We start from the raw sequence: 56,807 nt of genomic DNA on the forward strand, positions 1-56,807 counted from the left end.
TGTAAACCCCAATATTCTTCCTCATGGTTACAACTTCTTTGTGGTTCCAATGTCCTTGTCTGTCTCTTTGAATTTTACCCGTGCCAGCATACTTGTTCACAAGATCCTGAGTTTCTTTTATATCTGTTGTCAGATAGCTCCTGCCGTCAATATAATTATTATGTCCCAAAATATGTTTGCCCTGCTTGCCTTCTTCTATTTGTTTCGGATAATCTTTTGAACGTATCTTTTCCTGAAGCTGTGTATCCTGATATTTTCGCTGTAACTTCTCCCACTTCTCAGGTTCATTATACTTCATTTCCTGGAAGTCTGCAAAATGTTTCGGCATGTCTTTTCCAAGGAGTTCCCGGTACTGATCATACTGTTTCCTGTCTGATGCAGCGTTCTTGATTGCCTTTTCCTGGGCTTCTGCTTTTGGATTTCCTTTGACGTATTTCTCATACCACTGTTTATAGGTCATATCCGCAGGAACCATCTCTGTACGCCCTGTTTCCGGGTTGTAGGCACTTCTTTTCATGTTCCTGAGAATTTCTTTGTCTATAGCAGAAATTGTCGTAGAACGGCAATATGGATGCATGGGCGGATAGTTCACTCCGGCTTTCCGGTCTTTCACCGGAAAAACCTTTCCATCCAGCTCCCGACAGATCTCACTGGTACGAAGATCCAACACAGCCACATAGCGATAATTCTTGATCCCGCAGTCAATATAACTCTGCGCAGTCAATTCTCCTGCCATGTAACAGGATTCTGTTCTTACCAATCGCCTGGCCTGCTTTGCTCCCCCTCCGCACTGGGCCTGGACGGATTCCGCTGTTTCCCGGTCTGTCCGGCCGGTAAGGAGGCTGATCAGCAGTTCATCCTTCAAAGAATCTGCAAGTTGCTGCGTGTTCTGCCAGATACGGTCTGAAAAATGTTTTCCGGACCATTTCATCTGCAGAGCCTGGTCGATCTGTTTCCTGCTCACATGAGAAAAATTGAATGCCAGACCGGTTTCTTTCTGCATGTTATAGATGGAATGATAATACGCTTTTTCTCCAAGCTGCTCCAGAAGTTTGGTATCGAACTGTTTCTCCTGCTGATACACCTGCTGCATCACTGCATCCACCTGTGTCATAAGATCCTGCAAGCGTTCCAGTCTTGCACGGTACGCCGGAGCTTCCAACTGTTTCAGGATCTCACTGTCCCTTTTCCTGTTCTGAAGTTCCTGTTTCAGCTGATCAATGGAGTTTTTATCCTGGATGGAATTTATAATCTGCCAGGCTTCTGTTTCTGACAGACCATATTTTGTCATGAACTTCTCAAAGATATCTCTTGCGGCATATTCCAGCTGGAGGGAAGCTTTCCGGTATACCCTGGCAATAAGATCTGCTGTTTCTTCTGCGTCTTCCATGAACCGATACATATCCCAGGCAGATCTCCGCTCCCAGTATTTCCTACTCATCCACCTTTTCCTTATCATCCGGATCCTGTTCTGGTGGGGTATTGTCCTGTAGGCCAAATACTTCCTGCTGCCGCTTTAATTCTTCTTCTGCTTCTTCTTTCACAGCCGCAAGCTCTTCATCTACATTTTCCACGAACGGAATCTGTGCCAGAAGTGTTCTTCTGCTTACAACGCCTTTCAGATTGGATACCATCTGTGAGATCTCAAGAAGATTTTTAGGAAGAGCTCTGGTGAATATCATTGTAATCCCCATCATGTCAATATTGACGCCTTTCATTGCAAGGAATTTACAGAAAATCCTCATTCTTTTTCTCAGGCCCTTACGATAATATCTGGTCTTAATTTTGGTAATATTCTCCATACCCAGAAGCTTGAATTCCATAGCCACGCCGCTGACATTTCCACTAAAATTTTCGTCTGTCATGCAAGGAATGTGCGAAAATTTATGAATATCCTGCTCAATGGCTTTCTTGAGGATCTCCACTCCATTCTCATCAAATGTCCTTGTTAGATACTCTGCCTTCGCCGTATCGGGCATCTCTAGAATTTTATATTCTTTTAAACGTGCTTTTGCTTTTCGAATACTTTCGTCTTCACCCTCAGCATCTGATTCGTCCTCATCCGTCAGCAATGTTCCGTAAATAGCCAAAATTGCATCAATGAACTGCTCTTTATCGGTTATACGATCACTCATCAGTGCGTTGTACGCATCAATCAGAGGTATCTGTAGTTCAAAATCTCCGATTGCCAGTTTATTGTTTAAATACTCAATGATCGGAATTTCGCTAAGATAATGGGGCAATGCCTGTTCTGTGGTCGGCTGGTATGTGTTGCTATTTTCAATATCCAACTCATATTTATAATTTGGGGTTACTACCGTAGCTCTATAATGATCCGGTCGCATTCCAGAATCATCTTTTCGGATGTAATAATAAACAGCAAAGAGTTCATTTTCCTCTATGCTGTCGTCCTTTACCACAAAAGTATTTTCGGCAGATATATTCTTAGTTACTAAATAATTTTCATTTTCTTTTACATAGATATATTCGTAGGCTATGCCATAAATAGACAGCTCCAGGCCATTGTCTCCGTCCGTCTCATCAGCTTCTGCAGTCTGCAGAGCATCTGTAAGTGGTGTGATAACTGCTTCAGATTTATAAGTTACAGGGTTACCAATGAAGTAACTACTGGCTGTATCTGAGATATCTTTTGCATGATTGCACACCAGCTTGTTTTTCCTTTTTTCTTTTAGGATCTCATGATCTCCACCGTAATAACGCATATTCTTTTGCAGTCGTCCAACCATGCTGATATGTTTGCTGATCAGCTGACGAATCACCTGCTTGTTTGGATTTAACTCATCGAAATCTTCTCTTGGTATTGTAAATGCGTATATTTTTCTCACCTCCTTATCTCTCGGAAACGTGCTGCTTTTCTGCCGATTATGGTGCTGCATAGGTACCTCACAGCGTCACAACAATGGTCAAATTGCTTCACTGGTTTGTCTTCTCCTCTTTCCAGTGCTTTCTCATCCCAGATGTAAGAAGCAAACTCTTTTATGGTTTCTTTACAGGAAGAAGCAAAGACAATCTTCTCCAGGTTCAGAAGCATTCCAACCAGCCGGATTCCATCCAGAACATCATTGTTGGCTTTCAGGACCTTATATCCCCGTTTCCGGAGTTCTGCAATAAAAGAAGCGGCAGATGGATCCACGATGATCGCTTTGATCCTGGTTCCATCCAGCCACTCTTTCAAGTCGTCTGCATATTCTGAATCTGTTTTCTGTTTACCTTTATCTCTTCCGGAATAGTAATATTCCCGGATGCAGTACCATTTCCCGTTGGTTCCTTTATTCCATAACAGGAATACTGTGGCGTTCTGTGTACCATAATCGCAGGAAACATACCGGTTCCCATTGATCAGCAGCTGATAGAAATCTTTGATATCCTGGACATGTTTGTTCTCGTCGAACATGTCGTAGATGATTCCCTCTGCTGCCGCCCAAAGCCCCATGATGTAACGTTTAAAGAATACTCCAACGTACATGCTCCTGTATCTGACCTTGATCTCTTCATCCAGGGACAGGTTATCGTCCATAGTGAAGTGGAGATACAGAATATCTTTCAGGCCGGGATCTTTCCCCTCCGCGGCCGCCTGCTGCCTGATACGCTCTGTTTCTTCTTTTCCCAGATATCCGATGGATTTATCTATCCAGTTCTGTTTGAACCAGTGATACGGGCCATCCGGATTACAGTTAAACCAGAATTTTGAACCTTTCACAGAGCATCGGCCTGTTGCCTGGTTCACAAAGGATTCCGGCATCAGGGCAACTTCGTCAAAGAACACTCCTGCCAAGGTAATTCCCTGGATAAGATCCTGAGATCTTTCATCCTTGCCACCGAAAATGTAAAAGTAATTTTCTTTTCCGTCTTTTCGGATGGTCAGAAGGTTGTCTGCCCTGTGATCCGTGATGGAATATCCTCTTGACCGGAGCATCAGTTTCAACCAGAACAGAACATTTCTCCGGAAGGATCCTATGGTCTTTCCGCACATGGCAAAGTTCTGGCCAGTGAAGGTACTCATGGCCCACATAACGAATGATAAAGACATGCTGATTGTTTTTCCTGATCGGATCGCTCCATCGGCAATAACTCCATCCATATTATGAACCGGGGATTCTTTACACCACCAGGTCAGGACCTGTTTCTGTTTTCTTGAAAACGGAGAAAAATGAAACGTCTGGCCTGTCTGTCTATTGGCTCTGTTGGATTTCATTTTCTGCAGCTTATCTTTCAGGGTTTTGAGTTTTTCATACATTTTCATCACCCCAGATATCCTGCGCTGTTGCATTCATTGCCTCCAGGAAACCATCATCGGTAGTCTCTTCTGCCTGGTTATCCTGCTTCAGCATCTCAAATTCAAGCTGCATGGTTGCAAGTTCCAGTTTTGCATCGTCATAACCAAACTTATGCAGCATCTCGATTGCTTTCTGCTGCCGGGCCTGCACTCTAGTCAGAGCATCCTCTATAGCCTGGATTTGGCCAAGGATGCCTTCATACTTTCGAAGTTCTGTTCGTTTTCCTTTTTCGATACCGGAAGTATATTCTATTACAGACATTCCGCATGGTACCGAATCTTCTTCAGATCCTGTCTGTGCTTCCAGTTCACGGAGAGACTGGATTCTTTTCAGCATCCGGCGTTCCCTGACTGCAAGAAGCTGGATTTCTCTGAGAAGCAGCTGTTCTTTGTCCGGCCTGATCATCTCTGCCAATGTTCTTTCTTCTGGTTCCAGGGTATCAAAAAAGAGAGTTTCAAACTCTCCTGTCCTGACTGCATTCTTATTTCCCGGCGGGCCGGTTCCTCCATGCCCCTCCGCATTTTTATTTCCGGGCTGTCCGCCCTTCTTTTTCGCAACGTTGCGTTTATTCTTTTGCAACGTTGCATTATCCCATTTGTATCTATTTTTCCAGCTTCGGATTGTCCCTACCGGGATTCCAAGCTTTTGAGAAACTTCAATTAATTTCGCTCCAGAAGCATATAGTTTTCTGGCATCTTCAACTCTCTGATCTGGTGCTCTTGGCAAGCCTCACCACCTCTCATTCGTTTCGTTTTTGATATTTGTAAATTACAGTCCTGCCGGCACCATAGTGACAGCCGATTGCCGCCACGCCGAAAGGAGGTGCGCTAACACTTACATACAGTGAATCCATGCGTAAAGTATGTATGTGCTGGTGCCGTGCACGCTGTAGGAAAATTACATCACAAAAAGACACCTGACTGCTGCCAGATGCCTTTTTGTGATGTAATCGGAGTATTATTATGTGGGCATGGGCTTGCCCGATCGGAACGGATGGATTCGAACCATCGCTATTGACTTCTTCAGTCAATTCCTGATTAATGCAGCCGCTCTACCATTAAGCTACGTTCCACGACTGCTGCCAGGTCCCGTTTCCTGGCAGTGTGCTCATAAAAGGAGGATTCCATTTGTTTTTTTGAAATCCATTGTAATGATATCATAAACAAATAGTGTATTTCTAGTGAACTGTTTTTACATTTTAAAATTTCTTAATGCTCTCCCATGAAGTTTCAAAGTCCATTCCCTGCTAAATCCCATCTTGTTTTCTACTTCATGCCATTTCAATCCCTGAATATACCTTAATCGCAATATCTCCCGTTCATTTTCATTCTCCATCTTTTTGATCTGTCTCTCAATCTTCTGATAGCATCTGGCTTTTTCCAGTCGTTCTGCCTTCAGGAGTTCGATCTGTTCATCCAGAATAGCTATATAATCTGACAGATCGGACTGGCTGCTGCCTTTTGGCATCCCGTCATTGGTCACAGAAGGGAACATCTTGTCTGCCCTCAGTCTCTGGATCTCGTCAAGGATATCCTTTTCTCTCTTCACTGCTCTTCGATAGGATTTCAGATATTCTTTTTTTTCTTCGTTTTCTTTCTGGATTTCTGTTTCCACTGGTATCCTCCCCTTTCGATGCTTTTAGCCGGGAGCATACACGTTCCCGGCTTTCTCTGCATTTCTTTTATTTATCCGCGATCACGGCATCGGCGCCCTGGACTGTAACCCAGCCGTTTTTGTAGTGAGCTTCTGCCTCCTTCATCTTGATCAGCTCGTCTGTGATGGATGCACTGAGCTCGTTATTAGCCTCTGCCTGTGCTTTTGCTTTAATCTTTGTGTTCTCTGCTTCTGCTGCTGCCTTGACCTTGGCTTTCTTTGCATCTGCTTCGGCCTTGGTCAACTCAATCTGGGCATCCGCTTCTGCCTGAAGCTTTTCTGTTTCCTTCTGGACTTTTACTTTTTCCTGCTCTGCCTGCGCCTGCTGTTTTTCCTGTAGGGCAGTAACACGATTATCAATGGCCTGTTTCAGCTTTTTATCCGGATGCACGTCCACGATGGAAGCATCCAGAACTTCAATGCCATACTTTTTGTGAAAATCCTTATTAAGATATTCCGTGATGGCATTGTTCAGTTCGGATCTGTTTCCGGAATAGATATCCATCATTGAATAATTTGTCGTAATTTCGGAAATCTTTGATTTCAAGACAGTTTTCACACGGTTTTCGATGATATCATCTCCGTCCATTCCTTTGAAACGCTTATATGTATCAATCACCGTGTCCGGGTCGTATCGGTAACTCATCTGGAAAGATACTGCAATGCTGGCATCGTCTGATGTGGCCACTTTAAAAGAATCATCCTCTTTACTGCCGTCCCTTTTGTCCTTTGTGAGAACGAGAATCTCGTTACTGGTACTGAATTCCTTTACTTTGTTCATCGGTGCGATAAAATGCATTCCCGGGGTGAGTACTGTGTCCTGTACTCCATCTTTGTAGTTGTAGACGATACCAACTTTACCTGTGCCGATAAGATCCATTCTTGATACTGTGTATCCTCCGCCAAGAACTGCTACTGCTGCCACGATTCCGATAATAATCTTACTTTTCATTTTTGTTCTCCTTTTCTTTGATAGCTTCTTTTACTTTGTTGTATGTTTCATCTTCAATCTCGAATTTCTTCTGCTGCCGCCTGATCGACAGGATCACTCTGCTTCCTATCCAGATCAGCGCCAGGGCTGCGGCTCCGAACACCATGCCGGAACCAAGAAATATTACCCACATCGTTCTCACCTCCTCTGTGGCCATTCACGGCCTGTTTTTTTATCTCTTAATCCCATGATTTCAAGGCCATGGAGTCCGGCCACAGCATTTAGAGCACAGCTGACATTGTAAATATGTGTAGGCATCCTACTGGCCCTCCGGATTGCTTCCCCTTCAGTCGGATCTGGATAGCCTTCCTTGTTCTTATAGTTCATTTCACACCTTCTCTCTTCTAAATATGGCGCAAGAATTCTTAACATAGCTTCTTTCCAGTCTTCACTGTGTTTCTCACAGGAATCTTTGTCTTCTGCAAGAATCCCCCTGCGGTCACAAAGGCCGTCATCGTTGTTGATACAGATTTTACATGTCTTTTTCATTATCTTCCTCCTAGCTTAACTCTTGGCATTTTCATTCCACTCCTTTTTTTAATGCACATAACGTACAACACGCTCCATCAAGTTTACTGTGATAGATCACGCCAGCGTCCTCTGGTCTTTTCCAACAAAGTTCTCCGCATACGGAACAATGTACCTTTTCCCAACCTATTATCAGCCACACTATAACAAACCGATTTTTTACTTTTCATGCAAAATAAAAGAGATCCTGGTATAAAGGAATCTGACGTATTTTCCATCAGATTATTTTATCATGAGACCTCTTGTGTTATCATATGGTTTTGTAACCACGAAATAAAAAGCAGAAACCTCCCCGACCAAAGTTCGATTTCTGCTTTCACCCAAACATAGCTTACGCTACATTCATGCATACCTATGATAACAGTTAATACAGAAAACTACAACCTTATTTCTCAGGATTTTTACAATAAAACAATGGATTCTCTCGATCTGAACCTTATTTCATGTACCTGCGGTCACTCCGGCTGTCTCATCCGCCATGGCTCTTATAAACGCAGTGTCCAGCTTGCTGACAGAATCATCTCCCTTTCTGTTGTTCGTGTGTACTGCAAAGCATGTGGGCATACCCATGCGCTGTTACTTTCATCCATGATCCCGTATTCCCAGATCCCTCTGGTTCTGCACGTCCGTCTGATCCATGCTTATGAGCATGAGACCGGATTCCAAAACATACTGGCAGAACAGTACCTCGTGGATGAAAACAACCTGAAATCCATCATCCGGAACTACCGTTTACATTGGAAGCAACGGTTGCTCTCCATGAGGCTTCACCTCCCCGATATCCCCAGCCTGATTTCAGGATGTTTTTCCCTCTTTTCCAGACAGTTCATGCAGATTAAATCAACCTCCAATAAACTTTTTATCCTGCCAACATAACCTTACACGACAGGTCTGGTTTTATCCCTTATCCTTTAGAAAAAGGAGGCAGATGAAATCTATGAAACAAGAAAAACAACAGGAAATCGCACTGATGCGCTATGGCGCCATCGCACCGATTATTGCAGGACTTGATGAACGTTATCCAAGCAAGACCGCTTTTTACACGGAAATTTCTGCAAAAGGACTCATGGGACCCGACGGGAAGCTCCATCATTATGCTCCCGCCACCATTGAAAAATGGTATCTGGACTATCAGAACCATGGTTTTGAAGGTCTCGTCCCGAAAGGGCGCTCAGATGCCGGCATGAGCCGCAAGCTTGACGAAGAACTTCAGGAGAGAATCCGGTATTTCAAGACCAACTATCCACGCATGTCTGCGGCCGCTATTTACAGGCAGCTGAAATCCGATGGCTCTGTAATAAACGGACAGGTATCCGAATCCACCGTCAGCCGCTTTGTGAAACGGCTTCAGTCGGAACTGCGGCAGACACCGAACAAGGATATGCGCCGATATGAACGCCCCCATATCAACGAAGTCTGGTGCGGGGACAGCAGTGTCGGTCCCCGCCTTACAGATTCGGACGGAAAAAAACACCGGGTCTATATCATTGCCCTGATCGATGATGCCAGCCGGTTCATTACCGGGATCGATGTGTTCTACAATGATAACTTTATCAATCTGATGTCCGTTATGAGATCAGCCATAGCAAAGTACGGGCGCCCCAAAGTTTTCAACTTTGACAATGGGAAATCTTATAAGAACAAACAAATGGAACTCCTGGCTGCAAGGATCGGTACAACACTCAGTTACTGCCAGCCATACACTCCTACCGGAAAAGCCAAGATCGAGCGATGGTTCCGGACCATGAAGGATCAGTGGATGGCAGCCCTTGATATGCGGGATTTCCATTCACTGGAAGAACTGAGGGGAAGCCTGCATGCTTTTGTCCAGAGATACAACCAATCCCCCCATTCTTCCCTCCACGGGCTGTCCCCACAGGACCGCTTCTTTTCGGAACCAGAACAGATCCGCAGGCTTTCTGAGGAAGACATCACCCAAAACTTCCTTCTGGAGATTGAACGCCGGGTATCTGCTGACAGTGTGATCGTCATCGACCAGATTGAATACGAAGTTGATTACCGTTTTGCACGGCAGCGCATCCGTCTGCGCTATTCTCCGGATATGAAAGAGATCTTCATCGTGGAATCGGATGGAACACTAACCCCGATCCGACTTCTGAACAAAACGGAAAACGCATTGATAAAAAGAGAAAAAGTACACTTATGTAAAGGAGACGAATGAGCATGGATTATACTGCAAGATACGGATTGGAATTCAATCCTTTCCTGAAAAACTCAAAGGAAGTCCTCGTAGAAACACAGGAGTACAAGGAGGTTCTGTTCCGGCTGGACTACCTGCTTACCACAAAAGGTTTCGGGCTCCTCACCGGAAGCGCCGGAAGGGGAAAGACCACCGCAGTCAGGAACTGGGCTTCGGGACTGAACACTTCCCTTTATAAAGTGATGTATTCCAGTCTTTCCACCCTGACCGTAAATGATTTTTACCGGAACCTTGCCACTGAGCTCGGAGCCCAGCCTGCATTCCGCAAGACCGATAACTTCAAGATCATCCAGGATGAGATCAACCGTCTCGTACTTGAAAAACGACAGACGCCTGTCATTATCATAGATGAAGCGAACTATATCGGAAACGCAGTGCTCAATGACTTAAAAATGCTGTTCAACTTTGAAATGGATTCCAAAGACCGGGCAGTTGTTCTTCTTTCTGGTCTGCCACAGCTCAACAGCACCCTGCGCCTGAGCATCCACGAACCTTTCCGCCAAAGGATTGTCATGAATTATAACCTGGAAGGTATGACAAAAGCAGAAGGACATTCCTATGTTACTGCCAAGCTGAATGGCGCAGGATGCACACAAACGGTATTCGAAGACAATGCACTGGAAGCAATCCTCAATGCAGCGAATGGGACCCCACGTATGATCAACAAACTGTGTAATGCAAGTCTGTTGGTTGGAAACAGCTCAAATTTAAATATCATAACCGCCGATGCCGTCATGCAGGCAATCAATGACTGTGAACTCGGATAGCTTTAGAAACCATCATGTAAGATAATCTGCATGATGGTTTTTTCTCATAAAATAACGTGCCTGAAGCGTCCAAAAATATATGCTTCATCCCATCGTTAGGTGCTCTGAAAGACCCGTTTTAATCTGATGGAAACGGCAGCGTTTAATTTGCCGAATAACACCCAACCTTCTTTTCCTTCCGGCACGCTCTTGACTAGGGGGCATGCACAACCAACCACCTCTATCTGTTATTTTTCTTGGTTCCATTCTTAATTTACCCATCTTTTTTTCTCCTTTATGAAGTTGTGAATGCTCTGTTTATTCTTCTCCGTCCGGTTGGCCTTGCTTTGAAGATACCTTTCTTCTTGCATTCCAGAGGACTGCATCCCCTCCGGTGACCTGTGATTAGCAAATATTCACAGTGTCTGGATCCGGCCGTGGTTGTACTTCCGTCCCTAGAAAAATATAGGCATTTCTCACAAGTGTTTCTTTTGTTTCTGTTAATCTCAGCTTCTGTCAATTCTGACCAACTTTTTTTCATAACGTCTCCTTCTGTTCATAGGATGTGCATGCAAAGCACCGTTTACATTTTTCCAACGGTTCATCTGATGTTTTGTTTCCGAACCCCAGGCACATTCCATTGCTGTCTCTTCCCGCGCTTCCGATCTTGCGCTGTATGCTGCATATCTGGATTCTTTTCTTGATCCTGCATTCTCTGCAAATAACCTTTTTTCCAACTGTGCAGCCTTTCTCTCTCGCAAATGCTGCTGCCCAAATTCTGCTGACTCCTGTGTCATTAGATTTCCAACCTGTAATCCATTCTCCACAGATATCACAGTATACGTCTGTTTCTACAGTTCTTTTGATTGCCATTTTTATTCCATCTCTTTCTCATGACCTGATTGAAATTCTCTACACTTCTGGTATTATGGTCATATTCTGTTGTTTCAAAAATTTCTTTCAGCGTCTCATTGAACTTCTTCCACTTACTTTTTGTCATTCCAATTCCTGTCCAGATCTGAAATCTCAAAACGTCGGGACCTCCCGGCGGATAGAATCCTGCTCTTTTCTTGAATAACTTCTTTTTCTGTCTCTTATTCATACACATCCTTCTTTTCATCTTCCTCCAGGCAGTTTTCTCCGAAGATCTTCATGAACTGCTCCCTGCTGCCATGCTCTCTTTCGAAGGCTCTCTGTGCTATCTGTCTAAGTCTATAATCGACTTCCCTGTTTTTGTGAGCTGACATCTTTCCTTCTTTATGGTGTTCCAGACACAGATGTACAGTAAGGCCGCAATAGTCTGAGTTCTTTCTGTTGCTATTTCCGAAAAATATGTGGTGGTTCTGTATATTTGCATGACTCCCACATATGTAGCATCTGCCTTTTTTATCCCCTGGAATGATGCTCTCCTTCTGTCTTTCGCAAGGATACTTCCCCGGTTTAAGTTTCTTTCTTTTTTTCTTTCCCTGTTTTGGGAATTTCAAATTATCGTAGTTCATTTTGCATGTGTCCGAATCGGACACCCTCCTTTCCCCTGCCGCATTTCTGACAGGCTCGTGCGGCAGGACTGATGGGTTTATATGTTAATCGGTTTTTTCGAAAACACCCTTAATCATTCCAGTGGATCTCTATCTTGATACTTAGCCATTCTTCTGTACCTCCTTCAGAAATTCAATCAACTCTGTTTCTGAGTTCGGGAATTTGTGATATTTCGAATGGTATGTCCATTTCGGTATGCCCCCAGACCTTTCCGGTTCCGGTCCACCTACAAGATGCAGGAAATATGGTTCTGTTGGTACCCACCAGCTTTCTTTCTTTGGCTCTGGATCGTATTCTTCTGCTATCAGACGGGCGCCATTATTGAAATCGTACTTGTAATACCGTGCTCCAATATAAGGATCTGTGTACCAGAGTCCCCATGATTTGTATTCTCTCAGCCACTGTTTACGCTGATCATTGTTTCTCATCTCTGGAAGAGGTGGCTGTTCTGGTTCTTCCATACTTTCGATATGATTCTTCAAAAATCTGAGTCCAGCAACTGTCATCTGCTGCTTCATGATCGTCATATGTGGGAGCCCCGGTTTTTCTTTTTCACTATCAAGAATCTGTTTAAGTGTTCTCTCCTGGTCGTACAGATAGCTTGCAAGTGCAGTGCTTGTTGGAACCGGAAGATCTCTCAGATACTCCGGCCAGTTTTCCGGAAGCATCTCGGTGGAATCGCCGGCATGGTCAGACGTTTTGTTATCGTCAATAGAATCCTGCTGCTTTTCGTCCGGTGTTTCTGCTGCCGGCTGGCAGCGTTCTTCCAGCCATCCACAACGGCTGTTACAATCATCCGGACACTGAGCACAGCATTTGTATTCTGTGTCGCAATAAGCTGCTGCCCCGCAAATTCCTGATTTACTTTTTCCGGTGATACATTTTGCCGGGCTCGGCATTTCGTTATCTTTCTTTTTCGGCTTCTCCGGTGCGTCTATAGACACCATCTTGACCGGTTTCCGTTTCTTCCCGAATCTTTTTATCAGCTCGTGGGCCAGCTCATTCCAGGTGAAAGCGCATTCCATGTAACTTCCAGGATTGAACATGATCCCGGTTGAATTTGCCTGATAATTAAAATTGCCATTCCTGATCCGGACATCCCGATACCTGGTTTCGAGTAAATATGTTGTTGCACTTACATTGCACGTAAGAACATATTCTTTGTCTCCTCTGTTCAAGGCTTCGAAAAAGCGCTCTATCTGCAGTTCTGGTGTAATCGGAACCTCATTCTCTGGCGGCCGGTTCTTGCCTGTTGCTGTTTCTATGCTCATCTGGCCTGGGGTACCTTTCTCGGCTTCCTGCTGCCGGCTCAGCTCTTTGATATCATTCAATGTCAAAATTCCCGTTTCTGCATACAGCTCGCAAGCCTGTTTCTGGTAATCTTTATTAAGCTTTGATGCTTCGTGAGCTACTGAAATCTTAATTCTATCTTCCTTGAACTCTGACATAAGCTGTTCGCAAAGATTTGCATTTATAGAATGATACCTTTCCTGCTGACTGCCAGATATTTTACTTACTTCTCTTAAAATGTCTCTTGTTTTGCCTTGCATCGAAACCTTTTTTCTAAGTTCCTTTACCAGGCTTTCCATCTTCAGAAATTCCGTCATTTTTTCCCAGTCGGATTTGTCGCGGTAGCAGTTGGCCTGGATGATCATGATCTGGCGTACGATGTCGTCTTCCTGGCCTGCATCCTGTTCCAGTTCAGATGAGGTCTTGTATACACACGGGATCCGGCTGAATTTCTCGTTTCCTTCGTTGATCAGGTCAATGCAGCACTTCCGGCGGCAATGGCCTGCTATTACATAGTCTTTCCCGTCCCGGTTTTCGATCAGGAGCGGCTGGAGGATTCCCAGGAGCTTAATTGACTGTTTTAGCCGCTCAAGCTTTTCCGTGTTGTAGAAATTTTCCTCAGAAGGGATCAGATCTTCCGGGTTCCGGTATACGATTTTCTGATCCTGCTGCCGGTCCGGAACTGATCTTTTGTTAAGCATATCTTTCAGATAAAAATCCATTATTCTTTTCCTCCGATCATGTCAAGATACTCATTCACAAGAATTCCGTAATCTTCCGCTGCTGCCGATCGTGGGCTGTGTAACGCCACTGGCACACGCATAAACGTGCTCCTTGCTACTACGCCCGAAAAACGAATCTTTGTTTTCATCGTGGGATATCGTTCTTCAATAATTTCTGCTCCCTGCAAGTGTGCCTGATTGAATTTCTGGTACTTTGTTATGAAACAGTGAATGTTCTTCAGCCCTGGGTTTAATTCTTCTCTTACAACAGTAATCTGATTTAAAAGCTCGTCCATCCCCTCTAATGTGTTATCATCTACCTCTACGGGGATCAAGACATCATTTGCCGCTGTCAGAGCATTGATAACTGATACGTTGATGTCCGGAGCGTTATCTACTACACAGAAGTCATATTTATCCGATACCTGCTGCAGTGCTTTTTTTAGTCTATCCTGCTGCGGACGTATGGGATCCTTAATCACTTCCGTGTTTGCTGTAAGGAGCCCCAGATTTGCCGTAATAATATCCAAGTTTGCATAATCTGTATGATGAATCAGGTTGTCCATGTCTGGATGGCGATCTACCATAATTCGATCGATTCCATCTCCATCCTGGGTTCGGCGGTTTAGTCCACGTGAGCAGTCTCCCTGCTTGTCGTTATCCACCAGGAGCACCTTATATCCCCTCTGGGTCAGTATATAAGCAATGTTAATGCTTGATGTGGTCTTGGCTACTCCGCCTTTTAAGTTGATGATTGCTATTGTTCTCATGATATCCTCCTTGATCTTTTACAGCATTTCTCTGATCTTATCTGTGTACTGCTGCATCTCGCAATGACAGCAAAAACATTCCATTTCCTCCTGTGTCAGATTCTCCCCGCGATGGCAGCACAGCTCGTCACACACGTAGGCTCCTAAGGCTTCAAGAATGCCGTCTATGCCTTCGTCTTCGTTCCTTATCTGCTCTCTGCATCCATTCTGGTTTTCCTTCTTCGGGTTCATCATCAAACCATATTCCTCCTTTTTCGTCTTTGTAGTATGTAAACCGGGTACCTGTTTTAGTAATGGTACCCAGACATTCCATTGTTAATATGTCCTGTTCCGGGCGCAGGCTCCAGCCCTTGCCCCAGTATTCTTCCACATTCACGGTGCTTCATCTCCTCTCGCAGCCACATGGAATAACTGTGTTTCTCTGTCTTTGCGGTGATCTCGTGTGGATCCGGAAGAGCGTTCATAGCCTTGTATACCTGCTGCCATTCTTCCTTGTTTTTGATCGGCTGCCCTTTTGAATCCATCCATCCGGCTCCGGCCATTTCTGTGATCTTTTCCAGTCTGCTGCCTACATACAGATCTCTTGTGTGGATACAGATCTTACAGGATCTTGTCATGTGTTCCAGAGCATCCGCAATTGTAAGCAGTACTGCCTGGTGATATGTACCGGATACCGTTCCAAAATGTTTTCTTGTTTCTTCCCCGCCTCTGAGCAGAGTTGAGAGCACATATCCGCATTTTCTTTCCACTTTTCCCTGGAACTGACTGCTGGTTTCAATGTATATGTCTACTTTCAAAATCTTTTCTCCTCTCAAATCTGCATCCGTTCAATATTTGCCCCACTCCACCCGGTATCTTTTCGTGGTTTCAGGCGGATCATGGTGTAATGTCTGTATTTAAATCCTGTTTTTGGATTGATCCCTTCGTGGATCCGGGCAATGTAATAGCCTTTTATCGGTTTCGGCTCTTTTTGCCACCGTACAAGTTTCTGTACTCGTGGTTCTGGAAGCGGCATGTTCCTTGATGTGTTATAACTTGATTCTGCAATCCTGGGTTTCGCCAGGCTTCCGTCTTTTTTCTTTTCCCGTGTGTTTTCATCTTTCGTGATATAGTTACTCAGGTCTGAAAAATCCTCATCATAGAATTTGCTTTTTCTGATCTCAGTGAACCACGTTCCGCCCTTTTTCCAGGCTTTCTGTATGATGCTTGCAGTGTCTCCGATCTCATTGACTATGATGTGTATGTGCCAGGCTCCCTTTGTCCCTTTCTCTATATTCCTGATCCAGAACAGTTCCCGATTTCTCTTCTTATATTCTCTTCTAACTATGCGCATTGCTCTTCCAAAGTCATCTACAGCTGCCGCCATGCTTGCCGGTCTTTCTTCCACCAGATATGTCCATGTTGCCCATACATCCCCCGGATTAAAATATTCCAGAAGGCGTTGTCTGGCTTTTCGTTCTTTATTGGCTGCATTGACTTTCTGCATATCCTCTTTCGTTGGTTTTTTCTTTTCCAACCGCTTTCCTCCAAGGGAACCGTGCCTTATATCCGGAAACTCTTCACGATCAATGATATCTCCACCCCGTAGCCGGTATTCTTTCCTCTTTGTCGCCATACTCTTGTCCTAACTTTAATATCTTAATCAAGGTCTAAAAGGATCTTTCGGTCCTTCAAAAAAAAGTTAAAAATATAGCGGTACATGACCGCTGAAAGATTGACTTTCCGGCTCCCTGGTGTTATATTTATGTAAACTAATTTACTCCAGGGGCCGGATGGTCCTGGCTCAGGTGATGCAACACCTGAGCCTTTTTTCTTTTACCTCTTGATTTCTTCTGTGAATTTGATATACTAAATTTGTCTTAGTTACTTAAGCCCTTTACATTTGCAGATGTGAGGGCTCTTTTTATTGTTCTGGTTTTATCCTCCAGCCATGTGATTGCGATCATGGCCACAATCGTTATGCAGATGCTTCCTGTCAGGAATGTGGGTTTATCTCCCCAGTCCCAAATCGGAAGCAGTGCTGCAAGCTGGCCTATGACTAGGCTGATGATCAGGTTCTTCTGCATCTTTGTTCACCTCCTCTCTTTTGATGTTCTGCATCCACAAGAGGGCGGAGCTCTGCAAGTTCTTTCTCGATCTGGTTCAATTCCAGGCCGTATTCCGGTTTCCAGTCCACACCACTGTGGTTCAAAATCTGTGTCCGCCTGTTTACAAGATCTATATATCTACTTACCTGCTGTGCTGTCATGAATTCTCCTTTCTACCCCACGGATTTTCTTATGTAATAATCATTCACTATCCGGGATACGTTATCTATGATCTTCTGGTTGTCTTCCGGAGTGTTGTTCTTGCAGTAGTCGTCGTGGATCCGGATTACTCCTCCGGATCCGTTTTTGATTTCTTTGATAACTGCCATCTGGTTCACCTCCTGTTTTATCGTATGAAGATTGTATTTGTTGTGTTTATAGAATTTTTACTACTTTGTCGAACGCTTTTTCTTGTGTTTTCGACAGTACGCTCCTATTCTGTATATACAGGGTGCTGGCACACCCGAGTACATACGGAAGGAGGGTTGATTATGACAAACGAACAGATTGCTCACGATCTGGCAGTTGCCAGGATGGCTGGAAAACAGCTTCCGGCAGATGTTCTGGTTGATGAATACAAGAAAAACTACAAAGAAATTCTTAAATATCTAAAATCCCAGACACCTAAAGCCAGATTCAGAGAAATCTAAACCCCCTGAAACTGCAGGTATATATCTGCAGCATCTTTAAGGACAAGTATGGCATCTTTCGCTGAAATGTTTTTAGAATTACCTGCTATCGTATCTAAGACTTTCAGTGAAAGGATTGCCAGCTCATCTGTGGATGAATATTCTAATGTTCCAGCTTTAATTGCTTTTCTCCCAGCCTTTTCATATTTTCCTTTTTTCATCTTTGTTCACCTCCTCCTGATTTGATGCAAATATTGACTTTCTGCTGTTTCTCTCCTATTCTTTTCTTACAGGGCACTGGCATGCCCGAGTATCTCAAAAAGGAGAAAATATCATGCAATTAACACCTGACTGTATACGTGATGTTTTACTTGAACTTGAAACATTTCATATGGGTGCGTACAAAGCTGATGAATTTCAAAACTCTATATCATCACATGATCGTGAACAAGTTTTGTATACCCTCATTAAATTGTTTGAGGGTGGCTATATCAACGCTCAATACGAACGATCACCTACTGGCCAGTTGATTACATTTCGAGTTTATGATATGACTTTTCAAGGACATGAGTTTCTTGAAAAAATCCGGTCAGAAACCGTATGGGATCAAAAATTAAAACCTGTTTTTACAACCATCGGTTCCATGTCTTTGGATGTAATATCCAATGTAGCAAATAGCGTCATAACATCCCTCGTCTTAAAAAAACTGAACTTATAATTTAAAAAGCTTTTTTGCTGCGAAACGGGTGCATTCTTCCAGATCCTGATTATCCGGAAGTCTGTATCCGTTTTTTTCAATATAATAGATAAGTGCTGCACAAGAAATGCTTCGAGTCAGCCACCCTACGGCGCATATCGCTGTTGATATAACAAAAACTGCTGTTATCACTTCTCTCACCTCCTAAGCTGATTCTTTATGTTCTGGATTATTGAAATATTTTTCACATAATGTTAAAATATTTTCATAAACCCAAATACGGGCAATGAAAGGAGCGGTTTATTTTGGCCAAACTTTTGACTTTGCCCTGTTCCCTTTATAAGGTTTGCCGTAGTGGTTCCCAAGACACTTTAAACTGGGTAAGTGTTTTTTATAGGTATTAAGTAGAGACACTACTATAAAAGCCGTGATACTTATAAAAAATCCCTTATATTCGTCAACTAATGGGCTGCTAATCTTTTTTACTTAATTGCAGAACTAAAACTGCATAAGTGGCGAAGTATTTCATAGAAACGCTTGGCGCCGCAGGTGTGACTGAACATGTATGTAATGGTCTGGGGCTTCTGCAATGGACTGGGGCTTAAGTGAACAGTCTGCAAAATACATAGGGTGAACAAATTTAGGCAAAAGCTGATGGGACGGCGCTCCTGTCAGCTTTTTGTTATTCGTTCCATCTAAACCGCCTTTCTCTGATCGTCTGAAAAAATAATCGGATTAACACCAAGGTGATTGCACAGGATCAGAAATTCATCTACCCGCAAATCTCGATTTCTTTTTTCATTGAAAAGACTGTCGTACAATGCCATGTACGGAATATGAGTTTTTCTTGATATATCTGACAGGTTAAAGCCTTTATGTCTGATATACTCAGAAACTCTTTTTGTTGCTCCATCCATTTTTCCACCTCTTTTCTAAGTTTCTAAGAACTTGTTTGTATGATATTCTATTTTTCTCAGAATGTCAATGCTTTTTTCTAATATTCTTAGAAATTTTATTGACATGTTAAAAACTTAATGGTATATTCGAGATATAAATAGAAGTGAGAGGAGCATCCATGAAAGGTTCTATTGGTGAAAATTTAAAAAAATGTAGAGTTGATGCCAAAAAGTCGGTAAAAGAAATTTCTGATTTATTAAAATCCAAAGGCTTTAAAGCATCCGAAAAAACTATTTACAGCTGGGAAAGTGGGAACAGTCAGCCAAGCCCTGATGCTTTTCTCATTATGTGTAAAGCTTATAATATATCTGATATATTAAAAACTTTTGGATACGTTAATTCTCCAGCACACAAAGAAGATTTCATTTCTAATGATAATCGTGATTTTATAAAAAAATACCGTGAGCTCGACACTCACGGTAAAGATATGGTCGATACTGTCCTCCAGAAAGAATATGACCGCATTATTGAATTGCATGATTCTGTATCAGAAGAACCGTCCAAAGCCCCTGATAATATCATCACTGTAAATCCACTCTCCCCCCAGCAGATGGAGGAAGCTCTCATCCCCAACGCCGCTCATGCTTTTAACCCGACTGAGGAAGAAAAGAAACATGCGGATGATATTATGATGGATGATAAAGAATGGGAATTATAAGGGAGCGAATTCGACACCTTTTATATATAAATAAAAATAATTTGCACATGTTTCTTTACACATACAATACAAAGGAGAACTGCTTATGTCAGAAAAATGTACTGTTTATATCGATGAAGCCGGTGACTTAGGCATTGGCCGTGGAACACATTGGTTTGTTCTTACTGCTGTAATTGTAAATAATTCTTCAGAACCAGCTTTAAGAAATATTTTTAAAACTATAAAAAAAGACCTCAATTTAGATAATATTCATTTCAGAAAACTTAGAAATTTTGAGCAGAGAGCTTACGTTGTAGACAAACTTATTTCTGCCGATTTTGAGTATATAAACATTATTTTAGACACAACAAAATTGGATATAGCAAGGCTAAAATCAAATAGAGAAAGTCTATCAGAAAAGCCAAGTGTTCTCTTATATAACCATGCTTGTCGATATTTAATCGAACGTGTATCCTGGCTGCTCAGAGATACTGATCGTGTTGGCGATATTGTTCTATCAAGTCGTGGAACATCTAGAGACTCTGAATTAATTGACTATATAAACAATAAACTACTGCATTATTCGCAAAACAAAATCGCTAACCGTTTTACAAATATCAGTAGTAAATCCGCTGATTCTTGGGACATGTTGCAATTAGCTGACATATGCGCCACATCTATGTTTTATTATCATGAAGTAAACTCATATGGATTTGTACTGCCATGTTACACATACAAATTAAAAAAATTCTTATACCAACGAAACGGTACTATTTCCAAATACGGCATGAAATATTATAACGACGATATGAAGCCTGATAACACATATTTTTCTAAACATATGATTTGTAAATAAAAAAAGAAAAGGAACTCCCAGCGCGACTACCACATGTCAAGCATGCTGGTGATTTCACCCTCGCGTTATCTGGCGACGTTCCTTCTCTGTATAGTTATATTACACCATTTATAAATTCATGTCAATGACAGAATCAATGTTATAATTTTCATCTTCACAAAGAAATGAGTGATTTTATTGACCTACGAAGAACTATTGATTTTATCCGATTCAAAAAAACTAGTTGTTAAAGAAAAAAACATTCCTGGATACGGAGGTCGGTTATATAAAAACCGAATTGCTATCAACCGTTCTCTTCCCACCCAGTCCGAGAAGTCCTGCGTACTGGCCGAAGAGATCGGACATTACTGTACCACTACCGGAAACATCCTGGATCAGAACGACACCATGAACCGGAAACAGGAATACCGTGCCAGGCTTTACGGTTATAATCTCCGTGTAGGTCTAATTGGTATCATCAACGCCTACGAAGCCCGCTGCCGGAATCTTCATGAAATGGCTGAGCATTTGGACGTGCCAGAGGATTATCTCATGGAAGTGATTGACTGCTACCGTTCCAAATACGGACAGTATGTTGCTGTGGATAATTATATGATCTATTTTATTCCGCAGCTGGCTGTGATGAAAATCAACAATTTATAAAGGAGGTTTATATATTTGATTAAATTTGCTTGACACAATAAACTAATAATGGTAAGATGAATTCCAACAGAAATGGTCGTTGTAGAGATGACTAGCAAAAATCCCTCTTACCGTTATTCGGAAGGAGGGGTTTTTTCTTTGTTTAGATAAACTAATTACTCAAAAATTTGATTAATAAAAAACCGCCCTTGTGCTACCAACACAAGGACGGTCATGAGGGTTTTTACACCCCTCTCCATATTGCAAGACTCGCTACCAACGAACCTTGCGCCCGTAATCAATACGGACACTCATTTCAAGACTACTGCTCCGAAGAATACAGTAATACGCTCATATAATATTGTATCATCTTCGGAGCGGCTGCACAATCAGAACATTTGTGTGGTCGTTATTTTTGTACCCATTTTTACATATTTTAAACCGAGGTGATATTATGGAACTTTTAAATGTATGTATCTACCTGCGTAAGTCCCGTGCTGATCGGGAGGCTGAAGCCAGGGGCGAAGGTGAAACTCTTGCACGCCATGAGCGAATCCTGTTGGATCTTGCTAAAAAACGTGGCTATAATGTAGGCGCAATTTATAAAGAGATTGTTTCCGGTGAGACAATTTCTGCCCGACCTGTTATGCAACAGGTTCTCCGCGAAGTTGAATCTGGTATGTGGGATGGTGTTCTGGTCGTTGAAGTAGAGCGTCTGGCCAGGGGCGATACTATAGATCAGGGTGTTGTTGCCAGAGCCTTCCGATATTCTGAAACACTGATTATTACTCCGCTCAAAACTTATGATCCAAACAATGAATATGACGAAGAATATTTCGAATTTGGCCTTTTTATGTCTCGGCGAGAATATAAAACCATTCGCCGCCGTCTTACTGCAGGTCGTGAATCTTCTGCAAAAGAGGGGAAATATTGTGGCAGTAAACCGCCTTACGGATATTCCCGTGTAAAACTTGTTGGTGAAAAAGGATGGACACTGCAGCCTGTTCCTGATCAGGCAGAAATCGTTAAGCTCATATTCAATTTGTATGTCCACGGAGTGGCAGGTGAGCGAATTGGAATGGCTAAGATCTGCCGTAAATTAAATGATTCCGGAATTAAAACCATGGATGGTGGTTTATGGACCGTCCCTCGTGTGCAGGCAATTCTTAGAAATCCAGTGTATGCAGGAATGATACGCTGGAACAGCCGAAAGGCTGTAAAGCATATACAAGATGGGCAAATAACCATCTCTCGCCCTTTTGCTAAGGATTATATTCTTGTTGAAGGCAGACATCCTGCTATTGTATCAAAGGAACTTTTTCAGCAAGCCCAAGATATCGTGAATCAAAATCCTGCACGACCGCTCAATTCTCTGCATGTACTCCGCAATCCACTTGCCGGTATTATTCGTTGTGGAAAATGTGGCTATGTCATGACCCGTAAAGCACCAAGCGGCAGACAGGTTGATCTGCTTCGATGTCCATACAGTTCCTGCAACAATGTAAGTAGTAAGCTCCCTCTTGTTGAAAAAGCTCTTCTTGACGGAATCCAGGAACTTGTAGATGGCTACAAGTTAAATAGCAATTTTTCTGATCAGGAATATTCTCTTTCTATTTCCGAGAAAGAAGAAATGATCCGGGGAAAATTAAAAGAAATTGATGTTTTGAGGAAGAAAAAAGAAAAGCAATATGATCTTCTTGAACAGGGGATTTATTCTACAGAAGAATTTCTCGAACGTTCCCGGGCTACTGCTGCCGAACTGTCTGCCTGCGATACAGTAATTCATTCTTTAAGACAAGAGATTAAACACGAACAGGAACTCCAGTTTCAGCGTTCTTCTTTTATCCCCAAATGCGAAGATCTTCTCGCTCATTACTGGACATGGGATACCTCTACAAAGAATCAGTTTCTTCGTGAGCTGATAGAAAAGGCTGTTTATACTAAAAACGCAAAAAATACATGGAAAAATGGCGATGACATCTCTTTTACTTTAGATATTTATCCGAAAATCCAGCAAAAGTAAGTGTGGGTAGCCTTTATGTACCTACACATTGGCACGTATCGTGTCCTCCGGCCAAGTTGCGTAGATCTCACTGCTGGCCACGTTTTTGATATAATCCTTATATCTTACATAATGATCCTGTGCAGCGGTATCCCCTATTGGCCCGTCGTGGACTACGATATACTCCGGGATCACCACTTTGTTTAATACGATCTCGCCGGTTTCATTTATCGGCTTGATCTCTGCTTCCGGATTTTTAGGAGGATATTCCCCAAAAAGCGTATGGGGTCCGATGACGATCCGCTGATAGTCCTCTCCACTACCCTGCTGTCTGCTAAGGGATGCTCCCTGCCTGGCAATGGAATGGGGAAGAACTTCTGTCCCGGCAACTTCTTTTGGTGTAAAACCCTCTGCACTGATCTGAACTGTATATTCTGCATAAGGCTGCTGCTCCACCGGTTTCATGCTGTATTCCAGTGGAGGAGCTGCCAGCTCCAGCATCGGCGTTTTTCCGGAGGAATCCGTACGGATTTCTTCGATCACATTATCCGGGACTCCTGTGTACGAGATCCGCACTGTAGCATTTTCCACAGGACGGTTACTGGCACTGTCCAGCACCGTCACCTGCAGCTGTCCCTGATCCGGCATATCCTGCTGCATGGAAATATAAGAATGATTTTTCATAAACAGAGGCTCCTTTTTGTGCCTGAAAGCACACTGGTTCTCTGCTAGTATATGTACAGAATCTCAAAATGCCATATCTCCTACTGTGCTTCCTCCCAGTAATCTTCCGCATCCTGGATATCATCAAACTCATCTGCATGATCATAATAAAAATCTTCCGGATCATCATAATCCTGCACATGCCCTTCCCAGAAGCGTAATGTTTATGTATTTTTCTTTCATTCCCCTATATGGCTCATCCTTCTTTCTCATTCTTTCTTCCTCTTCTTTTTCTTTCTGTGCCATATATTTTTTGTATTGTTCTTCTGTATCTTTCTGGGCCTTCCTCATTTCTTCTATATATTTGCTACTGTACTCATCTCCCTTTGGAACATACCATATAAGCTTATGCAGCTCCTCAATTCCTTCTCCATTCTGAACAGCATCGCAAAACTTTGCATATTGGATAATATATTTTACATCCTCAGAATATCCCGGAAGTTTTTCCAGCAGCTCTATCGCCTCATCATATTTGCCTGCATCCATGCATTCTTCCGCTTTTTCATAACATTCCCTGTTCTGTTTTTCCTTAAATTCCTCATTTTTGATCTGGATTGTCTCTTCTGCCTTTGTAGCCAGAAAAGGAACTGCTATAACAACTGCTATCAATGCCCCAGTATTAAAATATCCTTTTTCAAATTTACATATCCCCTTTACTCTGATGCCTTTATTATATAATAAATATCTGCACAAAAAAAGTGCTGTATCATCTCCTCACAGATCATACAGCACTTGCTAGTTACTGTTCACTCCGTTCTCAGTAACACTTGATATTTACCTTTTTCCGCCAGATATCAGAATATCTTCAGAATATCATTATACATAACGATAACCATCAACGCCATCAAAAGCATCAGCCCCGCAAAATGGATCATGCCTTCTACCTGACGGTTTACCGGTTTTCTCCGGATCGCTTCTGCCACCAGAAATACCAGCCTTCCTCCATCCAGAGCAGGAAGAGGAAGAAGGTTCATCACTCCCAGGTTTGCAGAAAGAAGAACTGCCATGTTCAGCAAATTCATCCAGATCATCAGCGTTCCCTCACTCTTGGACTGTTCGTAAGTGTCGCCAATGGCATCCACAACACCCACAGGACCACTTAAGTCTTTCATTCCAAGGTGACCGGTCACAAGCTCTTTCAGGCTTAAGATCGTAGTACGGATCATGTATTTCACTTCCACAGCACCATATTTCAGAACATTAAAGCCGGAAGTCTTTTCACTGTATGTGTTATATCCGAAACCGGAAACCGGTGTTCGGTATTCCCTTGGTGTTATCTCTGCCTCATATTCCAGTCCGTTACGCTCATAGGTGATCGTCACAGGTTCCTTGGATAACGGATGCTCCTCGATGTATTTTTCATATGCCTTTCCATCCGGAACCTCCACACCATTGATCTTCGTGATCACATCGCCTGCTTCCAGACCTGCCTCTTCCAATGGCATTCCCTTGATCAGTGATTCCACTGTCATGGAATTTACATCGGAACGGTTAAAGCCAAGAAGATACCGCACATTTACATCTGGTTTATAGGAAATCTCCTGTTCCTTTCCATCACGTTTTACTTTCAGCCGGATGGTATCTCCCTCTTTCAGTTCGTTGAGATACGAATATACATAAAGATCTTTCCCCAGATCAATATGATAGCCCTGATATTCCGTGATCACATCACCCTTTTTCAATCCTGCCTTTTCCGCAGCAGAATTTTGGGTTACTTCTAATACGGTTGCCGGATCATAGCCCATACAGCCTACAATGATCACAGACAAAACAAATGCCAGCAGAAAATTAAATATCGGACCTGCAGCAACCACTGCGATCCTGCCCCACACAGGAGCCGAATTAAAGGTTCCCGGACTGTCATCTTCCGCATCCTCTCCGGCCATGGCGCAGGAGCCTCCAAGAGGAAACAGTTTCACGGAATAACGGGTGCCGCCCTTTACCGTACTTATGATCCTGGGTCCCATACCAAGAGAAAATTCCAATACCTCGATATGGTTCTTTTTTGCCAGAAGAAAATGTCCCAGCTCATGGATCAGTATCACAACACTGAAAATAATTACAGCAATCACAAATCTCAATTTACCACCTGCTTTCGATCCACTGATAAGTATCCTGCTCTACAGAAAGGATCTCATCCAGATCCGGATGTGCGATTTTTTTATGTCTTTCCATAGACTGTGCAATAATCTCATAAATATCCAGAAAGCCGATCTTTTCCTCCAGGAATTTCTTTACTGCAAGCTCATTGGCTGCATTAAAGACAGTCGGCATACTTCCGCCCTCCCGGGATGCCTGGATCGCCATAGGAAGTCCCCGGAATGTCTCCATATCCGGAACCTCAAATGTGATCTCATGAAGCTTCGTGAAATCAAGGCGGTCTCCATCCAGATATCGTCTGTGCGGATAGTACAGAGCGTACTGGATTGGAAGTCTCATATCCGGAGTTCCAAGCTGTGCCATGATCGCACCATCCTTAAACTCCACCATGGAATGGATGATACTCTGCGGCTGCACCACCACCTGAATATGATCCAGATCCATGTCAAACAGCCATTTGGCTTCCATAACTTCCAGCCCTTTGTTTACCAGGGTTGCGGAATCTACGGTGATCTTTCGTCCCATTACCCAGTTTGGATGCTTCAGAGTATCTGCAACAGTGACCCTTCGCAGCTCTTCTGTGGTACGTCCGCGGAAGGGACCACCGGATGCCGTGATCAGAAGCTTGTGGATCTCTTTGTTTTCTTCTCCGTGGATAGCCTGGAAAATAGCGCTGTGTTCACTGTCTACCGGAAGGATAGATACGCCATATTTCTTTGCCATGGGCATGATCAGATGACCGGCTGTGACAAGGGTTTCCTTATTTGCCAGGGCAATGGCCTTTCCGGCACGGATTCCCTCCATGGTAGGACGGATCCCGATCATTCCCACGATCGCAGTGACAAGAATTTCTGATTCCGGCATGGACGCAAGCTCCAGAAGTCCTTCCATTCCGCTGACTACCTTTGTATCCGTGTCCGCAATACGTGTTTTCAGGTCCCGGGCTGCTTTTTCATCCCAGACTGCTGCCAGAAGCGGATGAAACTCACGGATCTGCTCTTCCAGCTTCTCCACACTTTTGCCTGCACTGACTGCAACAACACGAAGGTCTTCGTTTTTTCTTGCCACATCCAGTGTCTGGATCCCGATGGAGCCGGTAGAACCTAAGATTGCAATATTCTTCATTTCTAATGTCTCCTAAATTCCAAGAATCGTTTTTGCAAGATAGTAAATAACAGGGGCTGTGATGATCACACTGTCAAAACGGTCCAGGATTCCTCCATGGCCCGGGATCAGCTTTCCATAGTCCTTGATGTTCTGATTTCTCTTGATCGCAGATGCGGCCAGATCACCCACCATGGAGATCAGAGCTCCAACTGCGCAGATCAGGGCATACTCTGCCATTTTTCCCTGTGTTGCCGCTGCATAGATCACTCCAAGAAGCGCCGCTCCCGCAACGCCTCCTACAGCTCCCTCGATGGATTTCTTCGGGCTTAAAACCGGCGCCATTTTATGTTTGCCGATAAGCATTCCCACACAGTAAGCACAGGTGTCACATCCCCAGGAGCACAGGAATATCAGCCATACCAGGAATTTTCCGTCCGGAAGGCTTCTGGTAAGATAGATAAAGGAAAGCATCACAGCAACATATACCACTCCAAAAAATGCTGCCATCACCTGTTCTGCATGGTATTTCGGATAGCCGAATACATAAACAAACAGGATCAGGATCATACTGATGATGATCGCCATTGTTCCGTAATTTCCAAAATCAGCTTTCATGGCAATATAATAAAGCACTGCTCCAAGATATCCTACAAGTTCCAGCACGGTAACATGCTCATCGCTTACCTTCATTACCTTGTAAAGCTCTCTCATTCCGATCAGTGAAACAGCCAGAAGTGTAAAAAATAAGATCCAGCTTCCGGAAATGATAGTTGCCAGGGCAATAATGACAAGGACGATACCACTTATCAGTCTTGTCTTAAACATGATCTACTCCTCCTTGACGCCACCGTAGCGTCTGTCTCTCTGATTGTATTTCTCGATGGCTTTGATCAGCTCTTCTTTATTGAAATCCGGCCATGCAACCGGTGTAAAATAAAACTCGGAATAGGCAAGCTGCCAAAGCAGGAAATTGGAAAGTCGCTGCTCACCGCTTGTGCGGATCAAAAGATCCGGATCCGGTACACCCGCAGTATCCAGATAGCTCTCAATCGTATCTTCTGTAATGCCATCCGGCTCAACTTTTCCGTCTTTTACATCCTGTGCCATCTTCTGCATTCCACGGCGAATCTCATCACGGCTTCCGTAATTTAATGCCAGCTGAAAATAAATACCGTCAAAATCTTTGGAATATTCCTCCAGTTCCCGGACACTCTGCTGGATATCCGGTGCAAAGGCAGTAACATCTCCGATGACTTTCATCTTCATATTATTTTTCTTGGAAATCTTGATACATTTCTTAAGATAACCGCGGAACAGTTTCATCAGTGCTTCCACTTCTTCTCTGGAGCGTTTCCAGTTTTCTGTGGAAAAAGCGTAAACTGTAAGATATTTCACCCCAAGGTCTTTGATATCATAACAAATGTTTTCAAGATTTGCGCATCCCTTTACATGTCCGTAGGTTCTCGGCATTCCTCGTTCCTTTGCCCAACGTCCGTTTCCGTCCAGAATGATTGCGATATGATTTGGTACGTTCATAAATCTCCTCCATACAGAAAGAGAGCTTCTTCAAAGAAGCCCTCTCTATCCTCGTATTTCTTACAATTATACAGTCAGAATCTCTTTAGACTTGTTCTCGATCGCCTTGTCAACTTCCTTGATGTACTTATCTGTAAGTTTCTGGATCTGATCCTCAAGCTCTTTGATCTCATCCTCAGAAACATCCTGTTTTGCAAGTTTCTTAAATGCATCGTTGGCATCACGACGGATATTTCTTACTGCAACCTTGGCACCCTCGCCTTTTTTCTTAACGTCCTTCACCAGCTCTTTACGACGCTCCTCGGTAAGCTCCGGGAAAACAAGACGGATCATTTTTCCATCGTTGCTCGGGTTTAATCCCAGATCAGAGCAAAGGATCGCTTTCTCGATCGCTTTGATCATGCTGGATTCCCACGGCTGGATCTGGATCATACGTGCCTCCGGTACAGAAATGTTTGCAACCTGCTGGAGCGGAGTCGGTGCTCCATAATAATCTACGGTAAGTTTGTCAAGAATATGCGGGTTTGCACGGCCGGCTCTGATGGTTGTCAGCTCACTCTCCAAAGCATTCAGTGTTTTTCCCATTTTTGTTTCGTATACCTGAATTCTCTCATCCATTTCACATATCTCCCTGTATGGTTTTTCTTATTATTCCCTTTTGATCACACGGTTACCTTTGTTCCGGAGAACTTGCCATGTACGGTATTGACGATGCTGTCCTTTTCATCAAGACCGAATACCAGCATAGGCATCTTCTGCTCCATACACATGATGGAAGCGGTAAGATCCATAGCTGCCAGCTTCTTTGCAACTACTTCATCGATGGAAATCTCATCATACTTCTTGGCATCCGGATTTACCTTCGGATCACTGTCATAGATTCCGTCAACAGCCTTGGCAAGAAGAATGGCATCTGCGCCGATCTCAACAGCACGAAGTACAGTAGCTGTATCTGTAGAGAAATACGGATGGCCGGTACCACCTGCAAAGAATACGACCTTTCCTTCTGCGAAGCTCTCTTCTACAGCATCCTTGGAATAAAGTGTGGTAAATGCACCACATACAAACGGGGTAAACACCTCTGTCTTAAGTCCCACATATCTGCAAATGTCAGACACATAGATACAGTTCATGATAGTAGCAAGCATGCCGATCTGATCCGCCTTGCTTCTGTCCATGGCTCCGCTGGTACGTCCTCTCCAGAAGTTTCCACCTCCGATCACGATACCAACCTGAAGTCCTTCATCCACGATCGTCTTGATCTGTTTGGCAACCTCTGTAACAGTTGCTTCATCAAAGCCTCTCTTCTGCTCTCCTGCAAGAGCCTCTCCGCTTAATTTCAGTAACACTCTTTTCATATGTTTATTCTCCTTTACCATACGCCGGATACAACTTCATTGCCGTCATCGTCAAAAGTTGTGGATACCGTAAACGTATCATAATAATAATAACCTGTCTTACCGGACTCCGGCTCGTCCTCATAATCACTGCCATTTGGGCTGCCGCATGCATTCTCAAGCTCAGACATAGACTGACCGATATATCCTGCTGCTACAGATGCCAGATCCTTCTTGCCGGATGGTGCTTCCGTAGGATCCGGTGCATCGGAAGAAGCAGAGGAAGCTGGTGCAGATGTTGGATCCGGTGTGGATGTGGAGTCCGAACTGCCGGACGAACTGCTGTTTGTACTGTTTCCATTATCATCAGAACTCTCCGGAGTCGGAGTCACAACCGTACTGTCTGAAGAATCTGTACTGTCACTGTCACTGTCATCCTCAATGCCAAGCCTTGCCTTTACATCCTTCAGGGTAGACACCTCCTTGGTGCTTCCGCTCGCCAGATATGTAGCATATGGGATTCCGTCTTCACCCTCACCATCCATGCACAGGCTCAGCTGTGAGATCGTCAGAAGCGGCAGCTGGCGGAAGAAACATTCATTCTGCTCTTCGTCAGTAAATGTGATCCTTACATCAAAGCTTGTTGCTGTATCTCCGTTATCGTCCTTCTGGCTCTTCTCCATATAATAAACAGCCTTGTCGTTGGAAGCCAGTGTGAATTTACCATTTACAAGATCACTTCCCCAGGTCTCATCACTGTCATCGCCATCATCTCTGGTCGGACGGACATAAATTGCAGAAATCGTGGAGTTCATCTTGTTGGTAAATACAATACTGGTAGTGGTCTCACTCTTGGTTCCCATTACGTTCTTGATATTTGCTGTTTCATCCGCAGATGTCTGCATCTCCACCACATCCGTTTTCGCAGCTTCCGTTACCATCGGGGTTGCCGTTGCCTCCACCTTCTGCTCCGGTGCCACAGAGTTCTTCTTTCCACAACCGGCTGCAAGCATGCTCGCTGCAAGAATTCCGGCAAGAATCAAATAACGTTTTTTCATTATATCTCCTCCATATAAAATGGTTCTATTCGCTGTCAGGTTTTCCTTTTCTATTATTACAGAGTATCACTTTCTTGTCAACCTGACCGTTCTGAATTTCACAGAATCTTTAGAGTTACTGTTCACTGGTAATATTCCGCGAGGTGTTTTTTGTGAGCGAAGGTCACAGAAAACCCGAGACATTTGGAACAGCTGAGGTCAGAACCCGTTTTCCCTTCGCTGTCTGCGCATATCACGGCGCATTTTCGCAGCTTCATTCCGGGCTTTTTCCGCTTCTGTGGTAATGATCAGTTCCGGCACCTGGATCGGTTTCTGGTCTTCATCTACAGCCACCATCACAAAAAATGCCCGGTTTACAGTATGACGCATGCCATCCGGCTGTTCCACATACGTATCGATCTCGACCTCCATGGAAGTTCTTCCCACATAAGTCACATATCCCTTAAGTACTACGATCTCTCCCTCATAGATCGCATGCTTGAACTGAAGATTGTCCACTGCCGCAGTTACCACCCGATATGTCTCCGCATGACGCATAGCTACCACTCCGGCAACCTCATCCAGCCACTGCATCAGCGCTCCGCCAAAAAGTCTTCCGCCTCCGTTCAGATGCTGCTGCATGATCAGATGAACCTGCTCCGTCATCGATGCTTCTACCGTTTTTTTACGTCTATCCTGTACCTCTGTCATTTCTCATTCCCCGCATTTTATCATACTTTTATTTTTTCAGTTGAAACCAGCCGATCAATAAAGATTTTTTACTTTAAAGTCTCGCTCCGCTTCTCTTCTCTGATCCTTCTTTGCAATATCCTGGCGCTTGTCATAAAGCTTTTTACCACGTGCCATGCCAATCTCTATTTTTACCAGGCTGTCCTTGAAATAAACCTTCAGTGGTACCAAAGTCAATCCTTTTTCCTTTAATTTAGCTTCGATTTTATTGATCTCGTAGCGATGCAGCAAAAGCTTACGCACACGAAGAGGATCTTTGTTAAAAATGTTTCCTTTCTCATAAGGAGTGATATGCATTCCATATACATAAACTTCTCCGTTTTCCACACGGACAAAGGCCTCCTTGATGCTGCATTTACCGGAACGTAAGGATTTCACCTCGGTTCCTGCAAGTGCGATCCCGGCCTCATAGGTATCCTCGATAAAATAATCATGAAAAGCCTTTTTATTATTTGCGATCAGTTTCATTCCTGTTTTTTTTGCCATTTCGCGCTCCCTCAGTCTTCCTCAGCCAGGACAAAATCCACGGTTTTCAGCATTTTATCCGCATCTGCCACACGGACACGGACCTTCTGCCCAAGACGGAAGATCTTTCCTGTCATGTCGCCCCGCAGTTCATATGCATCCTGGTCAAATACATAATAGTCATCTCGTAATGTATTGATATGGATCAGTCCTTCCACGGTATTCGGAAGCTCCACATAAAGTCCCCATCCTGTAACGCCGGAAATGATTCCCTCATACTCCTCTCCGAGATGATAGGACATATACTCTGCTTTCTTCAGCTTATCGGATTCTCTTTCCGCTTCGTCTGCGCGCCGTTCGCACACACTGGACTGGCGCGCCACTTCATCCAGGATCTCCTTGTAATGCTCGGTACGTCCTTCCCTTACCAGTCTGCCTCTCAGACGGTCATGGATGATCCTGTGGATCTGAAGATCCGGATATCTTCGGATCGGAGAAGTAAAGTGGCAGTAATACTTCGCTGCAAGTCCGAAATGTCCGCTGCATTCCGTAGTATATTTTGCCTGTTTCATGGTACGCAAGGTCAGTCGGCTGATCTGTGCCTCATTGGGCATTCCCTCAATACTTTCCAGGATCTCCTGGATCTCACCAGGCGTGATCTCCTGTCCGGATTTCTGTATGTTGACTCCTTCATTATGAAGAAGCATCAGAAGACTTTCAATCTTTTCCGGATCCGGATTTTCATGGGTTCTGTATACAAAGGGATAATCTCCGGTGCAGTATTCCTGTGCCACAGTTTCATTGGCAAGAAGCATAAAATCCTCAATGATCCTGGTTGCCACATTGGCCTCATAGGGCTGCACATCAATAGCTCTTCCTGCAGCATTCAGGATGATCTTACTCTCCGGAAAATCAAAATCAATGGAACCTCTTGTATGCCGACGGCTGCGCAGGATCCCGGAAAGTTCTTTCATCAGGAAAAACATGGGAATCAGAGCTTCATAGCGCTTCTTCGCCACATCATCGGTATATTCCAGAATATTTTTCACATCTGTGTAACACATACGCTCATCTACACGGATCACGGTTTCTGCGATCTTATGGGAAATCACCTTTCCTTTTTCATTAACATCCATCAGACAGCTTAAGGTCAGACGGTCCTGTCCCTGGTTCAGAGAACAGATACCGTTGGAAAGCCGCTCCGGGAGCATGGGAATGACACGGTCTGCAAGATAGACGGAGGTTCCGCGCTTCAGTGCCTCTCTGTCAAGGGCACTGCCGCCCTGAACATAGTTGCTCACGTCTGCAATGTGCACACCCAGATGGTAGATTCCATCCTCCTTTGTCAGGGAAATGGCATCATCCAGATCCTTTGCATCCTCACCGTCAATGGTGACTGTAACAAGGTCTCTGAGATCCAGTCTTCCATCCAGATCCGCCTCCTGTACATGGTCCGGCACACGGTCAGCCTGACGAAGTACTTTGTCAGGAAATACACTTGGTATGTTAAAGCTCTTCACAATAGCAAGGATATCTGTTCCAGGTGAACGTAAGTTTCCCAGCACCTCCGTGATCTTTCCTTCCGGCTTCCGGTTTCTGGAGCCGTAATCTGTGATCTCTGCAACTACCTTGTCTCCGTCCTTTGCTCCCATGGAGTTTTTTCTGGAAATAAAGATATCTTTGGAAAATTTGGGGTTATCACCGATCACAAAGCCATAATCACGGCTGCTCTGGTATGTTCCCACGATCGAAGGCATTCCCCTTTCCAGAACCTTCAGCACAACGCCTTCCTGACGTTTTCCCTCTTTATGTCCGTTCCGTACAAGGATCTGCACCTTATCCTGATGCATGGCGCTTCCCGTGTCATTTTCCGGAATAAAAATATCCTGTTCCTGATCCTCCACCTCCACAAAGCCAAAGCCCTTGTAATGGCCAATAAAAGTTCCCTCCATGAGGGTTCCGTCCTTCTCAGAGAAACGATATTCCTCATGATTCTTCTCTCTGCGTTCTCTTCCCTTACGGCCACGCTCCGGCTTTTCTGCCTTCAGAGCTTCTTTATTCTTTCGTCTATCTCTGCGCTTGCCGGAAACCTTGCTGTATCTTCCTTTATTATCTACCTCAGCCTTGCCCTGGGCGCAAAGCTCGTCCAGCACGTCAAAAAGCTCTTTTTTCTCACTCTTATCCAGCTGAAGAAGAGATGCGATCTCACGCAGGCGCATGGGCTTATACAGCGGATCTCCCAGAAGCTCCATTATAAACTTTTTTCTTTTTTCAAAATTTTTCGATCTTTTCACATTTTCTCCTGTTTCATATTTATATTTCATTTTTACCCTGTTGTCATTCCGGAGGAAGGCTCACCCGTGCCCCTGTATCAACGCAAAAACACTCCTGCTGATTAACAAAAGAAGTCCCCATCCGAGTTTCTTCTGCATGCTAACGCAGCAAGAGTGTTACCAACCTCTGTTCTGCCCCTGGCAGATCAGATAATGTTCAGTACGATTGACAGTACAAAGAAAATAACTCCCATGATAATGGTACCTCTTACAAGACCACCTTCCATGGAACGGCCCTTATTCTTACCCCAGTAAGTATCAGCTACTCCGGCGATAGAGCCAAGACCCTGCTGCTTGCCCTCCTGCATCAGTACGACAACAGTCAGAGCGATACAATCTATTGCATAAATTACAGTCAGAATAATCTTCAAAATGTTCACGCGGTTACACCTCCTAATCAACTAGAGGTTATTTTACCATAGCTAAACCGGGATTTCAACCATTTTCCGTTTATTTTATACAGGGCTTTTTCTGCGTTTTTTTTGCAAAAGGATCTTTATATCTTCCAAGAGCTCCGAGCTGTTCGTGGATCCGCAGAAGCTGATTATACTTGGCATTCCGGTCCGAGCGGCAGGGTGCGCCTGTTTTGATCTGCCCCGCCCCACAGGCAACTGCCAGATCTGCGATAAAGGAATCCTCGGTTTCCCCGGACCTGTGAGAGATCACTGCACGATACCCGGCATGCTGAGCCATCTCCACCGCATCCAGAGTTTCCGTGAGAGTTCCGATCTGATTTACTTTAATTAGGATAGCATTGGCAACATCAAGTCCGATGCCGCAGTGCAGCCGTTTGATATTGGTGACAAACAGATCGTCACCTACCAGCTGGATCTTTTTCCCCAGGTGTTCCGTCAGATATTTCCAGCCTTCCCAGTCATCCTCCCAGAGACCGTCTTCAATGGAAACAATGGGAAATTTTTCCACCAGTTTTTCATAATACTCTGTCATCTCACCGGCATCCCGGTAGATCTTTTCTCCTTTCATGCGGCTCTCCCCAGGAAAAAAATACACGCCCTTTTCCTCATCATAAAGTTCGCTGGAGGCTGCATCAATGGCAATGGTGATCTCTTCTCCTGGTTTATATCCTGCTTTTTCTATGGCATGGACGATCAGGGTAAGCACTTCCTCCGAATCTGAAAGATCCGGAGCAAAGCCGCCTTCATCTCCAACCGCTGTGGAGAGTCCTTTTTCCCGAAGAAGAAGCTTTAAGTGCTGGTAGACTTCCACACACATGCGGATACCCTTTTCCAGACAGTCAGCTCCAGTTGGCATGATCATAAACTCCTGAAGATCCACCGTATTGTCCGCATGCTTTCCCCCGTTTAAAATATTCATCATCGGTACTGGAAGCTGCATGGTATGGCAGCCGCCCAGATACTGATAAAGAGGAAGCCGAAGGGCTCCGGCTGCTGCACGGGCTGCTGCCAGAGATACTGCCAGCGTGGCATTGGCTCCTGCGCTGCTTTTGTTCTCCGTTCCGTCGGTTTCGATCAGAAGATGATCGATCCATGCCTGGTTCAGGGCATTCTCTCCGATAATGGCATCTGCGAGACGTGTATTGATATTTTCCACTGCTTTTTTCACACTCTGGCCCAGATATTCCTCCCGGTTTCCGTCCCGCAGCTCCACAGCCTCAAATTTACCTGTGGATGCTCCGGACGGCACCATGGCTCTTCCTGTGTATCCGTTAATCCCCACGATTCCTTCACCTACCGTCACTTCCGCTTCCACTGTAGGATTCCCCCTGGAATCAAGGACCTGTCTTGCATGAACTTTTCGAACAGGCAGATAACGTAGCATAAGTTTTTCCCTCCTTGAAAATAATAATACTGTTTATGATCTCCTGCACTTTCTGATTTTCTTCTTATGTTTATGAGGGTAGCTTGTCCGAAAAGGGTTGGGTCTATACCTTTTATCCGGCCTTGATATTGTCTGATTTTTCAGTTATTTTATTTTTATTGTTTTTTCTTTTTATACTTATCTTTATTATTTTTTAAATTTAGTATTGACATTTTCTATTTTATCTGTTATAGTTTAACCATCAAATAAAACAAACGGAAAACAACAAATTAAATCAAAAAGGAGCGTGAACCCACCGAAAGCATAACTTACTTCCCATAATCTAAGAAAGAGAGGTACAGTCCACCAGAAGATTTAAAGATTTTCCATCATAATTAAAACAAGGAGGTACGGACCACCGAGAACGTAAATTTTAATTCCGTATAAGTTTAAATCTAAGAAATGAGAGGTATATTCCATTGGATAATGAAAATTAAAAGAGTCATCGGCAGAAGAAATCAATCGCTGATGACTCTTATTTTTTACTTATTTTGACCTCTGTCTCACAGACATGATCTCATGATCTTCTGCTTTCATATCTTCTGCTTCGTGTTCATAAACATATTAATAACTCCACTTTCTCTGAGGTTCCCATGAAACAAAAACACATCTACCGTCTTATTTTTTTCTTTGTCATGGCTTTTGCTCTTGGCAGTCTTGCAGGAAAGATCTATTCTCATTTTACTTCCGACCCACGATCCGATCCGGATTCTGCCAAAAACAGCCAGACCTCTTCTGCTTCTATGACATTCCAAAATGAAAACTGGGGGCTCGGTTTCCAGGAAGAAGGCAAACGGCCCACAGGAAATGCTTCTATGGAAGAATTAAAAAAATACAATGCCTGGTATGCAGCCGATACCGATGAGAAAAAAATCTATCTTACCTTTGACGCAGGCTATGACAATGGAAATATGCCTGCCATTCTGAATGCCTTACATAAGCATCAGGTACATGCCACATTTTTTGTTGTGGGAACACTGATCCGTGAAAAACCGGAACTGATCCGTGAGATCGTAGATGCAGACCATACCATAGGCAACCACACCATGACACACCCGGATATGTCCGGCATCTCCACAAAGGAAGCCTTTCAGAAGCAGCTTGAGGATGTGGAGGTTCTTTATAAGGAAGCCACCGGAAAAGAAATGACAAAATTTTATCGCCCGCCCCAGGGCATTTACAGCGTGGAAAATTTAGAGATGGCAAAAGAGATGGGATACCACACCTTTTTCTGGAGTCTGGCTTATGTGGACTGGTATCAGGATAAGCAGCCTTCGAAAGAAGAAGCTTTTGAAAAGCTTCTGGGACGGATCCATCCGGGTGCCATCGTGCTGCTGCACAGCACCTCTTCCACCAATGCTTCCATTCTGGATGAGCTGCTGACAAAATGGGAAGAGATGGGATATACCTTCGGAACATTAGAAGAACTTGTGGCATCGGAATCCGCCTGAAAAAAATCGCACATGATCCATGCATCCTCAGTGCCATCGACACGGATCTTCCCACTTTTGGATTTTCCAGATAAGCACACAAAAAATCTGCCCCGGGACTATGTTCTCATATGTCCCGGGACAGATTTTTCTGTGCTATTGATTTCAGAAGGTGTTCTTCTTATTTAATTGTCTTATTTACTGGACAGCCTTGAATGCCTCATCAAGATCCTGGATGATATCATCAATATTCTCAGTTCCGATGGAAAGACGGATCGTGTTTGGCTTGATTCCCTGATCAAGAAGCTCTTCCTCTGTGCACTGGCTGTGTGTTGTAGTAGCCGGATGGATAACAAGGGATTTCACATCTGCAACGTTTGCAAGAAGTGAGAACAGTTCAAGGTTATCAATGAAATCCTTTGCCTTCTGCGCATCTCCCTTGATCTCGAATGTAAAGATGGAACCGCCGCCGTTAGGGAAATATTTCTTATAAAGTTCCTGCTGGCTTGGATCTGTGGATACAGACGGATGATGAACCTTCTCTACCTGCGGATGATCATTCAGATACTGTACAACCTTCAGTGCGTTCTCAACATGACGCTCTACACGGAGAGACAGTGTCTCAAGTCCCTGAAGGAAGATAAAGGAACTCACCGGAGAAATTGTTGCTCCTGTGTCACGAAGAAGGATTGCACGGATCTTTGTAACAAATGCAGCCGGTCCGCATGCTTTTGTGAAGCTTACGCCATGATAGCTTGGGTTTGGCTCTGTAAGAGATGCAAATTTGCCGGATGCCTCCCAGTCAAACTTACCACTCTCTACGATCACACCACCGATAGTAGTTCCGTGGCCACCGATGAATTTTGTTGCGGAATGAACAACGATATCTGCGCCGTACTCAATTGGTCTTACGAGGTATGGTGTTGCAAATGTATTATCTACAACAAGCGGAATTTTATGTTTGTGAGCGATTTTTGCAAGAGCCTCAATATCTACAACATCAGAATTCGGGTTTCCAAGAGTCTCAATATAAACAGCTTTTGTGTTCTCCTGGATCGCATTCTCTACTTCCTCGAGATTGAATACATCAACAAATGTTGTTGTGATTCCGTATGCCGGAAGCGTATGCTCCAGAAGGTTTGTTGTACCGCCGTAAATATTTTTGGCTGCTACAATGTGATCTCCCTGCTGTGCAAGATTCTCGATCGTGTATGTGATAGCTGCTGCACCGGATGCTACTGCAAGTGCTGCGGAACCACCCTCAAGTGCTGCGATCCTCTTCTCGAATACGTCCTCTGTCGGGTTTGTAAGACGTCCGTAAATATTACCGGCATCTGCAAGTCCGAAACGTGCTGCTGCATGATCGCAGTTGCGGAATACATAGGAAGATGTCTGATAGATCGGTACTGCTCTTGCATCTGTAACCGGATCCGGCTGTTCCTGTCCTACGTGAAGCTGTAATGTCTCAAATTTGAATTTTCTCTGATCTCTTGTAATTTTGCTCATGTGTTTGTCCTCTTTTCTTTTATTCTTATATTCGGTAAAATAGTAATTTCTTATCTTATGATCATCTGCTTATCAGCGACAACAACACATTCGCTTTTCTTCGATAAACACCCTTGTTGACTTCTGTAAAACTTTCATGATTTCCTCCTGATCATCACGTTGCTCACCTTGTTTTGTGTGCTCCGTTTTTTGATGATGCAATCATATCACCCTTTTCCTAGTATGTCAATGGGGTTTATCTATTTAGGTTCTCACCTTTATTTATGACTGGCTATAGATTTTATTTATAACTCCACCGCCTACAACCTCATCTCCGTCATACATCACCACAGCCTGACCCTTTGTGATGGCTCTCTGCGGTTCATCAAATTTCACATGAAGGATGCCATCCGGTGTCTGCCATGCAGTGGCAGGCTGCTCTTTGTGACGGTAACGGATCTTGGCAGTCACTCTTTTCGGCTCAGCTAAGCTGTCCACAGAGATCAGATTTACACTGTCTGCCTCAAGTTCACTGCTGAAAAGATCTGCGTTGTCCCCGAGAACTACCGTATTGGTCTTCGGAGAGATCTCACAGACATAAAGACGGCTGGCCGCCGGAATGCTAAGGCCACGGCGCTGGCCGATGGTGTAATGGATGATTCCCTTATGGCGTCCGATATAGTTTCCCTCTTTATCTACAAAATCACCCTCCGGTGTTTTTTTGCCTGTGTACTTTTCAATAAATTTCGCATAGTCGCCGTCCGGAACAAAGCAGATATCCTGACTGTCATGCTTTCTGGCATTGATAAAGCCATGTTTTTCGGCAATGACACGAACCTGGTCCTTCCGGAGACCTCCAAGCGGAAGCTTTACATGTGCCAGCTGTTCCTGGGTCAGCATATAGAGAACGTATGACTGATCCTTTGTATCGTCCACTGCTTTTTTCAGAAGGTAGCGGTCCCGTTTCTCATCGTACTCCACTCTTGCATAATGTCCGGTTACAATATAATCGTAGCCGATCTCCTGCATACGGTGAAACATTTTATCAAATTTCAGATATCGGTTACAGTCGATACATGGATTAGGGGTGCAGCCGTTTTCGTAGGCATCTACAAACCTGTCCATAACCTCTGTATGGAAATCTGCGGTAAAATTAAACACATAGTAAGGCATATCCATCTGATAGGCTACGCTTCTGGCATCCTCAACATCGTCCAGGGAACAGCAGGTCTTTTCCCTGTGGACACCGATATCTTCGTTGTTGTAAAGTTTCATGGTAGCGCCGATGCACTCGTCACCGGATTCCTTTGTCAAAAGAGCTGCTACGGAGCTGTCTACACCGCCGCTCATTGCTATGATCGCTTTTTTCATATATATCTTAACCTTTCCTGATGATTGATGATTTCTCAGCTTTGCAGACTGTATTCTCTTACAGTTACTGCAATTTCGCATTTATTATAATATGGCAGTTATTCTTTGTCCACGATTTTTCACCCGGAACCTTTGCTTTGCTTCTTTCCTGCAGGCTCTCTTTGGTATATAATAGAAAATATTTTTCAGAAAAGGATGTGACTATATGAAGCTTTCCCTGTTTTCCACGCTGCGAGGATATCGGAAGGAATACCTTCCCAAAGATATTTTCTCCGGCATCATCATGGCAGCTGTTTCCATCCCTATCTCCATGGGATATGCCCAGATTTCCGGGATCCCGGCGGTATACGGACTGTACGGTTCTGTTCTGCCGATCCTTTTGTTTGCTCTATTTTCCACTTCAAGACAGTTTATCTTCGGAGTTGATGCGGCACCTGCTGCCATTGTAGGTGGTGCACTGTCCACTCTTGGCATTGCTGCAGAGTCAGAAGCTGCCATGGATTATGTTCCTGCCATCGCACTTTTTGCAGGTCTGTGGCTGTTTATCTTCTTTCTGCTTCACGCAGATAAGATCGTGGACTTTATCTCCACACCTGTTATGGGCGGTTTTATCAGCGGTATCGCAGTTACCATCATCCTGATGCAGATCCCGAAACTTATGGGAAGTCCTGCAGGATCCGGAGAGCTCCTGGAACTGGCAGAGCATGTCTTCGCTGCTGCCAAAAATATCAGCTGGCTTTCCCTCTTCATGGGGCTTGGTGCTCTGGTGCTGATCCGCACATTTAAAAAGCTGGCGCCGAAATTCCCCATGGCTATCGTTATTATGGCTCTGGGTGTTCTTTCCACCGTTGTTTTTCATGTGGACGAAAAAGGAGTAGTCCTCCTGCAGTCGGTAGAACGTGGACTTCCCTCCCTGGTGATCCCGGATTTCGGAAATGTTGATCTGACCCAGGCGGCAGGCCGCGGTCTTATGGTTGCTGTTGTCATTATGGCAGAAACTCTTCTTGCAGAGAATACCTTTGCGTTCCGCAATGATTATAAGCTGAACGACCGTCAGGAAATCCTGGCCTGTGCCGCCGGAAATATTGCTGCCGCCGCAGTAGGCTGCTGCCCGGTAAACGGCAGTATCTCCCGCACCTCCCTCAATGAACAGTACGGTGGAAAATCTCAGGCGGTTTCCATCACTGCCGGGATCACCATGGCTCTGATCCTTCTTTTCGGCACCGGTTTTATCGGATATCTTCCGGTTCCTGTACTGACAGCCATTGTGATCTCTGCTCTGATGGATGTGGTGGAAACCCATCTGGCTGTACGTCTTTTCAAAGTAAGCCGTACAGAATTCTACATCTTCATGGCTGCCGGTTTCAGTGTGCTCTGTCTTGGAACCATTTATGGGGTTATCATTGGTATCCTGCTCTCTTTCGTAGCTGTGATCCTGAAGGCCACCAACCCGCCGCGCTCCTTCCGTGGTATGATCCCTGGAAGAGATGCTTATTTTGATCTGTCCAAAAACCGTTTCGCCTACCCTATTAAGGGCGTTGTGATCTACCGTTTCAGTGAAAACCTGTTTTTTGCAAATATAAAGATTTTTCAGGAAGATATTGAGAACAGCATCCAAAAAGACACCAGGGTAGTGATCGTAGATGCCAGTGCTATCAACAGCATTGATGTCACAGCAGCAGACCGCCTGGATGCCATCTCCGCAAGCCTGAAAAAACGTGGGATCCGTTTTTACCTCACAGAGCATTCCACCCAGATCAATGATCAGCTGCGTCAGTTCGGCATCGGTCATATGATCAAAGACGGTATGGTCCGCCGTACCATTCTTGCTGCTCTCCATGACGCAGGGATCGAAGCCCCTTATGAACTGGATGTTCCAAAGGAAGACGAGACAAAGCTTCTGCGCCGCAGTATCGCTTTTCTTCCGGCAGAGGAAGAAAATACCCTGGAAGAGTTCGCCTGGGCTTTTGGTGATGATGCAGTAAAAGAGATTGAAGAATCTGTCCATCACATTATTGAACAGCTGCACCAGATCCCGGATATCCAACGTCTCTCCGAAGAAGGTCTGGAAGAGCTTCTGGATAACTGGCATGGGCTGGGTGTTCTGGATGAGGATGAACTGCTTCGAAGAATTGAATTACATATGGATGAGCTGCCTGAAGAATTAACTTCCGACCGGAAACTGATCCTTCAGCTTCTGGAAAAGCGCCGTGGCAAGCTGAAAGAAAAAATCCTTGCCGAGCATCCGGAAGTCCTGGAACGACTGGAACAGCGCCGGAAAAAGCTGGAAGAACGGCTGGAAAAGCAGAATCCGGAAGCTGTTCAGAAATGGAAGCACTGGAAGGAAGAACATCTCAAAGACTGATTTCTGCATACATTCCCTTTCCAGGTCCATGATCAGATTGCAGGATTTCCTGCATATTTCTCACAGATATTGATAAAATCCTGCATCACGGCAGAAGGCCTGCGATCCTTTTTCCAGGCAAGAAGAATCCTGGTCTTCAGCTTCTCTTCTTCAATGATGCGGATCGGAAGATCTGTACAGAGATCCTCCATGGATCTTGGAAAAACGGCGGTTGCAAGACCTTCCTGCACCCAGAGCATGGCATCTCTGGGATCATCGCAGACACAGAAAATATCCGGCTGGAGATTTTTTTCTCCAAAGGCTTTCATCAGAAATTCTTCGTACCGCCGGTAAATAATGAGAGGGCATCCGGTCAGCTCTTTAAGGCTGATGCCCTCTTTTTTTGTCTCATTTTCCGGGATCTCCGGAGGAAGGACCGCGATCATGGGTTCCTCATCCAGTTCCAGATAATTTAAACCTTCCAGCTTGATAGGTGTACGCACTACCGAAACATCAATGATCCCATCCATCAGATAATTCAGAAGTGTAAAAGTGATCGCATCCCTTACCTCAAAGTTTACATCACAATTTTCTCTGGAAAATCTGGAAATATAAGGCATAATGGTGGTCACTGTGGTTGGCGTGATCCCGATACGTAAAACCTGTTTTTTCCCTGCTTTGGATACTTCCAGTTCTGTGGAACGAACGTAACTCAAAATGTTCTCTGTCCTGTCATAAAGAAGCTTTCCGGCTTCTGTCAGTGTCACGCCTGCCCTGGTCCGCTCAAAAAGCTTCACCTTCAGCTCTGCTTCCAGCTGCTTGATCTGATAGCTCAGCGGCGGCTGGGACATGTTCAGTCTCCTTGCGGCTTCATTGATGCTTCCTGTTGCTGCGATCTCATGAAAATATTCCAGCTGTCTGATTTCCATATATAAATCCTTCTTTCTTTATCTGATATATAACACAGGCAAAACCCATCTACTGCTTATTGCTTTTCGCTGTCCCACAGAGTACTTTCTTAATTCGGTTAAGAAATACTATATCTGCAATACTTTGTAAATACTATGAATATCTTTCCCACGCAATTATCCGAAAAACCATACTTCTATCATCCCACAGATTTCCGTCCCAGACAATAGCAAAATTATATTATCATACATTAAAAACAATATTATACGTATTATCTCCATAGGAGTATAATAACAGAGGTTTATTATAGAAAAATAAGGAAACGGAGGAAGAAAAAGAAATGCGAACACTCGCAAAATATCTTCGAGATTACAAAAAAGAAAGCGTTCTGGCTCCTTTTTTCAAGTTTCTGGAAGTTGTATTTGATCTGCTGGTGCCTGTCGTCATCGCCCAGATCATCGATGTGGGAATTGCAAATAATGACCACGGCTATATCGTTCAGAAGTTTTTTGTCCTGATACTGATGGCTGCTGCAGGACTTGCAGTCAGCATTACTGCACAGTTTTTTGCTGCAAAAGCCAGCGTAGGCTTTGCCACAGAAGTGCGTCAGGCTGTATTTGACCATATCCAGAAGCTTTCCTATACGGAGCTGGACACCCTTGGCACGGACACACTGATCACCCGTCTTACAGACGATGTCAATCAGGTACAGAACGGAGTAAACATGGGACTCCGTCTTCTTCTTCGAAGCCCGTTTATTGTTCTGGGCTCTATGGTAATGGCTTTTACCATCAATGTGCGCTGTGCACTGATCTTCGCGGTTGCCATTCCGGTACTGTTCCTGGTTGTCTTTGTGATCATGTTTTTAAGTATCCCGCTTTTCAAAAAAGTACAAGGACGTCTGGATTCCGTCACCCGTCTTACCAGAGAAAACCTGACCGGTGTCCGTGTGATCCGTGCATTTTGCCGTGAAGCTGATGCCGTTGCGGAGTTTGACGAAAGCAATCTTGCACTTACCAGACTGAACGAATTTGTCGGAAAAATCTCTGCACTTTTAAATCCTGCAACTTATGTACTGATCAATATCGCAACAGTAATCCTGATCCGGACTGCAGGTGTACAGGTAAACCTCGGAAACATGCAGCAGGGTGAAATAGTTGCTCTTTACAACTATATGGCACAGATGATCGTAGAACTGATCAAGCTTGCGTCCCTGATCATCACCCTGAACAAATCCATGGCCTGTGCGGATCGCGTTGCCGGAATCCTGAAAGTCGATTCCACCATGACTTACCCGGACAAAGCTTCCTTACCGACTGTGGAAAGCAGTGACTATGCAGTTGCTTTTAACCATGTAAGTTTCTCCTATGCAGGAACCGGCGCACCTAGCCTTTCTGATATCACTTTTTCCGCAAAAAAAGGCTCTACAATCGGAATCATCGGCGGTACCGGAAGCGGTAAATCCACTCTTGTGGATCTGATCGCCCGTTTCTACGACGCAACCTCCGGAGTCATTACCCTCGACGGTCAGAATGTACAGACCTATTCCAGGCAGGAACTCAGGGAAAAAATCGGCGTAGTTCCTCAAAAAGCAGCACTTTTCCAGGGAACCATCCGCGATAACTTAAGCTGGGGACGGGAAGATGCCACGGACGAAGAAATGTGGGAAGCACTTACCACCGCTCAGGCTCGTGAAATCGTAGAGAAAAAGGACGGTCAGCTGGATTTCCGTCTGGAACAGAACGGCCGGAATCTTTCCGGTGGCCAGCGTCAGAGACTTACCATTGCCCGCGCCCTTGTGAAAAAACCGGAGATTCTGATCCTGGATGACAGTGCCAGTGCTCTTGACTTTGCCACAGATGCGGCACTTCGGAAATCCCTTCACCAGCTTGGTGGAAAAACAACCACCTTCCTGGTATCCCAGAGAGCCGCCAGCATCCGCCAGGCCGATCTGATCCTGGTACTGGATGACGGTCAGCTTTCCGGAAAAGGAACCCATCAGGAGCTGATCTCTACCTGTGAAACCTACCGTGAGATCTTTTTCTCACAGTTCCCGGAAGAGCGTACCAAATATGAAAAAGCGACTGGAAAGGAGGTCCTGGCATGAGTAAAACAGATAAAACCGAAAAAAACAAAAACAGCATGGCAACCTTCTTCAAGGTACTACGTTTCATTGGAAAATACCGTTTTCTTCTCGTATTAAGTGTGATCCTGGCAGCAGTCACTGTAATTTTGCAGCTGTATGTTCCCGTACTTTTTGGTTATGCCATTGATGAGGTCGTTGCTGCCCACGAAGTTGATTTTACAAGAATGGGATTCTATCTTTCCCGTATTCTTGTCATGATCGTATTTTCCGGCATTGCCACCTGGATCATGAGTGTCATCAACAACCGTATGACCTACCGCACAGTACAGGATATCCGTGCAAGATCCATCCGCCATATCCAGAAGCTTCCTCTGTCCTACCTGGACGGACACAGCACCGGTGATATCATCAGCCGTGTCATCGCAGATACGGATATTCTTTCCGATGGTATGCTCCTTGGATTTACACAGCTGTTTTCCGGTGTCATCACCATCATCGGAACCCTGCTCTTCATGTTCTCCAAAAATGTGTGGATCACTCTGATGATCATTGTCCTGACACCTGTAAGCTTTTTTGTGGCGAAATTCATCTCCTCCCATTCCTTCCAGATGTTCCGTGCGCAGAGTGATGCCCGTGGACGTCAGACTGCACTGATCGAGGAAATGATCGGAAATCAGAAAGTGGTTCAGGCCTTTGGTTACGAAAATCGTTCTTCCGAACGTTTTGCTGCGATCAATGAAGAACTCCGTGATGCCAGCCAGAAGGCTGTTTTTTACAGCAGCCTCACCAACCCGTCCACACGATATGTCAACAACATCATTTACGCAGGTGTAGCTCTTGCAGGTGCCTTTCTGATCCCGGGCGGTCATCTGACTGTCGGTGGACTTTCCGTACTGCTGGCTTATGCAAACCAGTATATGAAGCCCTTCAACGATATCAGCTCTGTGATCACAGAGCTTCAGAACGCTCTGGCCTGCGCTACCAGGATCTTTGATCTTCTGGAGGAAGAGCCGGAAAGTCCGGATCCGTCCGGAACTCTTGATGATGTAAAAGGTGCAGTGGATATCCGGAATGTTTCCTTCCGCTACGAAGAGGACAAACCTCTCATTAAAAACTTTAATCTTCATACAGAACCAGGCAGACGTATTGCCATCGTAGGCCCTACCGGTTGTGGCAAGACAACTTTTATCAACCTGCTGATGCGTTTCTACGACGTCACCGGTGGAAGTATTTCTGTAGACGGAAAACCCATCACCGAGGTTTCCAGACATACACTTCGCGGAAGCTATGGCATGGTTCTCCAGGATACCTGGATCAAGCATGGAACTGTCCGTGATAACATCTGCATCGGAAAGCCGGATGCATCCGATGAGGAAGTGATCCAGGCAGCTAAAATATCCCACAGCTGGGAATTTATCCGCCGTCTTCCAAATGGCCTGGATACCATTCTTTATGAAGATAGCTTAAGTCAGGGACAAAAGCAGCTTCTCTGCATCACCCGTGTCATGCTGTGTCTGCCGCCGATGCTGATCCTTGACGAGGCAACCTCCAGTATTGATACCCGAACAGAAATGCTGATCCAGGAGGCCTTTGACCGGATGATGCAGGGACGAACAAGCTTTATCGTTGCACACCGTCTTTCTACCATCCGCAATGCAGATGAGATTCTTGTCATGAAAGACGGAAGCATCATCGAGCAGGGAAGCCATGAAGAGCTTATGGCAAAAGGCGGATTCTATCAGAAGCTTTATAACAGCCAGTTTGTGAAGGTTTCTGAGTAATATAAGCTGATTTTTTTAACCGAATCAGGCAACTGGCTAAATACGGATCGCAAATATCCGCCTGACTTAAAATTCTCCGGAACACAGATTTTCTGTACCGGAGAATTTTTTTATACTGTTTCAACGATATAAAAAAATAAACATCTCCATATGATATCTATTTTGATATCCAGGATGATGTCTATTTTTATAAAACTATATTCCGATCTTTTTATAAAAAGTTATAGGGATCTTTGCTCCGTTAAGATGAAATTTTTTATCGAATTCTGCATAGAGACTTCGGATCTGAGCTGTAAGTATTGGAATTTCTTTCTGCAGGGCCTGTGAAAGTGTCTGATCGATCATTGTATCTGCAACTCCTTATCGTCACCTTTTGCAAATTTATAAAATGAACAATCGCTACTATATCATTTTTCGGAAAAAATGTAAACACCTGAAAAAAATTACTGTTCCAGTTCTTTCCTCACATCCGGGAACATTTCCACACAACGTTTCAGGATTCCCTGCATGTAGGCAATGGCAATTCCGTAATTGGTGATAGGAATCTCCTGATCCAATGCACATTTCTGACGGTAACGCATTTCTCTCTCATTAAGCATACATCCGCCACAATGCACGATCAGACTGTACTTCGTCACATCCTCCGGGAAATCTCTTCCGGAGGAATACTCAAATTCCAGCTCTTTCCCCGTATAATTACGGATCCAGCGTGGAAGCTTGACTGTTCCGATATCATCACACTGCCTGTGGTGGGTACATCCCTCTGAGATCAGGATCTTGTCACCGTCTTTCAGCCGGTCCAGTGCTGCTGCCCCAGCTGCCGCTGTCTTTAGATTTCCTTTAAATCTGGCAAACAGAATAGAGAATGAAGTAAGCCAGATGTCTTCTGGAGTTTCTTCACTGACTCTGGCAAAGACCTGGCTGTCTGTGATCACAAGCTTTGGTTTTTTCCCCAGGGTTTCCAGTGTATTGGAAAGCTCATCCTCTTTGATCACGATGGCTGCTGCTCCGGCTTCCAGCACATCACGGATCGTCTGCTGCTGCGGAAGGATCAGACGCCCTTTTGGTGCAGCTTTATCTATGGGAACTACAAGAATCGCAAAATCTGATGGTTCAAGGAGATCCCCTACCAGACGCAATTTCAGTTCATCCGTTACTGCCAGCGAAGCGATCTTTTCTTTCAATTCGTAGATATTCTGACCGGTGGCGGCGCTGGCATAAATAAATTGCTCTGTGTTCTGGTTTTCATGATCCTGTTTCTGGCTGACACTGCTCTCTTTGACCGCACCCGCATGGGTATTCCGGTTTAAGTTATTATCTGAAGAAAGCCGGTTCCCATCTTTTGTTTTCAGCAGATCTGCCTTGTTATAAACAACCAGATATGGAATCTCCTTCTCTTTAAAAATATGGATCAATTCTTCATCCACACTGGTTTTTCCCACAGTGGCATCTACTACAAGAACTGCTACATCCACTCTGTTCAACACCTGTTTCGCCTTGCGGACGCGAAGTTCTCCAAGATGGCCTTCATCATCAATACCTGGTGTATCTATGATCACCACCGGGCCCATAGGAAGTAGCTCCATGGCCTTACTTACCGGATCTGTAGTAGTTCCCTTTACATCGGATACCACAGCCAGCTCCTGGCCTGTCACCTTATTTACAATACTGGATTTTCCTGTATTTCTTCTGCCAAAAAAACCGATATGTACACGGTCTGCTGACGGTGTTTCATTCATTCCCATAATTTATCCTCTTTTCTTTCAGCATCAGACAGGTCCTCATCCATTCCTGTTCCCATCAACCTGCTTCTTTTTGATTTTTCAAAATAACTTTATCGGAAAAACAGATCTTTATATTCCTCCAGACAAAGCTTACACAATCTCTGAGTAGTCAATTTTTCTGTCTTTAAAACAATACTCTCTGTCACGCTCATTTACTTCCCGAAGCACCTTACAGGGATTACCGACTGCAACCACATTGGAAGGAATATCCTTTGTCACAATGCTACCCGCTCCCACTACAACATTATCCCCGATGATAACTCCCGGTAACACAACAACTCATGCTCCCAGCCAGCAGTTTTTACCGATATGGACTTCCATGTTATACTGATATCCCTTTTCACGGAGTTCCAGAAGAATCGGATGACCTGCAGTTGCAATAGTCACATTTGGACCGATCATGGTGTAGTCTGCCACGTAGATATGACTGTCATCTACCAGTGTCAGGGTGACATGCTCCCACCACTTAAATCTTACGATTTTGAAGTGGGGGCTTCCTGCTCGATTACCCTTTAGGGCAAAGCTAAAACAGGCTATCCCCGCGTGTCCCGCGGTTTTGTTTTTTATGTTTATCCGGTTACGGATTTTTTTCTTGTGCCATCAGGCACATTCTTTATAGATTCTTTTTCCTTCTTCACGGATGTTGACTGCTGCATTCACATCCCGGTCCATCCTGTTTCCACATTCACAAACATACATTCTATCCGACAATGCCAGTTCCTTTTTCTTATGTCCGCATACACTGCAGATCTTGCTGGATGCAAAATAACGGTCTACTTTTATAAGATGTTTCCCGCATTCTTCCAGCTTGTATCCCAGCATGAACAGAAACTGACCGTACCCGTTATCCTGCACACCTTTCCCAAGGTGCAGCCCTCCGGACATTCCCTTCAGATTCAGATCTTCCACACATACTGCATCATATCTTTCCGCAAGCTCCCTGCTGAGCTTATGCTGAAAATCTTTTCTCTGGTTCTTTATCTTTTCATGACATAAAGCTACCCTTTTTTTCTGTTTCTGATAGTTCCGGCTTTCTTTTTCACAGTGGGAGAGCTTTCTCTGTTCTCTTGCAAGTTTTTTCTCTGCTTTTCTGTAAAACATAGGGTACCCGGCTCTTTCTCCTGTAGAAAATACACACATTCCCTGCATGGCAAAATCGATCCCAAGAAATCTCTCTGCCGGTCTTTTTTCCACTGTTTGGTTCTCACAGCAGAACAAAAGGCTGGCAAAATATTTCCCGGATGGCTCACGGCTCACAGTTACAGACTTCAGTTTCCAGTCTGATGGAATCTGACGGTGAAGTTTTATCCTTATGACGGACATCTTTGGAAGCTTCAGATGGGTATCCTGCAAAAGGATATTTCCGTTTAGTGCATTGGTCGTATATGAATTTCTTGCATGCTTCTTTGATTTATAACGTGGAAATCCGCAGGCTGGTTCCCGAAAAAACTTCCGGAACGCACTTTCCAGATGCAGCTGCGCATTCGCCAGGGCAAGGGAATCCACCTCTTTCAGCCATGGATATTCCTTTTTATATCCGGCCGGTGTGTTCCGGAGCATCTTTTTTTCTTTCTGGTAATAACTGATCTTATCTGCAAGCATCTGGTTATAGATAAAGCGGCTGCAGCCGATTGTTTGCTCTATCTGAACTCTCTGCTCTTTATTTGGATAGATCCTTATTTTTACGGCGCGGTTCATTCTTCTCACCCTGGCTTTCTATATACTGCCGTATCGTTTCAATCGTTGCTCCGCCTGCACTGAGCAGACCGAAGATCTGACCCCAGAATGCATCTTTCATGGTCTAACTCCATTATATTTATCATCCTTTTTCTTATATCGACGGATATGTATTTATGAACTAATTGTTCTTTTTCAGTATACTACATCAGGGAAGGGAGAACAAGTGTTTCTTTTATACTATAGAGATTTTTTTGAGCAGATATGCTCAGATGTGCAATTCATCTCACCACCTGAAGAGGTGGGAGAATTCTTGCTACATTTGTTAAAGTTGGCATAGACATTTTTTCCAAAATAGACATAAGCCCCTGCCATATTTGCATGGAGAGGTGGTTCAATATAGCAACCCTCACCAATCTCCGCAAACATCTCTTTCAGCATTTCTTTTCTTTTATCCAACTGTGTGGGACGTGTCATTATTATTTATTTCAGTGCCATTCCGGCTTTAAAAGCATCGCCGACTTTTTCGCCAAGACGGATATATGCATTGTTGAACGGATCAAAAGTGATCGGTGCTGCTTTTGCAACATCTACATTTCCATTTTCATCCAGAACGCTCTCATCCACGCTGACATTTACGATCTCACCGATCAGCCGGCAGGTGTCTTTGTCATAGCTTTTCAGCTTACATTCTATACAAATTGGAAGCTCTTTGATAATAGGTGCATCTACTTTTTCAGATTTTTCTGCTGTAAATCCGGCTTTTACAAATTTATCCGGCTCTTTGTTTCCGGAAACAATTCCTACATAGTCGCAGGCTGTCATATGCTCCACATCTGCCATACTTACTGTAAAAGCGCCTTTTTTCAGGATGTTTTCAGTTGTTTTATGATTTTCACTGACACAGATGGAAATTTCCTTATCATCGCTGATTCCTCCCCAGGCTGCATTCATAACATCCGGTTTTCCATCTTCACCATATGTAGCGATCATTAATACCGGCTGTGGATAAGTGTAAGGCTTTGCTCCGAAATCTTTTCTCATGATCTTTCACTCCTTTATTGTATTGCCGTTACTTTTTATAAATTGACGTACAAGCTGCAGACCTCCCAGCGGAACACAGAATTTATCTCTGTGCTGACTGCATTGCTGATACGTTTCTTCCAGATCAAACCACTGTACCTCTTCTACTTCTTCCTTTTGAAGTGTAAGATGATCGATCTCTACCGGGTGATCGTAAATATAAACAAAAGCGATTTCTTCATCCCGGAATATTTTTCCATGAAATTCTCTGGCAAAAGATATGGGGAATTTTCCTGCAAACTGCAGATCAGCTGATTCTGCATGGATTCCCAGTTCTTCTTCTAGTTCCCGCAATGCCGATTCCATTGGTTCATCTCCCGCCTGTATGTGACCTGCAGATGAAGTATCAAATTTTCCAGGAAAGGAGTCCTTGTTTCTGGATCTTTTCTGAAGAAGGATCTCTGTTTTTTCATTCCTCCGACGGATGATCCAGATATGAGCAGTACGATGAGGGATTCCTTCTGCGTGAGCAATACTCCGTTCTACGATCTTTCCAGTGGGATTTCCGTTTTCATCTATGATATCAAATAATTCCATTTTTCTGCTTCTTTCTCATAAATTATTCTTTCTTAACCAAACCAATTTCATTCTAGCATGATTTCGAAATAGTTTCCAGTCTGTTATCAGAAAACATTCTATAGGGGATTACTTGATTCGGTTAAATATTACGATATATATAACGGATATTTATACAAACATATAAAAAGCGCCTGTAAACAATTCCTTGTTTACAGGCATAAAAAAACTCCCCCTGTTGGACTCGAACCAACGACACTGCGGTTAACAGCCGCATGCTCTACCGACTGAGCTAAGGAGGATTACTTAAATATTTAATTAAGGTTTGTACCTTAAAAACTACATACATGCCTGTTGATCGTTAATCAAACTCTTTGAATCAATTCTAACCTGCGTACTGATACTCCAGCGGTGGTCATCTCACGACTCCGTCGTTCGATGTCATTTGCTTCGCAAATGTTCAGTCTGTACCATAAATGGTTCTCCACAAGCAAGCTTGTTCCGATCCATTCCTGCTGTTTCCTGCCCGCTTCCTCGGCTTTTTGGTCAAGCCCTCACCCGATTAGTAACAGTCAGCTCCATGTGTTACCACACTTCCACCCCTGCCCTATCTACCTCGTCGTCTTCAAGGGGGTTTACTTCATAAGAATGGGATATCTCATCTTGAGGGGGGCTTCACGCTTAGATGCCTTCAGCGTTTATCCCTTCCGGACTTGGCTACCCGGCCATGGCTTTGGCAAGCCAACCGGTCCACCAGCGGTCCGTCCATCCCGGTCCTCTCGTACTAAGGACAGCTCCTCTCAGATATCCTGCGCCCACGCCGGATAGGGACCGAACTGTCTCACGACGTTCTGAACCCAGCTCGCGTACCGCTTTAATGGGCGAACAGCCCAACCCTTGGGACCTACTACAGCCCCAGGATGCGATGAGCCGACATCGAGGTGCCAAACCACTCCGTCGATGTGAACTCTTGGGAGTGATAAGCCTGTTATCCCCAGGGTAGCTTTTATCCGTTGAGCGATGGCATTCCCACTTAATACCACCGGATCACTAAGCCCTACTTTCGTACCTGCTCCACCCGTCGGTGTCGCAGTCAAGCTCCCTTCTGCCTTTGCACTCTTCGAATGGTTTCCGTCCATTCTGAGGGAACCTTTGGGCGCCTCCGATACCCTTTCGGAGGCGACCGCCCCAGTCAAACTCCCCGCCTGGCATTGTCCCACCGCCGGTTCACGGCGGCTGGTTAGAAGCCCAATATCACAAGGGTGGTATCCCAACAGCGGCTCCGCGGCAACTGACGCTACCGTTTCTCAGCCTCCCACCTATCCTGTACATGCAACACCGGACCCCAGTGCCAAACTGGAGTAAAGCTCCATGGGGTCTTTCCGTCCTGGCGCGGGTAGCCAGCATCTTCACTGGCACTTCAATTTCACCGGATGTATTGCCGAGACAGCGCTCAAATCATTACGCCTTTCGTGCGGGTCGGAACTTACCCGACAAGGAATTTCGCTACCTTAGGACCGTTATAGTTACGGCCGCCGTTTACTGGGGCTTAAATTCAAAGCTTCGACTTACGTCTGACCTCTCCTCTTAACCTTCCAGCACCGGGCAGGCGTCAGCCCATATACCTCACCTTTCGGTTTCGCATAGACCTGTGTTTTTGCTAAACAGTTGCTTGAGCCTATTCTCTGCGGCCTGCTCTCGCAGGCACCCCTTCTCCCTAAGTTACGGGGCCATTTTGCCGAGTTCCTTGGCAATACTTCTTCCGCCGGCCTTAGGATTCTCTCCTCATCCACCTGTGTCGGTTTACGGTACGGGTACAATATGAACGATAGCGGCTTTTCTTGACGCATGGCTCACGGGCTTCGTTACTAAAATTCACTCCACATCACGTCTTCCCATTGCATGACGGATTTTCCTACCATACTGGTACCTCGCTTGTACCGGGCTTTCCATTCCCGGCTCCCGCTCTCCTTACGTGTCCCCACAGTTCTGTCATACTGCAGTACAGGAATATCAACCTGTTGTCCATCGGCTACGGCTCTCGCCCTCACCTTAGGTCCCGACTCACCCAGGGCAGATCAGCTTTACCCTGGAAACCTTGGATATTCGGCCTAGAGGATTCCCACCTCTATCTCGCTACTCATTCCGGCATTCTCTCTTCCATGCAGTCCACAGCTCCTTCCGGTACTGCTTCTTCCCGCATGCAATGCTCCTCTACCAATCTTTTCAGATTCCTTAGTTTCGGTGGCGCGTTTCAGCCCCGGACATTTTCGGCGCAGGACCTCTCGACCAGTGAGCTATTACGCACTCTTTGAATGTATGGCTGCTTCTGAGCCAACATCCTGGTTGTCTTCGAAATCCCACATCCTTTTCCACTTAACGCGCACTTTGGGACCTTAACTGTAGGTCTGGGCTCTTTCCCTTTTGACCGCCCAACTTATCTCGTGCAGTCTGACTCCCGGTGATATCTACACGGCATTCGGAGTTTGATATTCTTCGGTAGGCTTTGACGCCCCCTAGGAAATTCAGTGCTCTACCTCCGCAAGACTCACACCGAGGCTAGCCCTAAAGCTATTTCGAGGAGAACCAGCTATCTCCGGGTTCGATTGGAATTTCTCCCCTATCCACACCTCATCCCCACCCTTTTCAACGGATGTGGGTTCGGTCCTCCACTACCTCTTACGGCAGCTTCAACCTGGACATGGATAGATCACCCGGTTTCGGGTCTACTCCTACTGACTCTGGCCCTGTTAAGACTTGGTTTCCCTACGGCTCCACACCTGAAGTGCTTAACCTTGCCAGTAAGCGTAACTCGCCGGACCGTTCTACAAAAAGTACGCGGTCGTGCTCATATGGCACTCCCACAGCTTGTAGACACAGGGTTTCAGGTTCTCTTTCACTCCCCTCCCGGGGTCCTTTTCACCTTTCCTTCACAGTACTATGCGCTATCGGTCACTAAGTAGTATTTAGCCTTAGGGGGTGGTCCCCCTTACTTCCCACAAGGTTCCTCGTGTCTCGTGGTACTCCGGATCCTGCTCAGTCAGCTCTGCTTTCACGTACGGGGCTTTCACCCTCTGCGGCCGGCTTTCCCAAAACCGTTCTGTTAACTTCGCTGAATCTTAAATGCAGTCCATGACCCCGGCATGCACGCACACCGGTTTAGGCTCCTCCGCGTTCGCTCGCCGCTACTTACGGAATCGATGTTTCTTTCTTTTCCTCCGGGTACTTAGATGTTTCAGTTCCCCGGGTTCCCTTCCATACGTTATGGATTGGCGTATGGATGCATGAGGTCTGCTCATGCGGGTTTCCCCATTCAGACATCTCCGGATCACGGGATATTTGCTCCTCCCCGAAGCTTTTCGCAGCTTATCACGTCTTTCATCGGCTCTTAGTGCCAAGGCATCCGCCCTGTGCCCTTATTGCTTGACCTTTTGCCTTAGCATGCAAGTGGATCTTCCTGTGGATGATCTGCCTGCCGCTTAACATCACCCTAGCGTAGGTGATGCGGTCTCTTGATTCTCGTGTCTTCCGATACTCACGTATCTTCCGACATGTGTTTGATTACTCTGTTCAATAACAGATAAATCGATGTCTTCCTATCTTTGCGTTTGCATTAATTTCTTAATACTTTGCGTTTAAGGATATTTGATTAACTTAATCAAATCTCATGTATGCAGTTTTCAAGGTACAATGCTGACTGATGTTTTATCAGCCATTTAAAAAGAAAATATCTTTTCTTCTTAAATCACTGGTAAAACCAGCATCTATTCTCATCAGGATCTCTCCTGTTTTTCTTTTTTGATCTGGCGCCCACCTGCTCTCCCACACCGTCTCCAGTGCAGTACCATCGGCCGATTGGGTCTTAACCGT

The 56,807-nt window shown here is 44.7% G+C and carries 58 protein-coding genes, 2 tRNA genes, 2 rRNA genes and 1 pseudogene (2 of these 63 running past the window's edge); 13 read left to right on the top strand and 50 right to left on the bottom strand.

Translation table 11 applies throughout. The features are described 5' to 3' along the window. From V9W66_RS02375 to V9W66_RS02415, 9 genes are all read right to left on the bottom strand, one after another. Positions 1-1,441 carry the 5' portion of a polymorphic toxin type 50 domain-containing protein gene (locus V9W66_RS02375; protein WP_186290025.1) on the bottom strand. It extends 98 nt beyond the left edge of the window, so only the first 1,441 of its 1,539 coding nucleotides appear in the window; the start codon lies at positions 1,439-1,441; the stop codon falls past the left edge of the window. Further along, the gene (locus V9W66_RS02380; RefSeq protein WP_243121640.1) at positions 1,434-2,846 is read right to left on the bottom strand and encodes a phage portal protein; all 1,413 of its coding nucleotides are present in this window, start codon (positions 2,844-2,846) and stop codon (positions 1,434-1,436) included. Before V9W66_RS02380 ends, V9W66_RS02375 begins: the two co-directional genes overlap by 8 nt. Next, positions 2,843-4,264 (bottom strand): PBSX family phage terminase large subunit, encoded by a 1,422-nt coding sequence (locus V9W66_RS02385; RefSeq protein WP_144093644.1) that lies wholly within the window; start codon positions 4,262-4,264, stop codon positions 2,843-2,845. Before V9W66_RS02385 ends, V9W66_RS02380 begins: the two co-directional genes overlap by 4 nt. After that, entirely contained in the window at positions 4,251-5,024 is a 774-nt protein-coding gene (terS, locus tag V9W66_RS02390; RefSeq protein ID WP_144093643.1) for a phage terminase small subunit, read from the bottom strand. Before terS ends, V9W66_RS02385 begins: the two co-directional genes overlap by 14 nt. A gap of 258 nt (positions 5,025-5,282) precedes the next feature. Next, positions 5,283-5,370, bottom strand: a tRNA-OTHER gene (locus tag V9W66_RS02395). 119 nt (positions 5,371-5,489) lie between these two features. Next, complete coding sequence (locus tag V9W66_RS02400) at positions 5,490-5,912, bottom strand: DUF1492 domain-containing protein (protein ID WP_144093642.1); 423 nt, start codon at positions 5,910-5,912, stop codon at positions 5,490-5,492. A 67-nt stretch (positions 5,913-5,979) separates the two neighbouring features. Beyond that, positions 5,980-6,903: an SPFH domain-containing protein gene (locus tag V9W66_RS02405; RefSeq protein ID WP_144093641.1), complete on the bottom strand. Its 924-nt coding sequence runs from the start codon at positions 6,901-6,903 to the stop codon at positions 5,980-5,982. Further along, positions 6,893-7,075: a hypothetical protein gene (locus V9W66_RS02410; protein ID WP_144093640.1), complete on the bottom strand. Its 183-nt coding sequence runs from the start codon at positions 7,073-7,075 to the stop codon at positions 6,893-6,895. The genes V9W66_RS02405 and V9W66_RS02410 overlap by 11 nt, the downstream gene beginning before the upstream one ends. Positions 7,076-7,080: 5 nt before the next feature. Continuing rightward, the gene (locus V9W66_RS02415; RefSeq protein WP_144093639.1) at positions 7,081-7,431 is read right to left on the bottom strand and encodes a hypothetical protein; all 351 of its coding nucleotides are present in this window, start codon (positions 7,429-7,431) and stop codon (positions 7,081-7,083) included. A 393-nt stretch (positions 7,432-7,824) separates the two neighbouring features. Between V9W66_RS02415 and V9W66_RS02420 the strand changes: the two genes are divergently transcribed. Genes V9W66_RS02420 through V9W66_RS02430 form a run of 3 tightly spaced genes read left to right on the top strand, consistent with a single transcriptional unit; the run spans position 7,825 to position 10,458 of the window. After that, positions 7,825-8,346, top strand: a complete 522-nt coding sequence (locus tag V9W66_RS02420; RefSeq protein WP_242828381.1) for a hypothetical protein — start codon at positions 7,825-7,827, stop codon at positions 8,344-8,346. A 52-nt stretch (positions 8,347-8,398) separates the two neighbouring features. Further along, positions 8,399-9,652 carry a DDE-type integrase/transposase/recombinase gene (locus V9W66_RS02425; protein WP_439362801.1) on the top strand — a complete coding sequence of 418 codons (1,254 nt, stop codon included), beginning with the start codon at positions 8,399-8,401 and terminating at the stop codon, positions 9,650-9,652. A gap of 2 nt (positions 9,653-9,654) precedes the next feature. Beyond that, positions 9,655-10,458 carry an ExeA family protein gene (locus V9W66_RS02430; protein ID WP_243125600.1) on the top strand — a complete coding sequence of 268 codons (804 nt, stop codon included), beginning with the start codon at positions 9,655-9,657 and terminating at the stop codon, positions 10,456-10,458. A 516-nt stretch (positions 10,459-10,974) separates the two neighbouring features. Here the strand turns inward: V9W66_RS02430 and V9W66_RS02435 are convergent. The 11 genes from V9W66_RS02435 to V9W66_RS02485 form a co-directional block, all read right to left on the bottom strand. Next, the gene (locus V9W66_RS02435) at positions 10,975-11,310 is read right to left on the bottom strand and encodes a hypothetical protein (RefSeq protein WP_144092883.1); all 336 of its coding nucleotides are present in this window, start codon (positions 11,308-11,310) and stop codon (positions 10,975-10,977) included. Beyond that, complete coding sequence (locus tag V9W66_RS02440) at positions 11,270-11,467, bottom strand: hypothetical protein (RefSeq protein WP_144092881.1); 198 nt, start codon at positions 11,465-11,467, stop codon at positions 11,270-11,272. Before V9W66_RS02440 ends, V9W66_RS02435 begins: the two co-directional genes overlap by 41 nt. A gap of 64 nt (positions 11,468-11,531) precedes the next feature. Further along, positions 11,532-11,684: a hypothetical protein gene (locus tag V9W66_RS02445; RefSeq protein WP_186289985.1), complete on the bottom strand. Its 153-nt coding sequence runs from the start codon at positions 11,682-11,684 to the stop codon at positions 11,532-11,534. A 393-nt stretch (positions 11,685-12,077) separates the two neighbouring features. Further along, complete coding sequence (locus tag V9W66_RS02450; RefSeq protein WP_144092879.1) at positions 12,078-13,988, bottom strand: ParB/RepB/Spo0J family partition protein; 1,911 nt, start codon at positions 13,986-13,988, stop codon at positions 12,078-12,080. After that, entirely contained in the window at positions 13,988-14,758 is a 771-nt protein-coding gene (locus tag V9W66_RS02455) for a ParA family protein (protein WP_144092877.1), read from the bottom strand. Before V9W66_RS02455 ends, V9W66_RS02450 begins: the two co-directional genes overlap by 1 nt. A gap of 18 nt (positions 14,759-14,776) precedes the next feature. Continuing rightward, positions 14,777-14,992, bottom strand: a complete 216-nt coding sequence (locus V9W66_RS02460) for a hypothetical protein (protein WP_144092875.1) — start codon at positions 14,990-14,992, stop codon at positions 14,777-14,779. Between the two features lie 53 nt (positions 14,993-15,045). Next, positions 15,046-15,555, bottom strand: a complete 510-nt coding sequence (locus V9W66_RS02465) for a hypothetical protein (protein WP_144092873.1) — start codon at positions 15,553-15,555, stop codon at positions 15,046-15,048. Positions 15,556-15,569: 14 nt separating this feature from the next. Continuing rightward, positions 15,570-16,373: a rolling circle replication-associated protein gene (locus tag V9W66_RS02470; protein ID WP_144092871.1), complete on the bottom strand. Its 804-nt coding sequence runs from the start codon at positions 16,371-16,373 to the stop codon at positions 15,570-15,572. A gap of 244 nt (positions 16,374-16,617) precedes the next feature. Then, positions 16,618-16,824, bottom strand: a complete 207-nt coding sequence (locus V9W66_RS02475) for a hypothetical protein (protein ID WP_144092869.1) — start codon at positions 16,822-16,824, stop codon at positions 16,618-16,620. Next, positions 16,809-17,006: a hypothetical protein gene (locus tag V9W66_RS02480; protein ID WP_144092867.1), complete on the bottom strand. Its 198-nt coding sequence runs from the start codon at positions 17,004-17,006 to the stop codon at positions 16,809-16,811. The genes V9W66_RS02475 and V9W66_RS02480 overlap by 16 nt, the downstream gene beginning before the upstream one ends. A gap of 12 nt (positions 17,007-17,018) precedes the next feature. Further along, entirely contained in the window at positions 17,019-17,174 is a 156-nt protein-coding gene (locus V9W66_RS02485; RefSeq protein WP_173739689.1) for a hypothetical protein, read from the bottom strand. Between the two features lie 162 nt (positions 17,175-17,336). Between V9W66_RS02485 and V9W66_RS02490 the strand changes: the two genes are divergently transcribed. Beyond that, complete coding sequence (locus tag V9W66_RS02490; RefSeq protein WP_186289984.1) at positions 17,337-17,495, top strand: hypothetical protein; 159 nt, start codon at positions 17,337-17,339, stop codon at positions 17,493-17,495. On the opposite strand, the gene V9W66_RS02495 is transcribed toward V9W66_RS02490, so the two are convergent. After that, positions 17,492-17,695, bottom strand: coding sequence for a hypothetical protein (locus V9W66_RS02495; RefSeq protein ID WP_144092865.1), 204 nt, complete (start codon positions 17,693-17,695; stop codon positions 17,492-17,494). The genes V9W66_RS02490 and V9W66_RS02495 overlap by 4 nt on opposite strands. Before the next feature lie 113 nt (positions 17,696-17,808). Here V9W66_RS02495 and V9W66_RS02500 point away from each other — a divergent pair, with 113 nt between their 5' ends. Beyond that, positions 17,809-18,192: a DUF2513 domain-containing protein gene (locus tag V9W66_RS02500; protein ID WP_144092863.1), complete on the top strand. Its 384-nt coding sequence runs from the start codon at positions 17,809-17,811 to the stop codon at positions 18,190-18,192. Here the strand turns inward: V9W66_RS02500 and V9W66_RS02505 are convergent. Both V9W66_RS02505 and V9W66_RS02510 read right to left on the bottom strand, forming a co-directional pair. Beyond that, complete coding sequence (locus V9W66_RS02505; RefSeq protein WP_186289983.1) at positions 18,187-18,363, bottom strand: hypothetical protein; 177 nt, start codon at positions 18,361-18,363, stop codon at positions 18,187-18,189. The genes V9W66_RS02500 and V9W66_RS02505 overlap by 6 nt on opposite strands. A gap of 503 nt (positions 18,364-18,866) precedes the next feature. Then, on the bottom strand, positions 18,867-19,088 hold the full coding sequence (locus tag V9W66_RS02510; RefSeq protein ID WP_144092861.1) for a hypothetical protein: 222 nt from the start codon (positions 19,086-19,088) through the stop codon (positions 18,867-18,869). 158 nt (positions 19,089-19,246) lie between these two features. On the opposite strand from V9W66_RS02510, the gene V9W66_RS02515 reads away from it, so the two are divergent. From V9W66_RS02515 to V9W66_RS02530, 4 genes are all read left to right on the top strand, one after another. Further along, a complete protein-coding gene (locus V9W66_RS02515) occupies positions 19,247-19,786 on the top strand; it encodes a helix-turn-helix domain-containing protein (protein ID WP_144092859.1) in 540 nt (179 codons plus the stop codon). 85 nt (positions 19,787-19,871) lie between these two features. Then, on the top strand, positions 19,872-20,621 hold the full coding sequence (locus V9W66_RS02520) for a DUF3800 domain-containing protein (RefSeq protein WP_144092857.1): 750 nt from the start codon (positions 19,872-19,874) through the stop codon (positions 20,619-20,621). 168 nt (positions 20,622-20,789) lie between these two features. Further along, positions 20,790-21,263 (top strand): hypothetical protein, encoded by a 474-nt coding sequence (locus V9W66_RS02525; protein ID WP_334296065.1) that lies wholly within the window; start codon positions 20,790-20,792, stop codon positions 21,261-21,263. A gap of 433 nt (positions 21,264-21,696) precedes the next feature. Further along, on the top strand, positions 21,697-23,265 hold the full coding sequence (locus tag V9W66_RS02530) for a recombinase family protein (RefSeq protein WP_144092853.1): 1,569 nt from the start codon (positions 21,697-21,699) through the stop codon (positions 23,263-23,265). Between the two features lie 21 nt (positions 23,266-23,286). On the opposite strand, the gene V9W66_RS02535 is transcribed toward V9W66_RS02530, so the two are convergent. The 14 genes from V9W66_RS02535 to eno form a co-directional block, all read right to left on the bottom strand. Continuing rightward, positions 23,287-23,928, bottom strand: a complete 642-nt coding sequence (locus V9W66_RS02535; protein WP_330575226.1) for a carboxypeptidase-like regulatory domain-containing protein — start codon at positions 23,926-23,928, stop codon at positions 23,287-23,289. Between the two features lie 165 nt (positions 23,929-24,093). Next, the gene (locus V9W66_RS02540) at positions 24,094-24,660 is read right to left on the bottom strand and encodes a hypothetical protein (protein WP_144092851.1); all 567 of its coding nucleotides are present in this window, start codon (positions 24,658-24,660) and stop codon (positions 24,094-24,096) included. 101 nt (positions 24,661-24,761) lie between these two features. Further along, positions 24,762-26,039 carry an RIP metalloprotease RseP gene (gene rseP, locus V9W66_RS02545; protein ID WP_330575229.1) on the bottom strand — a complete coding sequence of 426 codons (1,278 nt, stop codon included), beginning with the start codon at positions 26,037-26,039 and terminating at the stop codon, positions 24,762-24,764. Positions 26,040-26,049: 10 nt separating this feature from the next. Continuing rightward, on the bottom strand, positions 26,050-27,192 hold the full coding sequence (gene dxr, locus V9W66_RS02550) for a 1-deoxy-D-xylulose-5-phosphate reductoisomerase (protein WP_144092847.1): 1,143 nt from the start codon (positions 27,190-27,192) through the stop codon (positions 26,050-26,052). 12 nt (positions 27,193-27,204) lie between these two features. Further along, positions 27,205-27,999: a phosphatidate cytidylyltransferase gene (locus V9W66_RS02555; protein ID WP_021652949.1), complete on the bottom strand. Its 795-nt coding sequence runs from the start codon at positions 27,997-27,999 to the stop codon at positions 27,205-27,207. 3 nt (positions 28,000-28,002) lie between these two features. After that, positions 28,003-28,710: an isoprenyl transferase gene (locus V9W66_RS02560; RefSeq protein WP_015526784.1), complete on the bottom strand. Its 708-nt coding sequence runs from the start codon at positions 28,708-28,710 to the stop codon at positions 28,003-28,005. A 66-nt stretch (positions 28,711-28,776) separates the two neighbouring features. Continuing rightward, the gene (frr, locus tag V9W66_RS02565; protein ID WP_015526785.1) at positions 28,777-29,328 is read right to left on the bottom strand and encodes a ribosome recycling factor; all 552 of its coding nucleotides are present in this window, start codon (positions 29,326-29,328) and stop codon (positions 28,777-28,779) included. 44 nt (positions 29,329-29,372) lie between these two features. Continuing rightward, positions 29,373-30,068, bottom strand: coding sequence for a UMP kinase (gene pyrH, locus V9W66_RS02570; RefSeq protein WP_021976283.1), 696 nt, complete (start codon positions 30,066-30,068; stop codon positions 29,373-29,375). A gap of 14 nt (positions 30,069-30,082) precedes the next feature. Then, complete coding sequence (locus V9W66_RS02575; RefSeq protein WP_144092845.1) at positions 30,083-31,105, bottom strand: hypothetical protein; 1,023 nt, start codon at positions 31,103-31,105, stop codon at positions 30,083-30,085. Positions 31,106-31,303: 198 nt separating this feature from the next. Then, the gene (locus V9W66_RS02580) at positions 31,304-31,795 is read right to left on the bottom strand and encodes an acyl-CoA thioesterase (RefSeq protein ID WP_114002727.1); all 492 of its coding nucleotides are present in this window, start codon (positions 31,793-31,795) and stop codon (positions 31,304-31,306) included. Between the two features lie 54 nt (positions 31,796-31,849). Further along, positions 31,850-32,320, bottom strand: coding sequence for an SsrA-binding protein SmpB (gene smpB, locus V9W66_RS02585; protein ID WP_021652954.1), 471 nt, complete (start codon positions 32,318-32,320; stop codon positions 31,850-31,852). An 11-nt stretch (positions 32,321-32,331) separates the two neighbouring features. Beyond that, positions 32,332-34,623, bottom strand: coding sequence for a ribonuclease R (gene rnr, locus V9W66_RS02590; protein WP_144092843.1), 2,292 nt, complete (start codon positions 34,621-34,623; stop codon positions 32,332-32,334). 155 nt (positions 34,624-34,778) lie between these two features. Next, positions 34,779-35,012 (bottom strand): preprotein translocase subunit SecG, encoded by a 234-nt coding sequence (gene secG, locus V9W66_RS02595; protein ID WP_021652956.1) that lies wholly within the window; start codon positions 35,010-35,012, stop codon positions 34,779-34,781. A 70-nt stretch (positions 35,013-35,082) separates the two neighbouring features. Then, the gene (eno, locus tag V9W66_RS02600) at positions 35,083-36,432 is read right to left on the bottom strand and encodes a phosphopyruvate hydratase (protein ID WP_144092841.1); all 1,350 of its coding nucleotides are present in this window, start codon (positions 36,430-36,432) and stop codon (positions 35,083-35,085) included. 632 nt (positions 36,433-37,064) lie between these two features. Between eno and V9W66_RS02605 the strand changes: the two genes are divergently transcribed. Then, positions 37,065-37,922, top strand: coding sequence for a polysaccharide deacetylase family protein (locus V9W66_RS02605; protein ID WP_144092839.1), 858 nt, complete (start codon positions 37,065-37,067; stop codon positions 37,920-37,922). A 177-nt stretch (positions 37,923-38,099) separates the two neighbouring features. On the opposite strand, the gene V9W66_RS02610 is transcribed toward V9W66_RS02605, so the two are convergent. After that, entirely contained in the window at positions 38,100-39,407 is a 1,308-nt protein-coding gene (locus V9W66_RS02610) for an O-acetylhomoserine aminocarboxypropyltransferase/cysteine synthase family protein (protein ID WP_015526804.1), read from the bottom strand. A gap of 261 nt (positions 39,408-39,668) precedes the next feature. After that, entirely contained in the window at positions 39,669-40,757 is a 1,089-nt protein-coding gene (mnmA, locus tag V9W66_RS02615; RefSeq protein WP_144092837.1) for a tRNA 2-thiouridine(34) synthase MnmA, read from the bottom strand. A gap of 205 nt (positions 40,758-40,962) precedes the next feature. Here mnmA and V9W66_RS02620 point away from each other — a divergent pair, with 205 nt between their 5' ends. After that, positions 40,963-43,122 (top strand): SulP family inorganic anion transporter, encoded by a 2,160-nt coding sequence (locus V9W66_RS02620; protein WP_144092835.1) that lies wholly within the window; start codon positions 40,963-40,965, stop codon positions 43,120-43,122. A 32-nt stretch (positions 43,123-43,154) separates the two neighbouring features. Here the strand turns inward: V9W66_RS02620 and V9W66_RS02625 are convergent, their stop codons facing one another. Beyond that, complete coding sequence (locus V9W66_RS02625; protein ID WP_021652963.1) at positions 43,155-44,030, bottom strand: LysR family transcriptional regulator; 876 nt, start codon at positions 44,028-44,030, stop codon at positions 43,155-43,157. 320 nt (positions 44,031-44,350) lie between these two features. On the opposite strand from V9W66_RS02625, the gene V9W66_RS02630 reads away from it, so the two are divergent. Continuing rightward, positions 44,351-46,117 carry an ABC transporter ATP-binding protein gene (locus V9W66_RS02630; RefSeq protein WP_144092833.1) on the top strand — a complete coding sequence of 589 codons (1,767 nt, stop codon included), beginning with the start codon at positions 44,351-44,353 and terminating at the stop codon, positions 46,115-46,117. After that, the gene (locus V9W66_RS02635) at positions 46,114-47,877 is read left to right on the top strand and encodes an ABC transporter ATP-binding protein (protein ID WP_144092831.1); all 1,764 of its coding nucleotides are present in this window, start codon (positions 46,114-46,116) and stop codon (positions 47,875-47,877) included. Before V9W66_RS02630 ends, V9W66_RS02635 begins: the two co-directional genes overlap by 4 nt. Before the next feature lie 195 nt (positions 47,878-48,072). Here V9W66_RS02635 and V9W66_RS02640 read toward each other — a convergent pair whose 3' ends face one another. The 10 genes and pseudogenes from V9W66_RS02640 to rrf all read right to left on the bottom strand — a co-directional run. Continuing rightward, entirely contained in the window at positions 48,073-48,222 is a 150-nt protein-coding gene (locus tag V9W66_RS02640) for a hypothetical protein (RefSeq protein WP_186289986.1), read from the bottom strand. A 98-nt stretch (positions 48,223-48,320) separates the two neighbouring features. Further along, positions 48,321-49,622, bottom strand: coding sequence for a [FeFe] hydrogenase H-cluster maturation GTPase HydF (hydF, locus tag V9W66_RS02645; protein WP_144092829.1), 1,302 nt, complete (start codon positions 49,620-49,622; stop codon positions 48,321-48,323). Between the two features lie 129 nt (positions 49,623-49,751). Continuing rightward, positions 49,752-50,111, bottom strand: a pseudogene (locus tag V9W66_RS02650) (DapH/DapD/GlmU-related protein); the annotation flags it as partial. A 150-nt stretch (positions 50,112-50,261) separates the two neighbouring features. After that, positions 50,262-51,359, bottom strand: a complete 1,098-nt coding sequence (locus V9W66_RS02655) for an RNA-guided endonuclease TnpB family protein (RefSeq protein ID WP_161206354.1) — start codon at positions 51,357-51,359, stop codon at positions 50,262-50,264. Then, positions 51,322-51,459, bottom strand: coding sequence for a hypothetical protein (locus V9W66_RS02660; RefSeq protein ID WP_199579967.1), 138 nt, complete (start codon positions 51,457-51,459; stop codon positions 51,322-51,324). Before V9W66_RS02660 ends, V9W66_RS02655 begins: the two co-directional genes overlap by 38 nt. A gap of 362 nt (positions 51,460-51,821) precedes the next feature. Next, positions 51,822-52,382 carry a flavin reductase family protein gene (locus tag V9W66_RS02665; RefSeq protein ID WP_144092929.1) on the bottom strand — a complete coding sequence of 187 codons (561 nt, stop codon included), beginning with the start codon at positions 52,380-52,382 and terminating at the stop codon, positions 51,822-51,824. A 6-nt stretch (positions 52,383-52,388) separates the two neighbouring features. Next, positions 52,389-52,958: an NUDIX hydrolase gene (locus V9W66_RS02670; RefSeq protein WP_021652971.1), complete on the bottom strand. Its 570-nt coding sequence runs from the start codon at positions 52,956-52,958 to the stop codon at positions 52,389-52,391. A gap of 208 nt (positions 52,959-53,166) precedes the next feature. Then, positions 53,167-53,239, bottom strand: a tRNA-Asn gene (locus tag V9W66_RS02675). Between the two features lie 240 nt (positions 53,240-53,479). Continuing rightward, positions 53,480-56,366: ribosomal RNA gene (locus tag V9W66_RS02680) — 23S ribosomal RNA — on the bottom strand. 372 nt (positions 56,367-56,738) lie between these two features. Beyond that, positions 56,739-56,807: ribosomal RNA gene (rrf, locus tag V9W66_RS02685) — 5S ribosomal RNA — on the bottom strand (it continues 49 nt past the right edge of the window).

Origin of the sequence: Blautia massiliensis (ex Durand et al. 2017) (assembly GCF_051861785.1) — a bacterium.
Lineage (GTDB): Bacteria > Bacillota > Clostridia > Lachnospirales > Lachnospiraceae > Blautia_A > Blautia_A luti_A.

Excerpts from the sequence above, each read along its gene's own strand:
- V9W66_RS02480 (WP_144092867.1), bottom strand. The coding sequence starts at position 17,006 with ATGACAGCACAGCAGGTAAGTAGATATATAGATCTTGTAAACAGGCGG.
- V9W66_RS02670 (WP_021652971.1), bottom strand. The coding sequence starts at position 52,958 with ATGGAATTATTTGATATCATAGATGAAAACGGAAATCCCACTGGAAAG.
- smpB (WP_021652954.1), bottom strand. The coding sequence starts at position 32,320 with ATGGCAAAAAAAACAGGAATGAAACTGATCGCAAATAATAAAAAGGCT.
- V9W66_RS02635 (WP_144092831.1), top strand. The coding sequence starts at position 46,114 with ATGAGTAAAACAGATAAAACCGAAAAAAACAAAAACAGCATGGCAACC.
- V9W66_RS02520 (WP_144092857.1), top strand. The coding sequence starts at position 19,872 with ATGTCAGAAAAATGTACTGTTTATATCGATGAAGCCGGTGACTTAGGC.
- V9W66_RS02425 (WP_439362801.1), top strand. The coding sequence starts at position 8,399 with ATGAAATCTATGAAACAAGAAAAACAACAGGAAATCGCACTGATGCGC.
- V9W66_RS02640 (WP_186289986.1), bottom strand. The coding sequence starts at position 48,222 with ATGATCGATCAGACACTTTCACAGGCCCTGCAGAAAGAAATTCCAATA.
- hydF (WP_144092829.1), bottom strand. The coding sequence starts at position 49,622 with ATGGGAATGAATGAAACACCGTCAGCAGACCGTGTACATATCGGTTTT.
- V9W66_RS02445 (WP_186289985.1), bottom strand. The coding sequence starts at position 11,684 with ATGTCAGCTCACAAAAACAGGGAAGTCGATTATAGACTTAGACAGATA.
- V9W66_RS02655 (WP_161206354.1), bottom strand. The coding sequence starts at position 51,359 with ATGAACCGCGCCGTAAAAATAAGGATCTATCCAAATAAAGAGCAGAGA.
- V9W66_RS02490 (WP_186289984.1), top strand. The coding sequence starts at position 17,337 with ATGACAAACGAACAGATTGCTCACGATCTGGCAGTTGCCAGGATGGCT.
- V9W66_RS02575 (WP_144092845.1), bottom strand. The coding sequence starts at position 31,105 with ATGAAAAAACGTTATTTGATTCTTGCCGGAATTCTTGCAGCGAGCATG.
- V9W66_RS02385 (WP_144093644.1), bottom strand. The coding sequence starts at position 4,264 with ATGAAAATGTATGAAAAACTCAAAACCCTGAAAGATAAGCTGCAGAAA.
- V9W66_RS02665 (WP_144092929.1), bottom strand. The coding sequence starts at position 52,382 with ATGAGAAAAGATTTCGGAGCAAAGCCTTACACTTATCCACAGCCGGTA.
- V9W66_RS02415 (WP_144093639.1), bottom strand. The coding sequence starts at position 7,431 with ATGAAAAAGACATGTAAAATCTGTATCAACAACGATGACGGCCTTTGT.
- V9W66_RS02455 (WP_144092877.1), bottom strand. The coding sequence starts at position 14,758 with ATGAGAACAATAGCAATCATCAACTTAAAAGGCGGAGTAGCCAAGACC.
- V9W66_RS02580 (WP_114002727.1), bottom strand. The coding sequence starts at position 31,795 with ATGACAGAGGTACAGGATAGACGTAAAAAAACGGTAGAAGCATCGATG.
- rnr (WP_144092843.1), bottom strand. The coding sequence starts at position 34,623 with ATGAAATATAAATATGAAACAGGAGAAAATGTGAAAAGATCGAAAAAT.
- V9W66_RS02460 (WP_144092875.1), bottom strand. The coding sequence starts at position 14,992 with ATGATGAACCCGAAGAAGGAAAACCAGAATGGATGCAGAGAGCAGATA.
- V9W66_RS02410 (WP_144093640.1), bottom strand. The coding sequence starts at position 7,075 with ATGTGGGTAATATTTCTTGGTTCCGGCATGGTGTTCGGAGCCGCAGCC.
- V9W66_RS02470 (WP_144092871.1), bottom strand. The coding sequence starts at position 16,373 with ATGGCGACAAAGAGGAAAGAATACCGGCTACGGGGTGGAGATATCATT.
- V9W66_RS02515 (WP_144092859.1), top strand. The coding sequence starts at position 19,247 with ATGAAAGGTTCTATTGGTGAAAATTTAAAAAAATGTAGAGTTGATGCC.
- V9W66_RS02530 (WP_144092853.1), top strand. The coding sequence starts at position 21,697 with ATGGAACTTTTAAATGTATGTATCTACCTGCGTAAGTCCCGTGCTGAT.
- V9W66_RS02485 (WP_173739689.1), bottom strand. The coding sequence starts at position 17,174 with ATGGCAGTTATCAAAGAAATCAAAAACGGATCCGGAGGAGTAATCCGG.
- V9W66_RS02630 (WP_144092833.1), top strand. The coding sequence starts at position 44,351 with ATGCGAACACTCGCAAAATATCTTCGAGATTACAAAAAAGAAAGCGTT.
- V9W66_RS02510 (WP_144092861.1), bottom strand. The coding sequence starts at position 19,088 with ATGGATGGAGCAACAAAAAGAGTTTCTGAGTATATCAGACATAAAGGC.
- V9W66_RS02620 (WP_144092835.1), top strand. The coding sequence starts at position 40,963 with ATGAAGCTTTCCCTGTTTTCCACGCTGCGAGGATATCGGAAGGAATAC.
- V9W66_RS02420 (WP_242828381.1), top strand. The coding sequence starts at position 7,825 with ATGATAACAGTTAATACAGAAAACTACAACCTTATTTCTCAGGATTTT.
- V9W66_RS02475 (WP_144092869.1), bottom strand. The coding sequence starts at position 16,824 with ATGCAGAAGAACCTGATCATCAGCCTAGTCATAGGCCAGCTTGCAGCA.
- V9W66_RS02495 (WP_144092865.1), bottom strand. The coding sequence starts at position 17,695 with ATGAAAAAAGGAAAATATGAAAAGGCTGGGAGAAAAGCAATTAAAGCT.
- dxr (WP_144092847.1), bottom strand. The coding sequence starts at position 27,192 with ATGAAGAATATTGCAATCTTAGGTTCTACCGGCTCCATCGGGATCCAG.
- pyrH (WP_021976283.1), bottom strand. The coding sequence starts at position 30,068 with ATGAAAAGAGTGTTACTGAAATTAAGCGGAGAGGCTCTTGCAGGAGAG.
- V9W66_RS02435 (WP_144092883.1), bottom strand. The coding sequence starts at position 11,310 with ATGGCAATCAAAAGAACTGTAGAAACAGACGTATACTGTGATATCTGT.
- eno (WP_144092841.1), bottom strand. The coding sequence starts at position 36,432 with ATGCTACGTTATCTGCCTGTTCGAAAAGTTCATGCAAGACAGGTCCTT.
- V9W66_RS02430 (WP_243125600.1), top strand. The coding sequence starts at position 9,655 with ATGGATTATACTGCAAGATACGGATTGGAATTCAATCCTTTCCTGAAA.
- V9W66_RS02625 (WP_021652963.1), bottom strand. The coding sequence starts at position 44,030 with ATGGAAATCAGACAGCTGGAATATTTTCATGAGATCGCAGCAACAGGA.
- V9W66_RS02500 (WP_144092863.1), top strand. The coding sequence starts at position 17,809 with ATGCAATTAACACCTGACTGTATACGTGATGTTTTACTTGAACTTGAA.
- V9W66_RS02450 (WP_144092879.1), bottom strand. The coding sequence starts at position 13,988 with ATGGATTTTTATCTGAAAGATATGCTTAACAAAAGATCAGTTCCGGAC.
- V9W66_RS02535 (WP_330575226.1), bottom strand. The coding sequence starts at position 23,928 with ATGAAAAATCATTCTTATATTTCCATGCAGCAGGATATGCCGGATCAG.
- V9W66_RS02405 (WP_144093641.1), bottom strand. The coding sequence starts at position 6,903 with ATGAAAAGTAAGATTATTATCGGAATCGTGGCAGCAGTAGCAGTTCTT.
- mnmA (WP_144092837.1), bottom strand. The coding sequence starts at position 40,757 with ATGAAAAAAGCGATCATAGCAATGAGCGGCGGTGTAGACAGCTCCGTA.
- V9W66_RS02555 (WP_021652949.1), bottom strand. The coding sequence starts at position 27,999 with ATGTTTAAGACAAGACTGATAAGTGGTATCGTCCTTGTCATTATTGCC.
- frr (WP_015526785.1), bottom strand. The coding sequence starts at position 29,328 with ATGGATGAGAGAATTCAGGTATACGAAACAAAAATGGGAAAAACACTG.
- V9W66_RS02560 (WP_015526784.1), bottom strand. The coding sequence starts at position 28,710 with ATGAACGTACCAAATCATATCGCAATCATTCTGGACGGAAACGGACGT.
- V9W66_RS02610 (WP_015526804.1), bottom strand. The coding sequence starts at position 39,407 with ATGAGCAAAATTACAAGAGATCAGAGAAAATTCAAATTTGAGACATTA.
- V9W66_RS02605 (WP_144092839.1), top strand. The coding sequence starts at position 37,065 with ATGAAACAAAAACACATCTACCGTCTTATTTTTTTCTTTGTCATGGCT.
- V9W66_RS02660 (WP_199579967.1), bottom strand. The coding sequence starts at position 51,459 with ATGAAAGATGCATTCTGGGGTCAGATCTTCGGTCTGCTCAGTGCAGGC.